56 protein-coding genes and 2 pseudogenes (2 of these 58 running past the window's edge) are annotated in these 56635 nt (G+C 59.9%); 37 read left to right on the top strand and 21 right to left on the bottom strand.

The annotated features are described in order from the left end of the window. The 6 genes from NLY36_RS17080 to NLY36_RS17055 all read left to right on the top strand — a co-directional run. Window positions 1–903 carry the 3' portion of an aldehyde dehydrogenase gene (locus tag NLY36_RS17080; protein ID WP_023697484.1) on the top strand. The gene continues 567 nt to the left of window position 1, outside the view, so only the last 903 of its 1470 coding nucleotides appear in the window; the start codon falls outside the window, past its left edge; it ends in the stop codon at window positions 901–903. A gap of 60 nt (window positions 904–963) precedes the next feature. Further along, window positions 964–1968 carry an ABC transporter substrate-binding protein gene (locus tag NLY36_RS17075; RefSeq protein ID WP_023697485.1) on the top strand — a complete coding sequence of 335 codons (1005 nt, stop codon included), beginning with the start codon at window positions 964–966 and terminating at the stop codon, window positions 1966–1968. Window positions 1969–2027: 59 nt separating this feature from the next. After that, window positions 2028–2888: an ABC transporter permease gene (locus NLY36_RS17070; RefSeq protein ID WP_023697486.1), complete on the top strand. Its 861-nt coding sequence runs from the start codon at window positions 2028–2030 to the stop codon at window positions 2886–2888. 1 nt (window position 2889) lies between these two features. Then, on the top strand, window positions 2890–3690 hold the full coding sequence (locus tag NLY36_RS17065) for an ABC transporter permease (RefSeq protein ID WP_023734805.1): 801 nt from the start codon (window positions 2890–2892) through the stop codon (window positions 3688–3690). Beyond that, a complete protein-coding gene (locus NLY36_RS17060; RefSeq protein WP_023697488.1) occupies window positions 3687–4763 on the top strand; it encodes an ABC transporter ATP-binding protein in 1077 nt (358 codons plus the stop codon). The genes NLY36_RS17065 and NLY36_RS17060 overlap by 4 nt, the downstream gene beginning before the upstream one ends. 405 nt (window positions 4764–5168) lie before the next feature. Next, window positions 5169–5759, top strand: coding sequence for a flavodoxin family protein (locus NLY36_RS17055; protein ID WP_023697489.1), 591 nt, complete (start codon window positions 5169–5171; stop codon window positions 5757–5759). Window positions 5760–6303: 544 nt separating this feature from the next. Here NLY36_RS17055 and NLY36_RS17050 read toward each other — a convergent pair. Together NLY36_RS17050 and NLY36_RS17045 are read right to left on the bottom strand one after the other, a co-directional pair. Continuing rightward, window positions 6304–6663: an SRPBCC family protein gene (locus NLY36_RS17050; protein WP_023697490.1), complete on the bottom strand. Its 360-nt coding sequence runs from the start codon at window positions 6661–6663 to the stop codon at window positions 6304–6306. 5 nt (window positions 6664–6668) lie between these two features. After that, window positions 6669–7364 (bottom strand): aromatic ring-hydroxylating oxygenase subunit alpha, encoded by a 696-nt coding sequence (locus NLY36_RS17045; RefSeq protein WP_023697491.1) that lies wholly within the window; start codon window positions 7362–7364, stop codon window positions 6669–6671. Between the two features lie 400 nt (window positions 7365–7764). Here NLY36_RS17045 and NLY36_RS17040 point away from each other — a divergent pair, with 400 nt between their 5' ends. Beyond that, window positions 7765–8397, top strand: coding sequence for a tyrosine-type recombinase/integrase (locus NLY36_RS17040; protein ID WP_023697492.1), 633 nt, complete (start codon window positions 7765–7767; stop codon window positions 8395–8397). 62 nt (window positions 8398–8459) lie between these two features. Here NLY36_RS17040 and NLY36_RS17035 read toward each other — a convergent pair. Then, window positions 8460–9588 (bottom strand): annotated as a pseudogene (locus tag NLY36_RS17035) (IS30 family transposase). A 229-nt stretch (window positions 9589–9817) separates the two neighbouring features. Here NLY36_RS17035 and NLY36_RS17030 point away from each other — a divergent pair. Then, window positions 9818–10330 (top strand): hypothetical protein, encoded by a 513-nt coding sequence (locus NLY36_RS17030; protein ID WP_023731489.1) that lies wholly within the window; start codon window positions 9818–9820, stop codon window positions 10328–10330. A gap of 133 nt (window positions 10331–10463) precedes the next feature. Here the strand turns inward: NLY36_RS17030 and NLY36_RS17025 are convergent, their stop codons facing one another. Both NLY36_RS17025 and NLY36_RS17020 read right to left on the bottom strand, forming a co-directional pair. Continuing rightward, window positions 10464–11354, bottom strand: coding sequence for a LysR substrate-binding domain-containing protein (locus NLY36_RS17025; RefSeq protein ID WP_023697495.1), 891 nt, complete (start codon window positions 11352–11354; stop codon window positions 10464–10466). Between the two features lie 678 nt (window positions 11355–12032). Further along, window positions 12033–12311: a DUF1127 domain-containing protein gene (locus NLY36_RS17020; RefSeq protein WP_023697496.1), complete on the bottom strand. Its 279-nt coding sequence runs from the start codon at window positions 12309–12311 to the stop codon at window positions 12033–12035. A 152-nt stretch (window positions 12312–12463) separates the two neighbouring features. Between NLY36_RS17020 and NLY36_RS17015 the strand changes: the two genes are divergently transcribed. After that, complete coding sequence (locus NLY36_RS17015; protein ID WP_286461249.1) at window positions 12464–12721, top strand: winged helix-turn-helix transcriptional regulator; 258 nt, start codon at window positions 12464–12466, stop codon at window positions 12719–12721. Between the two features lie 14 nt (window positions 12722–12735). Then, complete coding sequence (locus NLY36_RS17010) at window positions 12736–13170, top strand: hypothetical protein (RefSeq protein WP_050591557.1); 435 nt, start codon at window positions 12736–12738, stop codon at window positions 13168–13170. A 274-nt stretch (window positions 13171–13444) separates the two neighbouring features. Here NLY36_RS17010 and NLY36_RS17005 read toward each other — a convergent pair whose 3' ends face one another. Further along, complete coding sequence (locus NLY36_RS17005; RefSeq protein WP_023697500.1) at window positions 13445–13834, bottom strand: cupin domain-containing protein; 390 nt, start codon at window positions 13832–13834, stop codon at window positions 13445–13447. A gap of 167 nt (window positions 13835–14001) precedes the next feature. After that, window positions 14002–15084: an alpha-hydroxy acid oxidase gene (locus NLY36_RS17000; protein WP_245259989.1), complete on the bottom strand. Its 1083-nt coding sequence runs from the start codon at window positions 15082–15084 to the stop codon at window positions 14002–14004. A gap of 372 nt (window positions 15085–15456) precedes the next feature. Between NLY36_RS17000 and NLY36_RS16995 the strand changes: the two genes are divergently transcribed. Beyond that, entirely contained in the window at window positions 15457–16284 is an 828-nt protein-coding gene (locus NLY36_RS16995; RefSeq protein WP_023746408.1) for a methyltransferase domain-containing protein, read from the top strand. 642 nt (window positions 16285–16926) lie between these two features. Next, window positions 16927–17667, top strand: coding sequence for an SDR family NAD(P)-dependent oxidoreductase (locus NLY36_RS16990; protein WP_023699925.1), 741 nt, complete (start codon window positions 16927–16929; stop codon window positions 17665–17667). 1002 nt (window positions 17668–18669) lie between these two features. On the opposite strand, the gene NLY36_RS16985 is transcribed toward NLY36_RS16990, so the two are convergent. After that, window positions 18670–20112, bottom strand: a complete 1443-nt coding sequence (locus tag NLY36_RS16985; protein WP_023699402.1) for a LuxR C-terminal-related transcriptional regulator — start codon at window positions 20110–20112, stop codon at window positions 18670–18672. Between the two features lie 191 nt (window positions 20113–20303). On the opposite strand from NLY36_RS16985, the gene NLY36_RS16980 reads away from it, so the two are divergent. The 4 genes from NLY36_RS16980 to NLY36_RS31560 all read left to right on the top strand — a co-directional run bounded on the left by NLY36_RS16980 (window position 20304) and on the right by NLY36_RS31560 (window position 24565). Next, window positions 20304–20678: a hypothetical protein gene (locus tag NLY36_RS16980; RefSeq protein WP_156931637.1), complete on the top strand. Its 375-nt coding sequence runs from the start codon at window positions 20304–20306 to the stop codon at window positions 20676–20678. Between the two features lie 1361 nt (window positions 20679–22039). After that, window positions 22040–22771 carry a hypothetical protein gene (locus tag NLY36_RS16975; protein ID WP_023716274.1) on the top strand — a complete coding sequence of 244 codons (732 nt, stop codon included), beginning with the start codon at window positions 22040–22042 and terminating at the stop codon, window positions 22769–22771. Between the two features lie 460 nt (window positions 22772–23231). After that, window positions 23232–23309 carry a KTSC domain-containing protein gene (locus NLY36_RS16970; protein WP_245259991.1) on the top strand — a complete coding sequence of 26 codons (78 nt, stop codon included), beginning with the start codon at window positions 23232–23234 and terminating at the stop codon, window positions 23307–23309. A gap of 1118 nt (window positions 23310–24427) precedes the next feature. Beyond that, window positions 24428–24565, top strand: a complete 138-nt coding sequence (locus NLY36_RS31560) for an SOS response-associated peptidase family protein (RefSeq protein WP_023696775.1) — start codon at window positions 24428–24430, stop codon at window positions 24563–24565. Between the two features lie 54 nt (window positions 24566–24619). Here the strand turns inward: NLY36_RS31560 and NLY36_RS16965 are convergent, their stop codons facing one another. From NLY36_RS16965 to NLY36_RS16950, 5 genes are all read right to left on the bottom strand, one after another. Further along, window positions 24620–24922 carry a DUF1330 domain-containing protein gene (locus NLY36_RS16965; protein ID WP_023670645.1) on the bottom strand — a complete coding sequence of 101 codons (303 nt, stop codon included), beginning with the start codon at window positions 24920–24922 and terminating at the stop codon, window positions 24620–24622. Continuing rightward, window positions 24907–25047 carry a hypothetical protein gene (locus NLY36_RS16960; protein ID WP_155924055.1) on the bottom strand — a complete coding sequence of 47 codons (141 nt, stop codon included), beginning with the start codon at window positions 25045–25047 and terminating at the stop codon, window positions 24907–24909. The genes NLY36_RS16965 and NLY36_RS16960 overlap by 16 nt, the downstream gene beginning before the upstream one ends. Before the next feature lie 69 nt (window positions 25048–25116). After that, entirely contained in the window at window positions 25117–25344 is a 228-nt protein-coding gene (locus NLY36_RS31740) for an exopolysaccharide production repressor protein (RefSeq protein ID WP_488376934.1), read from the bottom strand. 819 nt (window positions 25345–26163) lie between these two features. Further along, the gene (locus tag NLY36_RS16955; protein WP_245260321.1) at window positions 26164–26352 is read right to left on the bottom strand and encodes a hypothetical protein; all 189 of its coding nucleotides are present in this window, start codon (window positions 26350–26352) and stop codon (window positions 26164–26166) included. Beyond that, a complete protein-coding gene (locus NLY36_RS16950; RefSeq protein WP_023736937.1) occupies window positions 26342–26566 on the bottom strand; it encodes a hypothetical protein in 225 nt (74 codons plus the stop codon). Before NLY36_RS16950 ends, NLY36_RS16955 begins: the two co-directional genes overlap by 11 nt. 1055 nt (window positions 26567–27621) lie before the next feature. Here NLY36_RS16950 and NLY36_RS16945 point away from each other — a divergent pair. The 4 genes from NLY36_RS16945 to NLY36_RS16930 all read left to right on the top strand — a co-directional run bounded on the left by NLY36_RS16945 (window position 27622) and on the right by NLY36_RS16930 (window position 30314). After that, a complete protein-coding gene (locus NLY36_RS16945; RefSeq protein WP_023699408.1) occupies window positions 27622–27813 on the top strand; it encodes a hypothetical protein in 192 nt (63 codons plus the stop codon). 511 nt (window positions 27814–28324) lie between these two features. Continuing rightward, on the top strand, window positions 28325–29488 hold the full coding sequence (locus NLY36_RS16940; protein WP_286461247.1) for a pilus assembly protein TadG-related protein: 1164 nt from the start codon (window positions 28325–28327) through the stop codon (window positions 29486–29488). A gap of 60 nt (window positions 29489–29548) precedes the next feature. Further along, window positions 29549–29965, top strand: coding sequence for a TadE/TadG family type IV pilus assembly protein (locus tag NLY36_RS16935; protein ID WP_286461246.1), 417 nt, complete (start codon window positions 29549–29551; stop codon window positions 29963–29965). A 58-nt stretch (window positions 29966–30023) separates the two neighbouring features. Then, window positions 30024–30314, top strand: coding sequence for a TadE/TadG family type IV pilus assembly protein (locus NLY36_RS16930; RefSeq protein ID WP_245259992.1), 291 nt, complete (start codon window positions 30024–30026; stop codon window positions 30312–30314). 413 nt (window positions 30315–30727) lie between these two features. On the opposite strand, the gene NLY36_RS16925 is transcribed toward NLY36_RS16930, so the two are convergent. The 7 genes from NLY36_RS16925 to NLY36_RS16895 form a co-directional block, all read right to left on the bottom strand. Beyond that, a complete protein-coding gene (locus NLY36_RS16925; RefSeq protein WP_245259940.1) occupies window positions 30728–31336 on the bottom strand; it encodes an NAD(P)-dependent oxidoreductase in 609 nt (202 codons plus the stop codon). Window positions 31337–31458: 122 nt separating this feature from the next. Next, the gene (locus NLY36_RS16920) at window positions 31459–31752 is read right to left on the bottom strand and encodes a hypothetical protein (RefSeq protein WP_245259938.1); all 294 of its coding nucleotides are present in this window, start codon (window positions 31750–31752) and stop codon (window positions 31459–31461) included. A gap of 18 nt (window positions 31753–31770) precedes the next feature. Beyond that, window positions 31771–33363 (bottom strand): response regulator, encoded by a 1593-nt coding sequence (locus NLY36_RS16915; RefSeq protein WP_023733670.1) that lies wholly within the window; start codon window positions 33361–33363, stop codon window positions 31771–31773. After that, window positions 33332–33727 (bottom strand): Hpt domain-containing protein, encoded by a 396-nt coding sequence (locus NLY36_RS16910; RefSeq protein WP_023699256.1) that lies wholly within the window; start codon window positions 33725–33727, stop codon window positions 33332–33334. Before NLY36_RS16910 ends, NLY36_RS16915 begins: the two co-directional genes overlap by 32 nt. 16 nt (window positions 33728–33743) lie before the next feature. After that, complete coding sequence (locus NLY36_RS16905; RefSeq protein WP_198020723.1) at window positions 33744–37586, bottom strand: GAF domain-containing protein; 3843 nt, start codon at window positions 37584–37586, stop codon at window positions 33744–33746. Between the two features lie 649 nt (window positions 37587–38235). Further along, on the bottom strand, window positions 38236–38793 hold the full coding sequence (locus tag NLY36_RS16900) for a carboxymuconolactone decarboxylase family protein (protein ID WP_023699254.1): 558 nt from the start codon (window positions 38791–38793) through the stop codon (window positions 38236–38238). A gap of 82 nt (window positions 38794–38875) precedes the next feature. Then, window positions 38876–39670: an alpha/beta fold hydrolase gene (locus NLY36_RS16895; RefSeq protein ID WP_023699253.1), complete on the bottom strand. Its 795-nt coding sequence runs from the start codon at window positions 39668–39670 to the stop codon at window positions 38876–38878. A 108-nt stretch (window positions 39671–39778) separates the two neighbouring features. Here NLY36_RS16895 and NLY36_RS16890 point away from each other — a divergent pair, with 108 nt between their 5' ends. From NLY36_RS16890 to NLY36_RS31555, 9 genes are all read left to right on the top strand, one after another. Then, window positions 39779–40687 (top strand): LysR family transcriptional regulator, encoded by a 909-nt coding sequence (locus NLY36_RS16890; protein WP_023699252.1) that lies wholly within the window; start codon window positions 39779–39781, stop codon window positions 40685–40687. 538 nt (window positions 40688–41225) lie between these two features. Further along, on the top strand, window positions 41226–41768 hold the full coding sequence (locus tag NLY36_RS16885) for a sigma-70 family RNA polymerase sigma factor (protein ID WP_023699251.1): 543 nt from the start codon (window positions 41226–41228) through the stop codon (window positions 41766–41768). After that, on the top strand, window positions 41765–42604 hold the full coding sequence (locus NLY36_RS16880; protein ID WP_023699250.1) for an anti-sigma factor family protein: 840 nt from the start codon (window positions 41765–41767) through the stop codon (window positions 42602–42604). The genes NLY36_RS16885 and NLY36_RS16880 overlap by 4 nt, the downstream gene beginning before the upstream one ends. Before the next feature lie 281 nt (window positions 42605–42885). Beyond that, window positions 42886–43131, top strand: a complete 246-nt coding sequence (locus NLY36_RS16875) for a DUF680 domain-containing protein (protein ID WP_023670610.1) — start codon at window positions 42886–42888, stop codon at window positions 43129–43131. 95 nt (window positions 43132–43226) lie between these two features. Then, window positions 43227–44198 (top strand): MBL fold metallo-hydrolase, encoded by a 972-nt coding sequence (locus NLY36_RS16870; RefSeq protein WP_023699249.1) that lies wholly within the window; start codon window positions 43227–43229, stop codon window positions 44196–44198. A 30-nt stretch (window positions 44199–44228) separates the two neighbouring features. Continuing rightward, window positions 44229–44708, top strand: coding sequence for a tetratricopeptide repeat protein (locus NLY36_RS16865; protein WP_023732701.1), 480 nt, complete (start codon window positions 44229–44231; stop codon window positions 44706–44708). 108 nt (window positions 44709–44816) lie between these two features. Beyond that, window positions 44817–45266, top strand: a complete 450-nt coding sequence (locus tag NLY36_RS16860; RefSeq protein ID WP_023699247.1) for a DoxX family protein — start codon at window positions 44817–44819, stop codon at window positions 45264–45266. 458 nt (window positions 45267–45724) lie between these two features. Then, the gene (locus tag NLY36_RS16855; protein WP_286461244.1) at window positions 45725–47434 is read left to right on the top strand and encodes an adenylate/guanylate cyclase domain-containing protein; all 1710 of its coding nucleotides are present in this window, start codon (window positions 45725–45727) and stop codon (window positions 47432–47434) included. A gap of 194 nt (window positions 47435–47628) precedes the next feature. Further along, the gene (locus NLY36_RS31555; protein WP_081732481.1) at window positions 47629–47928 is read left to right on the top strand and encodes a zinc-binding dehydrogenase; all 300 of its coding nucleotides are present in this window, start codon (window positions 47629–47631) and stop codon (window positions 47926–47928) included. Window positions 47929–48124: 196 nt separating this feature from the next. Here the strand turns inward: NLY36_RS31555 and NLY36_RS16850 are convergent. Continuing rightward, a pseudogene (locus tag NLY36_RS16850) lies at window positions 48125–49476 on the bottom strand (tyrosine-type recombinase/integrase). A 491-nt stretch (window positions 49477–49967) separates the two neighbouring features. Here NLY36_RS16850 and NLY36_RS16845 point away from each other — a divergent pair. The 8 genes from NLY36_RS16845 to NLY36_RS16810 all read left to right on the top strand — a co-directional run. Beyond that, on the top strand, window positions 49968–50234 hold the full coding sequence (locus NLY36_RS16845) for an acylphosphatase (protein ID WP_023689148.1): 267 nt from the start codon (window positions 49968–49970) through the stop codon (window positions 50232–50234). 157 nt (window positions 50235–50391) lie between these two features. Further along, window positions 50392–51045 carry a Rieske 2Fe-2S domain-containing protein gene (locus NLY36_RS16840; protein WP_023689147.1) on the top strand — a complete coding sequence of 218 codons (654 nt, stop codon included), beginning with the start codon at window positions 50392–50394 and terminating at the stop codon, window positions 51043–51045. Continuing rightward, window positions 51042–51887, top strand: a complete 846-nt coding sequence (locus NLY36_RS16835) for an aromatic ring-hydroxylating oxygenase subunit alpha (RefSeq protein WP_023689146.1) — start codon at window positions 51042–51044, stop codon at window positions 51885–51887. The genes NLY36_RS16840 and NLY36_RS16835 overlap by 4 nt, the downstream gene beginning before the upstream one ends. Next, on the top strand, window positions 51884–52543 hold the full coding sequence (locus NLY36_RS16830; protein ID WP_023699368.1) for a glutathione S-transferase family protein: 660 nt from the start codon (window positions 51884–51886) through the stop codon (window positions 52541–52543). The genes NLY36_RS16835 and NLY36_RS16830 overlap by 4 nt, the downstream gene beginning before the upstream one ends. A gap of 1 nt (window position 52544) precedes the next feature. Next, window positions 52545–53924: an amidohydrolase gene (locus NLY36_RS16825; protein ID WP_023737281.1), complete on the top strand. Its 1380-nt coding sequence runs from the start codon at window positions 52545–52547 to the stop codon at window positions 53922–53924. Between the two features lie 26 nt (window positions 53925–53950). Next, window positions 53951–55048: a BMP family ABC transporter substrate-binding protein gene (locus NLY36_RS16820; protein ID WP_196814159.1), complete on the top strand. Its 1098-nt coding sequence runs from the start codon at window positions 53951–53953 to the stop codon at window positions 55046–55048. A 3-nt stretch (window positions 55049–55051) separates the two neighbouring features. Then, entirely contained in the window at window positions 55052–56575 is a 1524-nt protein-coding gene (locus tag NLY36_RS16815) for an ABC transporter ATP-binding protein (RefSeq protein ID WP_023695007.1), read from the top strand. Next, window positions 56572–56635: the start of an ABC transporter permease gene (locus NLY36_RS16810; protein ID WP_023695008.1), read on the top strand. 1037 nt of this gene lie beyond the right edge of the window; 64 of the gene's 1101 nt are visible here — the first part of the coding sequence; the start codon lies at window positions 56572–56574; its stop codon lies beyond the right edge, outside the window. The genes NLY36_RS16815 and NLY36_RS16810 overlap by 4 nt, the downstream gene beginning before the upstream one ends.

Raw genomic sequence — 56635 nt, 5'->3', positions numbered from 1 at the left:
TTGGTTCATGAGGCCGGCTTTCCAGCCGGTGTCGTCAACATCCTCACCGGCTTTGGCCATGATTGCGGCCGGCGCCTGACCAGCCATCCGCTGGTTTCGCGCGTCGCCTTCACCGGCGGTCCGTCGACGGCGCGCGCCGTCGTCAGGAACACGGCGGAAAACCTTGCCTACACCACGCTCGAACTCGGTGGCAAAAGCCCGGTCGTCGTCTTTGCCGACGCCGACCTCGACAGTGCCGCCAATGCGGTGGTCGCCGGCATTTTCGCGGCGACCGGCCAGAGCTGCGTCGCCGGCTCGCGGCTGCTGGTTGAACTTTCGGTGAAGGATGAATTCCTCGCTCGCCTGAAGCGCAAGGCCGAGGCGATTCGCATCGGCGATCCGCAGGATCCGGCGACCGAAATGGGTCCGCTCGCCACGCTGCGGCAGCGCGACTGGATCGAGAAGGTTGTCGCGGAAAGCCTCACCGCGGGCGGCATGCTGGTCACCGGTGGAACACGGCCAGTCGGCAGCGGCTTCTACTACGCACCGACCATCATCGATGCCGGCGGCAGCGATCTGCCCTGCGTGCGGGAGGAATTGTTCGGACCGGTGCTCAGCGTGCTTGCCTTCGACAGCGAAGCGCAAGCGCTGGCACTCGCCAATGACACGCCGTTCGGCCTGGCTTCCGGCGTGTTCACCAGCAATCTCGGCAAGGCGCATCGCATGGCGCGCGACATCCATGCCGGCGTTGTCTGGGTCAACACCTATCGCGCCGTATCGCCGCTCGTTCCCTTCGGCGGCTACGGCCTGTCGGGCCTCGGCCGCGAAGGCGGTCTCGACGCCATCAGAGACTACACGCGCTCGAAATCCGTATGGATCAACACCTCGGACGAGCCGATCCCCGATCCCTTCGTCATGCGCTGAGTTGCGAAGGACGCAGGTGCACTGAGAAAAACAAGAACAGACCAACAGAGGAGAATGAGAATGAAATTGATTTTGACCGGCCTGCTGGCCGGACTGCTCGCGGCGACAGCCGCCAAGGCCGATGAGATGGCGTTCACCAGCTGGGGCGGCACCACGCAGGAGGCGCAGACCAAGTCCTGGGCCGCCCCCTTCGAGGCCAGCTCCGGCATCAAGGTTTTGCAGGATGGACCGACCGACTACGGCAAGCTCAAGGCCATGGTCGACGCCGGCAACGTCACCTGGGATGTCGTCGACGTGGAGATGGATTTCGCCATCAAGGCCGCCAAGGACGGACTGCTCGAGCCGATCGACTATGCGGTCGTGCCCAAGACCGATCTCGACCCGCGCTTCAGCAATGAGCATGCCGTCGGCAGCTTCTACTATTCCTTCGTGCTCGCCTGGAACAAGGGCGCCGTCCCGGGCGAACCGGCCGGCTGGGCCGACATGTTCGACACCAAGAAGTTTCCCGGCAAGCGGACCTTCTACAAATGGTCGGCGCCGGGCGTGATCGAGATCGCTCTGCTGGCCGACGGCGTGCCGGCGGACAAGCTCTATCCGCTCGACCTCGACCGTGCCTTCAAGAAGCTCGACACCATCAAGTCCGACATCGTCTGGTGGGGCGGCGGCGCCGAGTCGCAGCAGTTGATCGCCTCCGGCGAGGCCGCCTTCGGGCAATTGTGGAACGGGCGCGTCTTCGCCCTTCAGCAGGACGGCACCGATGTCGGCGTCTCCTGGAACCAGAACCTCACCGCCGCCGACGTGCTCGTCGTGCCGAAGGGTACCAAGAACAAGGCCAGCGCGATGAAGTTCCTTGCCGCCGCCACCAGCCCGACCGGCCAAGCGAAATTCGCCGAAGCAAGCGGCTATGCGCCCATCAACACCAAGGCCAAGGCGGAGATGCCGGCCGATGCCGTCAAGGCCCTGCCAGATGCCCATGTCGAGGGCCAGATCAATCTGGACATGAACTACTGGGCCGAGCATCGCGACGAGATCGCGACGCGCTGGTATGCCTGGCAGACCAAGTAACGCCGTTGCAGACCCACGGGGCGCGGCTTGCGCGCCCCGTTTCGAGACAGGACCGCTCGATGCAAGGAAATTCTCCTAGACGCGGCTCGATCGTCGGCCTCCCGGCCGGCAGTGGCAGCGCCTTGCCGGCCCTGCTCCTGGTCGGGCTGTTCTTCATCGTGCCGGTGATCGCCCTGCTGCTGCGCAGCGTCACCGATCCCGAACCGGGCTTGCAGAACTACGCGGCGCTGTTCGGCAGCGGCACCTATGTGCGGGTGTTCCTCAACACCTTCCTGGTTGCATCGGTCGTCACCGCCGTCACCATCCTGGTGGCGTTCCCCGTCGCCTGGATGCTGGCGATCATGCCGCCCGCCCTGGGCTCGATCGTCTTCGGCATCATCATCCTGTCTATGTGGACGAACCTTCTTACCCGCACCTATGCGTGGATGGTGCTGCTACAGCGCACCGGTGTGATCAACCGGGCACTGATGGGCCTGGACATCATTCACGAGCCGCTGCCGCTCATCAACAATCTGACCGGCGTCACCATCGGCATGGTCTACATCATGCTGCCCTTCATGATCCTGCCGCTGGTCGGCACACTGAGGGCGATAGACCCGATGACGCTGCGCGCGGCAGCCCTTTGCGGCGCAAGCCCGTTCGAGGCCTTCCGCCGCATCCTCTTGCCGCTGTCGCTGCCCGGCGTCGCTGCTGGCGGCCTGATGGTCTTCGTCATGTCGCTTGGCTACTTCGTCACCCCGGCCCTGCTCGGCGGCACATCGAACATGATGCTGGCCGAGATGATCGCCCAGACGGTGCAGTCGCTGCTCAACTGGGGGCTCGGCAGTGCGGCCGCCTTTGTCCTGCTTGCCGTCACCATGGCGCTATACGCGATCCAGCTTCGCCTGGTTGTTGCCAGGCGCGCCGGGGGAGGGACCTGACATGCTGCTCGACTATGAACGGCTCGGATGGCTGCGCATGGTGCTTGGCGGCTTCACGGCGGCCGTCGCGGCTTTCCTGCTGCTGCCGGTGGTCTTCATCGTGCTCCTGTCATTCGGCTCGTCGCGCTGGCTGGCCTTTCCGCCACCCGGGTGGACGCTGAAATGGTATCAGCAGTTGCTGGGCGACCCGACCTGGATCGATGCCGCGCTGACCAGTGCCCGAATTGCCGCCATGGCCGCTATCCTCGCCGTCATCATCGGCCTGTTCGCCTCCTTCAGCCTGGTTAGGGGTGAGTTTCGCGGACTCCAGGTCCTGCGCGGCTTGCTGTTGACGCCGATGGTGCTGCCAGTGGTCGTTTTCGCCATCGCCATCTACGCCTTCTTCCTGCGCATCGGCCTTGCCGGCACCACGGTCGGCTTCGTCATCGCCCACACCATCTTGGCGCTGCCTTTCGCGATAATTCCGATCACGGCCGCGCTCGAGGGTTTTGACAAATCCATCGAGGACGCGGCCATCGTCTGCGGCGCCAGCCCGCTGCAGGCGAGGCTTAGGATCACCTTGCCGTCGATCAGGATCGGCATCTTCTCGGCGGCGATCTTCTCTTTCCTGGCCTCATGGGACGAGGTCGTGGTGGCGATCTTCATGGCGAGCCCGACCTTGCAAACCTTGCCGGTGAAAATCTGGGGCAGCCTGCGCGCCGACCTCAGCCCGGTCGTCGCCGCCGCCTCCAGCCTGCTTGTCGGCTTGACCTTGTGCCTGATGATCGTGACCGCACTCCTTCGCAGAAAATTGTCCAGATGATCCCTCCCTTCCTGTCCATACGCGCAGTAAGAAAGACGTTCGGTGCCTTCGTCGCCGTCCACGACGTAACCATCGATGTGCCCAAAGGTGAATTCCTGACGTTCCTCGGCCCGTCCGGCTCCGGCAAGTCGACGACGCTCTACGCCATTGCCGGTTTCCAGGATCCGAGCTCTGGCGATGTGCTTCTGGAGGACATGTCGCTGCTTTCGGTTCCGTCGCACAAGCGCAACATCGGCATGGTTTTCCAGCGTTACACCCTGTTTCCGCATCTGAGCGTCGCCGAGAACGTCGCCTTTCCGCTGCGCGTGCGCCGCCGGCCCGACGGCGAGGTCAAGCGCAAGGTTGCCGACATGCTGGCGCTGGTGCGCCTCGAAAACTTCGCCGACCGCCATCCGGGCGCGCTGTCTGGCGGCCAGCAGCAGCGCGTGGCGCTTGCACGCGCGCTGGCCTACGACCCACCGATCCTTTTGATGGACGAACCGCTGTCGGCACTCGACAAGAAGTTGCGCCAGGAGATCCAGGCCGAGATCCGCCGCATCCACCGCGAGACCGGCGTCACGATCCTCTATGTCACGCATGACCAGGAGGAGGCGCTGCATCTTTCCGATCGCATCGCTCTGTTCAGGGAAGGCCGTATCGAACAGATCGGCACCGGTGAGGATCTTTACCTCCGGCCGGCGAGCGAGTTTGTCGCCGGCTTCATCGGCAACTCGAATTTCTTGCCGGCCGAGCATCTGCTAACCGCAGGTGGTGCGGCGACGGTCCGCCTGGTCGACGGCTCGATCGTGACCGGCGTAAAGACGACAACATCCTTTGGTCAAGGCCAAAAGGTGCGCCTGATGGTACGCCCCGAAGCCTTCCGCCTGACGCCCGGGCCAGCGAGCGCAGCACTCGCCGTCGAGATCGTCGATACCGCCTTCTTCGGCGACCGCCGGCGCATCGTGGCGCGCACGGCGGCCGGGGAAGATATCGACGTCAGGCCAACCTCCGATGCAGAGGAAGCGGACAGCGCCATCGCACCGGGTCAACGCATTTTCTTCGATCCTGCCTCGGCATTCCTGTTCCCTGTCTAGGGCTTGGATTGCGCCCTGTCAGGTCGATTCCATTGCGGCATGAAAGTGCGCCTGTGAAAATTCATGCTTAGAAGCTGACAGTCCCATTTCGGCCCCAAGCTGTTATGCTGGCGATCCCTGTTTCTCCTATGGCCCGGCCGCTTCCGGGCGGCGGAGCTGGGGAAGCGGACATCCGCCGAACTTCGTAGACGAGGCCCTTTCATCTCGGCCATTCAGTAGCCGCCAGGGTTCCTGGATGCCGACGTTGCTTATAGCAGCGAAGCAATCGATACCGCCGCTCTTGCCACCTCGTATCGTGATGACGGTTGCGAGGGAGAATGCAGCTAGTGCACAGTAGCCTCGGAGGTGAAGATGTTGTTCGCGTCACACTCCGATCATGTTCGTGCCGCGCACGAGGATCCTCACATGGACAAAGCGACGACCATCGTTGGAATAGACTGTAGCCCACGCGCGTCCAGTAACTCAGGGCGGATGCTCGGCGAGGTTCTTCGCTCGCTCGAGAGAGATCGGCTGGTGAAGGTCGTGGAACAGGTGCGTCTGGCCGATGAGCGTATCGACTGTCTCGGGTGCGAGCAGTGTTATCAAACGTTCGGATACCACGGTGACGGGATCGATCGTGTTCTGTCATTCATGAAAGAGTCGGACGTGATTCTGATGGCTACTCCCACCTGCTTCGGAATGCCGCCGGCCCTGGGCGTCGTCTTGCTCAACAGATCGGATCCCCTGTGGCGCGACGGACAACAGCTCAAAGGAAAACTCGGAGCGGTCATCGTCAACGGCGCCAGCGATCCCTCGGACGATCCGAGTGTGCGCCTATGCGCGGACAACATGATCAAGTTTCTCGAGCAGCACGAGATGTCCTGCGTCCAGCCGGTCCATCTGGGCGGAACGCTCGCGTATCCCGAGCAACGGTTTCCAGACCCGCTCCCCGCCGGTACAACAGGCGTTCTCGGTCAATTGGCTGACGAGATCCGGCAGTGGGTCGGGAGCAGGTGATGCCGGCACATCTCTTGCTCAGTATTCTGTGCGAGAGTCGTTGCTCAGCTGGTCCGCGCTGCACTGCCGCGGAGGAACCGTGACGCCAGAAAAAGACAGCTTTCACATCGACAGCGTCGACGAGGTCGTAAGACGCGGTCGACATCAGCCCAAGCTGAGCGGTAGCAATTCGATCCTCGAACCCAGAAGCTTGGTCCGCGAACGGCCAGTTGGGCCTGCAACGGCAGCTTCGAGCAATCGTCGGCGACAGCGGAGCGACTGGAATGGGATCGGCAGCAGAACGGCAGCTTCTTGCAACTTCCCGGCGAAAAAACCGACGGTATCGGCCTCGTTCCAGCTGTCACGGGTCCGGCCGGTAAGAGCGCCCGCTAAACTTGGTCGTCAAAGCCGCGTTCGCCGATCTGCTCTGCGCATTGAGCGAGTTCCGATTGCCGCGACGCTCGTAACTAGTCTTACCGTGCCCGCCCTATACCCTCGACTGGCCGGGGGCTCTCGTGCCGGCGCCGAGCCGGAGCACTATGGCGGACAAGGACACCAGGGGCGGTCACAGTCCCAGTGCCGCAGCGAACCGTTCCTGGAAATACTGCACTCCCCGCTCATGCCGCCCCGAGAGCGGGCCGGAGCTATATGCCCCTGCGGCATAGTTGCGATGCGTATCGGGGCAGATGGTGTAGTCCTCGCGTACCACGGCCAGAGTGCCTTGCACGGATTTCGCCCTGCTCTCGGATGCTTCAGCAGCGATATCGGCAAAGAAGAAATGGTAATGCTGGTCTGTGTGATGCGGTGAGGTCGGATTGATCCGGCTAACGTTCATGCCGCCATCGAAAAGCGACAGCGTCCAGTTCGGCCACATCCAAAGCCATTTGCCGCGATAGAACAGATCGTCTTTCGGCGGTGCGGTCATCCGGACTAACCGGGATGGGCGGTGGTCTGGAAAGCTTCGAAGTCGATGGCAGCGTAGAACGAGGGATGCGTGCCAGGGGTGTGGTAGCCTTCGACGAAATTGTCGGTGTAGATCTTCCAGTTCGCCGCAAAGCTGACCGTGGCCTGATCGGTGGCGGCATAGGTCTCCAACGGCTCGTCCGCCAGTTCGGCGGGCAGAGAGCCAAGTTGATCCAGAAGACTTTCCTTCGGGTCAAGTGCCGCGAAGAGCAGCCCGCGCCATTCGGACAACTGCACCGTGTCCAGCGGCCAGTCTTCGGCGATGATCGCGGGATCCTTGCCATACCATGGGGCCTGCAGCAGCCGCCCGGTGTCGGCAAAGGACCATTTGTGATAGGGGCAAACGATCAGCCCACATTTGCCCGCGCCATCGGCCAGAAGTTTCGCCCCCCGGTGGCGGCAGACGTTCTTAAATCCGCGCAAGGTCCCGTCCCGGCCCCGGATGGCAAAGATCGGCGTGCCGGCGATGTCGATGGCAAGGTATTGACCGGACGTCGCGACCGAGGCGACAGGGCCCATGAACTGCCAGGTGTGCGCGAAGATGTTGCACCGCTCCTGCTGCCAGATATCATCGCGGACATAGAGCGACGGGTCCAAGTTCAGGTATTGCACGGGCGGAGTGTCGAGTGGCGGGTGGTCGGGGCGCAAGGTATCTGGCGTCATAGGCTAACCTCCAGTTCCGGCAATCCTGTCGTAAGCGGGGCGACATCCCAAGGGAACTGGCTCTGCTGCGCACAGCCTGTAAGCCGGTGCAATTTTGCTCTAACGCAGATTTGCTGGAGTTGCGGTTCATTTCCAATTCGCCGACCTAGTTGTCGACCGCGATCAACACGTCGGATGCCATAACAGCAGCATGGGCTCCAGGCCGACCTCGAGCCCAGTTCGTCGCCTGATGAACGGCGGGTCAGAATGGTGCGGTTCGCGCGCGAACGACGCGGATGGGGTCGGTTGCCGAACGGCAGCTATCCGCCGAGCCCGACCGAAACCTGACAGTCAGCAGCCGGCCCAGCAACAGTCTAGCGGCGTTTCTCTGGTGGCCAATCATGGCTGCAGGAGAAGCGAAATGGGACACTCGTGCTACGACCTCACCGACTCCGACCGCCGGGCATGGAATGCCGGGAAGAAGGTCGGGACGAAACGACCTCTGAAACCTCGACAGATATGGGCGATACGCTTCTTTCTCGATCGAGAGCTGCGTCTGCGAGACAGAGCGCTCTTCGATTTGGCGATCGACAGCAAGTTGCGCGGCTGCGATCTCGTCAAGATCAAAATCGGCAACCTCGTGGTAGGACCGGAAGTCCGAACTCGCGCGATGGTCATCCAACAGAAAACTGGCCGACCTGTTCAGTTCGAGTTGATGAGCGACGTACGCTCCAGCCTTCTCGCATGGCTGGAGCGACGCGGCGGAACAGTCGATGATTACGCGTTTCCGAGCAGGATCAATCCAAGGGCTCACATGAGTACAAGGCAGTATGCACGCCTCGTCGACGAATGGGTCGAGGCGATCGGGCTTAGACCAGAGGAATACGGAACCCATTCCCTGCGTCGCACCAAGGCCTCGATTATCTACAAAGCGACGGGAAATCTGCGAGCCATCCAGATTTTGCTCGGTCATACTAAGATCGAGAACACGGTCCGCTATCTGGGAGTCGATGTTGAGGATGCTCTCGAACTTTCCGAGGCAACTGAGGTTTGATCAGGTGCGGCTCCACTTCACGAGTGGAGCCGTGACCAATTTGCGCCGGTGGGTTCAACCGGTCATCGTAACACCTTCTGTAGCCTATCGGCCGGCGTTTCGAAGTCCAGGGTTTTCGGGGTCGCTGATTGAGCTGCAGGGCGACGGCGTTGAGTTGGGCCTGCGAGACATGGGAGAGGTTGGTTTCTCTCGGGAAGTACTGCCTGAGCGGACCGATGGTATTTTCATTGCTGCCGCGCTGACAGGGACTTCGCGGATCGCAGAAGTAGACCTGTAGATCGGTTGCAACGGTGAAGCTCATGTGCCGAGCCATCTCCTTGCCCTGGTCCCACGTTAGCGAGCGTCGTAACTCTTCGGGCAATGTGCCGTTCGTCTGGGCAAGGGCCGCCACGACGGTGGCCGAGTCCCTCCTCGCCACCTTTACAAGCATCGTGAACCGGCTGTGTCGCTCCACGAGGGTGGCGATGTGCGTGTCGTTCGCGCCGGTGAGCAGATCACCCTCCCAAATGGCCTGGGATGGCGCGATCCTCAGCCTCGGCGGGGCGCTCGCGGATGGAGATCATATCGAGTATTTGTCCTTGCCCCGTCCGGCTCTGTGCGCCTTTTGCGAGCCGCATCTGTCGTTTGGTACACAGGTGCGCTGTTAGTTCCTTCTTGAGCGCCCCTCGCGACTGGATGAATAGACTGCGATAGATCGCTTCATGAGATATCCGCATGCTTGGATCGCCTGGGTACTCTCGCCTCAGCCAGCCCGCTATCTGCTCCGGGGACCATTGCAGCGCTAGCTTTTGCGCCACCTGCCATCGTAGCCGCCCAGAGCTTGCCAGGCGACACTGCTTCGGGCGCAGCGCTCGCACCCAAGCATGCTTGTCGGCCCGGGTTGCACGATACGCTTGTGCACCGCCATTGCGCGAGATAACGCGACATATTGTCGATGGGGATCGCCCGAGACTTCGTGCAATAGCGCGGATCGCAAGACCCGCCGCGATCCCGCGAGAGATCTCTTCGCGTTCCGCCAGCCCGAGCGCCAAGGCCCCTCTACGCCTAGCTGACGGAGCAATGCCGCTGCGTAAGGATACGATCCGCTGAACGCCGGTCTTGTTCCGGCGGTCAAGTGCTCTGACCTCGGTTCCATCGCTCCCAAAGCTCGACCTTCTGCGCTGACGTAAACCAGATCCGTGAGGTCACCATGCAACACCTCTTCATCCTCTCAGATTAAAGCGGGTTGCGACGACCGGTTGAACCCGCCGCCTCATTCCGGTCGTTCGCCCACCTTCCGAAAACGGGTCGCCGGCGGTGAACTCAACTCTAACTTGTCGTCAGTAAGTTGTGTTCCGTGCCTCCTGGCCTAAGCGATTGCGTTTTTGCAATATCTCAGCTCAGCTCCGGCGTTAATTTAGATCAATCTAATGGACCCCTAATGAGTGCGCGCTTATCGACGGCCATTAGGATCGGGGAAGCCGCAAAGGCGATCTTCCGAAAAACTCAGAGCTTTCCAAGCCGAGAATTCGGAAAGCATGCAGACCTGAGCGAACGCGAACACGTCGGTGTTGAACCGATGCTTTTGGCGCTTTCTATGGAGCTGGCACTCAAAGCGTGGTTCGTCTTCGACCATGAAAATCCAAGAGTCGTCAAATCGCACAACCTGATAAGGCTGTTTGATCGCCTAAAGCCCGAAAGCCAAGAGAAACTCGACGCGGAGTTCAAAAGGTCAGTGGTCCCGTATCATCCCAATGGTTTCTACATCGAGTACAGCATTCGTCACATTCTGTATCAACACCAAGATGCCTTCACCGACTGGCGCTATCTTCACGAGGCAAAGAAATCGATGATGTTCGATCAGAGTGCTTTTGAGGCAACGCTCGAAATGGTGCTCCGTGAGTTCGAGAAGAGGTATCGGATTGAGCGGGTGAAGCCGCTTTGGCCATCCTGAATGTAGTCAGGATCGGAGGCCCCGATGCGGCCTTGATTGTTTCGAGCGGTAGCTTTGGGACCGGAGCTTTCCTTGCCGGAGGGAAGGGCTAACGACCGCAACGAGGCGGGCAGCGGCCTGACCGTTCCGGGCTTCAGGACCACGTGGCCTCGTCCGAAACCCACTTATGGAACGCGGCGATACGAGGGTCGGTCCAGCAATCTTTTCTGCAACACAAATGATAGGCCTCCGTGTCGTCAGAGATCTGCATATCTTTGAACGGCAGCACCAGTTCTCCCTTGGCAATCTCGTCGTGAAGCACAGAGAGGTCTCCGATCGCGACGCCCTGGCCCATGGCCGCGGCACGATAGGCCATATCGGCACTGGGAAAAACCTCACCCGAGTTCACGTCAAGAAGGTTCGGCGCAAATCGCCCAGCCCAAACTTTCCAATCGTGCCGATCAGGCGTCTCATGCAGCAGGTTATGGTGAACCAGGTCGGCAGGAAACGTTATTGGCACGCCCCTCTCCAGTAGCTTTGTAGAGCAAACTGGGGTGCCGAACGATTGCAACACCAACACCGCCTCGATATCTTTCGGCCGATTTGGATAACCGCAGTCAAAGGCGAGATCGAACTCACCTCCGAAGAAAATTTCCCAGTCAAAAGGAGCGGTCGTTACCCGAATACCGATTGCAGGCCATTGCTGCTTGAAACGGTCAAGCCGCGGTAGCAGCCACCGAATGGAGAAGGTGGGCGGGCAGATAACCTTCAGATGCCGAGGCTGGCGTTGCACGTCTTGAGCTCCCGCGGCAATGCTTTCGAACGCGGCCGCCAGGATCGGTTGAAAATTGCGCCCCGCATCGGTCAAAACCAACCGGCGCGGCAATCGTCGAAACAATTCCACTTGCAATGCTGTTTCCAACAGCTTGACGTGCCTGCTGATCGCTCCTTCGGTCACGCATAGCTCCTCAGCCGCGCGCGCAAAGCTTTCGTGGCGCGCGGCTGCTTCAAAGGCCCGAAGCGCATTGAGTGAAGGGAGACGCATCGACTGTCACTACCTCAGGAATTCTGAGCCTATCCCAGAGAAAGACTGGTTTGTAGCCGGTACGCTGTCTGCCTACGCTGTCATCTGCAAGCGCGAGGTTGGCACGGAGGCCTGACGGTGAGCAACAATCTTCTTGCATCGACGTTTCAGGACTTGTCCCATGAGGTTCGAGCAATCAGAATAGCTCGCTATGTCTCAAGATGGCGGCAACGGCATTTCTACCGCCGTGACCTAGCGCGACTATCGGGGGTAGCGCCGCACATGATCGACGATATTGGATTGACGGAGGACGAAGTGGAGTCTGAACTTGCAAAGCCATTCTGGCGATGATCGGATCCTGACTAGGCCGACCACTTGAAAGCTGGAACCCTTTGTCGAGTGCGCTAAGCTTCCCCTTCAGGTCAAGTCACGACGCGCCCACCCCAACCCTGAATGTCCGGCCTTGAAGATTCGCAGACCGAAGCTGCCGGTCAGCTACCGGCTCAAAAAATCTACCGGTCAGCAATGCGCCTTAACTCGACCAGAGAGTTCAATTTTGCAGCGGCCCGAATGGAGACATCGCCGGCGACCACGCCGAACGCCGCGGTTGCGCCTCAAAATCGTTGTTAAAGAATGGCCCCTAATTCGGCTGATCAATTGCCGCCCTCAAGCGGCCTCAGCCCGCGGGGCTTTCCCTTCTCACCAATTTCCCGTCTGGTTCTGCGCTGCACTCTTAAGCGCGAGAGAGGCGGATGTATCGAAACTGTCGGCGCAGGCCGCCTCGACGTCTGCTTTGGTTAAGCCAACGTCGCGCAGAAGGAAGTTGGACAGGTGACCAAGCCCACGCTTTATGTTGCGGCGGGTCCGCCACTCACAGACAAGGGCCAGCAACCGTTCGAGCGGAGGATCAAAAAAAGTGCGCGGCACGCGCAGTGCGGTCTCGCCTAGTGTCGTTTGCGTAATGTTACGCCAGGTCATGGTAGCCTCCGTTGGGGGATGCACGAATGACGACCACCATCATGGCAGAGGACGGGAAGGCACCAGGGCAGCTTCGGAAGCGTTCCGCTTCAGATTGTGAACTGGCCTCAGACCTCCGAAAGGCCTAACCTGCGGCAAAGGAGCGGTCAGCCATGACGCGACGGCCTTACGGACTGGTCTGCCCGATCTCGCACGCCTGCGAGTTCCTGGAGCCACGCTGGACAATTCAAATCCTGACCGAGCTCTGGAACGGCTCGACCCGCTTTAATGACATTCGCAAGGGGGTGGGCAACGTCTCGTCCGCCCTCTTGTCGAGGCGGCTCAAGGAAATGGAAGCGTTGGGCCTGGTCGAGCGCGTCGAGGAGAGGCGACGGGCACCATCAGCTATTTCCGTACCGAAAAGTCGATAAGGCTCGAGCCGGCGATGAACGCGCTGGCGGAATGGGCGCAATGCAACATCGAGGCGGAGATCGCGCTCGCCGACGTGGATGTTTCGACCCTCATGTGGGCCGTGCGGCGAAAGATTGACCTCGCTGAACTGCCGCGGCGGCGCGCCGTCATCCGCTTCCATTTCCGCGACGATCCCCCACCGAAGTGTCCCCATTACTGGTTTGTGGTCGAGCCAGGCGCGGACTTGCCCGAGCTCTGCTCGCTCGACCCCGGCCGGGACGTCGATCTTTACGTCGAGACCGGCGTTGTTTCGCTGGGAGCCATCCTGGAGGGCCGCTCTAGCATCGAGCGTGAGAAAGAGAGGGGCGGCCTTTTCCTCATCGGCGACCCCGGCCTCGCGCGAAGCATGGACCGTTGGCTGCGAATCTCGGTCTACGCGGCGCTTGAGGGAATCGTCCAGCTTTCTTGAAAGCCATGTTTGGAGTGCAGCCTTATGCAACCCGCCCAGGACGACAAAGCCATTTGGCTGGCCTCAAAAGCTATGGTGCAATCGTCCGTTGTTGATTGCTGCTCACTGAAAGCCGTGGGTTAGGCGAGCAAGATACGCTCAGCGAGCGTGCGATGACCTTCTTTGGGGCAGGCCATCATTTTGTCGATCAAAGAGCGCAGAACTCCTTTGACCCATTCGTTGCCCACGGCACGGATCGCGTACTGCGCGCCTCGATAATCGTCGAAATTCGGGATCAGTCTGCCGCCGATAGAAGCCAGCGACGGACAGGCTCGCTATCATCAAAGGCCGCCTCGAAAATTGATGATGCGAGCACGGCACATATGTGAAGGGTTTCAGAGCCGACGTTTCGAAACCCGTGTTTTCGATTAGCCGGAACAACAAGTGATTGCCCTTCGATTATGCTAACCGACTCGTTGTCAATCCAAATCTCTGCTTTGCCGGTGACCACAGAGAGCACTTCTTCAACACGGTGACTGTGCGTCGGGGCGCCCATAGCCGGCGCTACCCATTGCTCGAAAATGCACAGCTGAAGCGCGCCGTTCTCAGCGGATATAAGCATCCGGGTTTCTACTCCAACTCGCCATTCCTCCCGCCGCTGTTCCGCATGTGAGATTATCTTCATGATGATTGTGGACCCCTCTCACTTCAAGCAAATGTTCTTCTCCTGTAAGGACCCGCCCGCAACTCTGAAATGCACATCGAAGCAACGTCCCAACCTTGGCCAGAGCACAAGTAGATGGTCCGTGTCGGCACCCCCGGAGCCCTCAGCGACATCCATCCCCCTGCTTGTCACCAGATGAGACTTCGATCAATCTCGCCAATTGAGGTCCTCCCGGTTAACGCCATTGCCGTTTCAAATTCCCGGCGTAACAGGTCAACACAGTGCCTGACCCCATCGGATCCGCCCAAGGCAAGCGCATAAACATATGGGCGGCCGATCATCACCGCGGTTGCTCCAAGAGCGATAGACTTCAAAACATCCGTTCCCCGTCTGATGCCGCCATCGATAATAATTGGAATCCTGCCGGCCACCCGCTCGGCAACTGCCGGCAGTGCATCGATCGTTGCCGGCAGCGTGTCGAGGTTCCGTGCGCCATGATTGGAAACCACAATGGCGTCGGCGCCTGAGCTTATCGCCAGTTCAGCGTCCTCAGGATCAAGGATGCCTTTCAACACGATAGGCAGAGCTGTGAGAGAACGAAGCCACTCAACATCCGGCCATGTCAATATTGCACGCTTTGGCGAACCACCGATCTTGAAGAGGCCTGTATTGCGGTCATTGAAATAAGGGGTGGTGAGCGCATCGGGAATTTTGAAACCGGCTCGCATTTGCCTTCGCCGATCGCCGAGTGTTGGCATATCCACCGTTACGCAGATCGCCTTCGCTCCGCCCGCAGCGACTTGGGCGACAAGGTCACGGTTGAAACATCGATCGCTCTGCCAATACAACAGGAACCAGATCGGCACAGGGCTTGTGGCCACGCATTCCTCGATGGTTGCTGTTCCGCTGGTCCCCAGAGTGAATATCGCACCGGCTTCGCCCGCCCCGCGAGCGGCAGCCACCTCGCCCTCGGGGTGTGACATGCGTTGGAATGCCGTTGGCGCCAGAAAGATCGGATGAGAGAGCCTTTCACCGAAGAGCGTAATGCTTGTGTCGATCTTCGAGACGTCCCGCAAAACCCGCGGCCTGATCCGCAGCAGGTCAAACGCACCTACATTGTCCCGCATCGTAATTTCGTCACCAGCCGCGCCGGCGATAAACTCATAGACGGCATGGGGCAAACGATCACGTGCAGCAGGTTCGAAGTCTGCCAGGCAAAGAAATTCATTTGCGAGATCAGAAGGCATTTGCCACCCGGCTGCGGTGTTCAAGACGTTATGCTGAGTTGTTACGCTGTTCAACAGGCCGCCCGTGCTCCACGGCATCTTGAGCTTCTTTCCAGAGCTCCGGCGATACAATCGTGCTCGAATCGGAGTGACATTGAGTTGAGCCCATCCGTGCTGACCAGAAGCCAGAAGGCTCCTGCTGGACAACGCGCTTTTGTCGTCTGCCGTGCTGGTGGCCAAGCCGTCACGCCCTCTCTGAAGGACTTCTCTCGTTTGAGGATGCGCCTAGACGGCACCCTTTCAGATATTTATGTTAGACATCTCTAAAGTAGGGATGAGCCGCTCAGCTTCAGATTGCGCCAAGGCCTGCATTCAAGCTCTGATTTGTTGTGCTTTTTCATCCGGGGGCACGCCAGTATGACAAGCGAACGTCAGCACGAATACGAGTTGGGACATTCGGAAAGAGAACTGAGAAGGCTGGCGACGCAGGCGGCATTGGTTGACCCGATGACCCGGGATTACCTGCTGCGAGCTGGCCTTCGAGCGGGAATGCATGTCCTTGACGTGGGGAGCGGCGCTGGCGATGTCGCCTTTCTCGCGGCTGATATTGTCGGACCCACAGGTCTTGTTATCGGCTCTGACAGGTCGGCGGAGGCTCTTGACGCTGCTCGGGCGAGAGCCGCGCAACGTGGTTTGGAGAATGTAATCTTCCACCAGTGTGATCCTGCCACCTTCACTTTCGATATAGCGTTCGACGCTGTTGTTGGCCGATACGTCCTAATGTTCGCGCCCGATCCGGTCGAGATGTTGAGAGGGGTTGCGCGGCATCTTGGTCCCGGGGGCGTGATGGTATTCCACGAAGTCGACTGGACTGGCGCTGCCTCGTTTCCCTCCGTCCCAACGTACGACAACTGCTTTCGGTGCATTGTGGAGACATTTCGTCGTGTAGGGACCAACCCCAACATGGGCCTGCAGCTCCATGCGACCTTCGTAAAAGCCGGGCTGCCGGCCCCTAGCATGGCGGTAAGTGCTCTCGCCGGAGGTGGATCAGACAGTATGAGTGGCATTGATCTGATCTCCGATCTCGCAGCGACCATGGCTCCGGTGATGGAGCAGATGGGCGTTATCGCAGCTTCAGAACTCGGTCCCGAAACGCTGCAAGATCGAATTCGCGCCGAGGCTTATGCAAGCGGAAGCGTGGTGGTCGGCCGATATGAGGTGGGCGCCTGGTCACGACGAATGTAGGCACCACGGTCATGCGCCCGCGCTTCCCTCGTTCAGCCCGCTCGAGCTGAAATTGACCGCTCAACAATGGAGGCGGAGAAGACGCATTAGAGCCGTCCGACCGCTACAGCGGTAGCGCCATCAAGACAGCGCTGCTACCTCAGAGCAGCAGGTGAATTGCCACAAGCTCGATGATCAGCAAAACGGCGCACACCACGCCCGCAAGGGCATAGCCTCTCCAATACGCGCGTATGTCCTGATCGGTTTGGAATGCTTCTAGCCAGAGCCCGTCGGGGGAGACGCCAAGGCAAATGGGGATAGGCATCGCGGCTGGCACGATTGTATTAGGTGCTAAAGCATCTCTGCCCAACATGCAGGCGGCTCTCTGACCGCGAAGAACAGATATTAGCCTGCGCTAACTAATGGCGAAAGCCCCTCATCGAAATATCGCCGGCCTGTCCTGATTGTCTCTTTGGTTGTTTCAAACTGGGCAATGGCGTGTCGCCGCAGGAGAGCGGGACAAAGAACAACATCGTCGGTGTACGACCTGGCTCGCTGCCGACCAGGTCATAGCTGGCTCCGGCGCTGCCAAGACTTGGTGACACCGGTCTGGCCGCTGGCGAAAATATGCGATCCTGCTAAACTTAGCCCGTGTGAACACGCATGAATGGGGGCTTTGTGCCGGTATCATATGACCTCATTGGCAAGACAGCCGTCGTAACCGGCGGAGCAAAGAGTATCGGCAAGGCAATCGTAGAGCGCCTTGTAGCGTCGGGTGCTGCAGTGCACGTGTGGGATCGAGATCAGATCGAACTGAAGGGTGTGGTGTCTACGAAGGTCGATATTACCAGCCGCGATCAGGTAACCCATGCGATCAACATGATCGTCGGTCGTGGCCAGCGTATAGACGTTCTGGTTAACAACGCCGGTTATCTAGGAACCCTTCACCCGTTTGACCAACACGAACCTGCAGACTGGCGAAGCATCATCGAAACCAATCTGATCGGCACGATGCAAGTGACGCAGTTGGTTTTGCCCCACATGCGAAAATGGGGTGTTGGCCGCATTGTCAATATGGGCTCTTTGGCGGGCAAGGAAGGTCTTGCCAACCTTGCCGCCTATTCAGCCTCCAGCGCAGGTATCGTAGTCTTCACAAAGGCGCTTGGGCGTGAGGTCGCCAATACAAACATACGCGTGAACTGCGTCGCTCCTGGGCCAATCGATACGGACATGATCCGAAACCTCGGGGTCGCAGCTGTCGAGACAATGATCGCCGATAGTCCAATGAACCGGCTCGGCCGGGTCGAAGAAGTTGCCCACATGGTGGCCTGGCTGTGCTCGGACGCCAGCAACTTCAATACCGGCGCGGTATTCGACATGTCGGGTGGGCGGGCGCGTTACTGAGCGCCGACTGTGTCTCGGTGCTTTCAGGCGGCCCCGCGTCACCGTGGACCAAATATTCCCACCCCTAACGGCGACCTATGTGATCCCCTCATGGCAACTCTGCGGTACGAGGTAAGGCGGGAACCGGATGGGACGTGGACGGTGTTCGACGTTTTCACCGGGCAGCCGGCTATTGTAGTGGGCCACCCTTCTGTCGACCTTCCCGACATGGAGTATGCTGAAGAGCTGGCAGCCATCCTGAATGCCAACGACCTGAAGCAGAGGCTATCTCACGGGAGGCTCCCCGGAGGGCTCGCCTGACCGAGGTGGCATGACAAGTTAGCCATTCAACGCCTTCGTACTGCCCTTCCAGGATGGCTCGTCCGATTCCGAGCAAGCATTTGTTATTGAATTCCCGACTACGACCGTCTTAAATCGACTTGCCATTGCGTTTCGTAGGGAGGATTTGATGGGCAACGTGGTGCCAATTCGCAGGGCCACGCGTTGCGTGGAAGTAGTCGGAGCCAGTGGCGAATGGGTCGTCCGCATCATAGAGACCGACCAGGAAATTACACGCTCATTGGGCCTGGAATCGTTTGCGCTGTCCTTAGCGGAAGGCCAGCGGATACGCCTGCATCTCGACAAAACGCTCTGGGTTGAACGGTGCTAAATCCCCGAGCCGTCCAGTTGCTGGCTGTCTTGCCTCCCCAGGGCGCCGGCATGGAGGCTCGGTTTTTCGGCAGTAACCTCGAGACGGCTCGACAAGCCTGAAGGTCGATCGTAAAATCGGCTCAAAGCTCCTGCCTCGGGCCGCGTTCTCGCCGCTCAATGATCGTCAAACTGCCTGCGTAGGTGATCAGGTGAAACCAGGACCTATTCCTTGCGCGTCACGCCCCTCTTTCAGCCGCGACGACTACATGCTGGCCCGCTTTCTGAGGATTTTCACCGCGAAGCTGACGGTCCGCTTGCGGCCCCAATGCTGCCCAGGAGCAATGCGCCTCTGAGGTGACCAGAGTGAAGAAGCTAGGCGAAACCCGCACGACGGGCGCCTTCTCTGATGGCAGCAATGGCGACAGGATTGGTAACCGGATAGGTTCTGATGAACACCTCAGCCGTGAAATTCGGGAACTCGTCCTTCAGTCGCGAATTGATCCTGGCGACCTGAGGAGTTTCATTGAGCATCGCATGAGCCATTGCCAGAAACAGAAGGGTGGCGGGCGAATCTGGCGCAGATTGACGTAGCGCGACCAGTGATTCACGGTAAAAGCCTAGAACGTAGCTGCATCGAGCAAGCATTCCATAATACCAGGGAACATAAGGATTTAGCCGGACCGCTCGCTTGGCCAGTTCGTAGCCACGCTTCGGGTCGCTGCCAACAAGAGCAAGGCTACCCGCAAGAAAGGCAAGTGAGTCCGCGTCATTTGGAGCAGCCACCAACACTCGGTCATGTTCTTCGACAGCAGCTTCGACATCGCCCTGCAATGCCCGAAGATCGGCAAACATTATGCGGGCGTAAATGTCGGCCGGGTCGAGCGCCAGCGCTTGCTTGACACATTGGCTCCAGCTCTCGATTGAGCCGGAAAGGTTGTCGGTAAACCCGTTGATAGCTTCCACAGCATGCGCAAGTGCCAGCGCGGTCCAAGCTCTTGCTAAACCCGGATCGAGTTCGATCGCACGCGCCAGTAGCCGTATCGCCTCCTTGTTCGACTCACGGGTGAAAAGGTGCTTCTGCTCAAGCCCAAGCAGATAGCAGTCATAGGCCTGCAAACTTGCTGGAGCCTTCCGACGAGCCGCATCGCGCCGCAGATTGGCGAGCTGACCGTGGCAAGTTGCAAGGACATTGATGACGTTTTCGGTCACGCTGTCCAGCATCGCAAACAGGTTGTTCGCGGAACGATCGTAACGCATCGTCCAGACATCGACCCCTGTGTGGGCGTCGACGAGTTGGACGCGGATGCGCACCCGCTGCCCGTCCACTTGAAAACTTCCCTCGATCACATAGTCGGCATTCAACTCTCGTCCGAGTGCTCGCACGTCAACACGCCGTCCCTTGTAGGAAAGCATTGTTTGGCGGGCGATCACCGCAAGGTCCCGGTAGCGAGAGAGATCAACTATGAGGTCCGCCGACAACCCATCAGCGATACGAGTCCAGCGTTCTTCTCCGCTTAAATTGTCGAACGGGAGAACTGCGAGGACCGGCGGACCCGGCTCGTCGGTCGAAAGACTTCCGGGTGGTGCATGGCTGCGGTCCTGCTGGCGGTGATCGGCAAGTAACCCAGCAAGCGCCACTTTACTACGAACATCGAGCTTCCGATAAATGGCCGAAAGATGGGTCCGAACGGTGGTAGGCGCTATGAAAAGTGTTTCGCCGATTTCGCGATAAGTCATTCCCTCCGCAAACTTTGCCGCGACCATCAACTCCCGATCCGATAAGCCGGCGAGAGGATTGCCTACGGCGCGAAGCATCGTTTCATTTTCCTTGCTGCCGACCTGTGGCCAGAACCCGATGGCCTTACATCAGGATGAAAATACTACAGATGCGATATCGAAAACACTGCATTTGCACGATTCCATGCGACGGGTCAGCATCCTAGTCTCTGCAGATCGGCAGGGCAGGTTGCTGGCAGGCCTGGTCGATTCGGAACACGGAGGGCTCCATGACAAAGTTGTCTGTCTTGACCGTAATACTGGTGCTTTTGGTGTCGGTGGGGCCATGCTTGTCCGAAGGTACCCAAACCAACAGCAAACTGACTTCCGAAGAAGCGGTGAAAGCTGCCAGCTCTGAACTGTATTCCGACATTCTCGTGCGAGCATGCAGGAACGGATGGCGGTATCCGCGCAGCTACATCGAAAATGGATTCAGGCGCCACCTGGCGGAGCTGAAACTGCAGCTTGTCGATCAGGGTTACAGCGTCGTACCCAACATGACCGTGAATGATCTGCCCGTCCGAGTACCGATATCGGAGACCAAACGCCGTCTGGTTGGCTCGCGCCAATTCAGCTGTTCCCACCCATACTGGCGCTATGAATGACTCCACGCGACGGTGTGCAATCTGACAGCCTGATTTCCGGCGGTTCTCCCCAGGTTGGAAGGAGGCGTTGACGAATGGCAGGTTGTTATTCCAGGAGGAGTGACACTCCTCCTGGAGCTGTAAACAACGTCATGGAATGACCGCTCTTCGGCTGCGTGGCTCCGCAAGCTGCCGATCCGCTACCGGCCCTGTTCCAGCCGTCAAGGGGCCGGCCGGTAAGAGCGCCCGCTAAACTTGGTCGTCAAAGCAGCGTATTCGTCAGTTGACAAGGCAAACTTCGCTCGATGACCGTGAACTCGAACGGCAGCTTACCGACGAGCGCTTCCTAGAAGCAGACCGTCCGGATACGGCCCCAAATGAGACGTTGGAAGCATTGAGGGCAGGGGACAGTTCGTGGCGCAAACGAGATAGCAGTTCCGAGTAGTCATCGCTGTTCGCGAAACGGTCGATTCCTGGAAATCGCAATGTCGTGTATCGACTAACGCGCTATCTCGGCTCGAGGACCAATTCAGGTACGCGCCTGACATTAGCTGTTGAGCATAGATCCGTGCGTCCCGGAAAGCGGACGCGGCACGATCCGGGTTAGGCGAGTAAGATACGCTCGATGACGGCGGCGCGCGCGGAACCGTCGCAACCAAGGATGAAGCTGTTGCTGGAGTCGAGCGGGCATTCACGCGGCCATTGCCGGAGCAGATCGGCGCTAGGACGGCCCAGCAGCCTTTGTCGCGGGGGGACACTTTGCGGCGGGCGGGCCGCTGGGCTCGACCGGTGAGACTCAGCGCCGTCCGGCAAACAATATGCGCACGACTGCCAATGCCAACGAATCATACAAACGGAGGAAGGAAGCGATCTAACCAGCTATCGCCATTTCCGATGCGAACGCCTAAGCCTTTTATGAGACCTAAGCGCAGCTTGCAGGCCGCAGCATGGTCCCAATTTGGGACGAATAGTTTGGCACCCATATTGCACCCACATCTTTCGCCGGCTGATCCCCGGTCCTGATCGCGTACTCTGATCAGGTGTAAGGCTCGCCGGGCTCGAGGTAGTTGGGGTCTTCGCCCGGCGAGTTGTCTACCAATGCGCAGTCACAGCCACACGGTGACGCCATACTCAAGCATTCCGCGGTTGTGCATCGCCCGACCAAGGTCCGATCGGTATGGGACTTCAGTCGCGCAAAGGGCCGATACGGTCTCCGACTCCGGATTTTTTTGCTAGATTTCAGAGGGTTACAAAGCGCTTCGCAGTCGTCAGTCGCTCATTGCAACAAGCATTTATCTAAAGTTCATTCAGTCGAATTAGGAAACTCTTATAAGCCGCTCTATAACGAATCGGCGAGGTGGCTATTCGCCTGAGGAGGTACCATGACATCCCGAAAAACGCTGTTGGCAGCGCTTGCCGCGCTTGCGCTAGTGACCGCTCCTGCTTTCGCTGGCGCGGGTGGAAATGGTGGTGGTCACGGCAATGGTGGTGGTCACGGCAATGGCGGTGGTCACGGCAATGGCGGTGGTCACGGCAATAGCGGCAAGTCCGGCAACAGCGGCGGGAAGTCCGGCAACAGCGCTTCGCACGGCAAGTCGGCATCGGCTCACGCCGGAAAGAAGGCCTCGGGCGAAGACCAGGTCGCCGTCGACGACATTGAGGTCGCCGCGACGCCTAAGGACAAGAACATTCACGCCAAGCTTGGCCGGCTGAACTCGCTGCAGCGCAACATCAACGCTTACATGAACTCCAAGAGCAAGAAATTCGCCGGCATTCAGGCTTATGTGACAGCGTCGGCGGCCGCCAAGGGTGCCCAAGCCGCGGTAGATGCCGCCCAAGCCGAAGTCGACGCGTTGAACGCCAAATTGAACGACCCGAATACTCCGGCCGACCAAGTCCCGACCCAGGAGCAGATTGACGCAGCGCAGGCGGCGCTCGATGCCGCCAATATAGCGGCGGCCGATGCTGCTGCCGCCGTCCCGTCGCTGGATGACGCGCTCGCCGATATGGCCAACAAGCCGGTCGACGCCGAGGTCACCGAATGGGCCAACGGCGTGCTTGCCGAGAAGATCGACGAGATGGCTGCCAAGCAGACTCCTGCGGCAACGCCGTAAGGCGGTCACAGCTGAAGCGACCCTAGTCGAACGTGCAAGCCGCCGGGTCACCCCCCCCCGGCGGCAGGGCGACCCGAGCTTGCCACCTTATTCTCCTCTTTGAGGGCGACCCCTAAACAAGCGGAGTTGCTAGCTACCGACGCGTAGGAACAAAAGTGCCGAAATACCGTGTTGAGGAGATGGCAGGCGATGCCGTGACGGCCACCCACACCGTCAACGCGAAAACTCCGATCAGGGCGGCGCGCGAAGCGGCGGAACGAGACGTCATTCTACGCCCGGTCACATCTTCGAATACACTTCAGCCTGTAGGGCGGTCCATACCCGGCTGGCCGCGGCTCACGCTGGTTTCTTGAAACGCACCATGCCGTCGACCTCGATGCGCAAGTTCGACTATTGACCCGGACCAGGGTTCTCTCGGTCTGGTTTTGAGCCAAGGGGGAAGCAATACGATTTCCTGGACGTGCCGCTTGAGGCATTTGTCGCGTTCAAATCTGCTTTCGCCAAGGGCCGCTATTTCAACAATCACATCCGCAACTAACTATGCATTGCGACTCGCCCAAGATCCGACTCGCCCAAGAAAAGGCTGCAGGCTCGTTGGACGATTAAGGGAGGTACTTTCCGAAAAACGGCCCGCGCTGATCGAAGGGCGCCCAGGCCGGACCGTTGCCGCCGGTCGGCAGCGGGAGGCATCCATTACGGCCGGTGCAAACCGGCCTCTCCCGGCACAATTAGCAACCTTCGGCAGTCGTTTTCATCTGTCCAGGGGCTGCGGACTGGGCACTGGTGTCATCCTGTTGACCAGGAGCGGCCTGCTTGGCACTGCCACTCTGCTGGCCCGGCGCACAGTCCTTCGCTGAGTTCGAATTGGTCGACTTCGTTGTGGTCGAATCCGTGTTGTTATCTGTCGTCGGCATCGTTGTGGTAGTGGAGGAGCCACTCGACGTTGTCCCTGTTGTCCCTGTCGTCCCCGCGAACGCAAGCCCGCTGGAAACAGCCATCATGGCAGTGGCAAAAAGAAGCCGTTTCATTCTTCATCTCCTAATGACAAGTAATGTCCCTTCCATTCGATAACGGGGGATGCGAAGGATCGGTTCCGATGCGACCTTGTGTTGACCGGCAGCTTTGGGGCGGCCGTTAGCGGACTGGCAGCCTTCAGGCGGCGGATCTTCGGTAGCTGACATTCCGGCTAGCGCGGACATCGCCTTCCCCATGGGCAGAAATTATTCTCCTGGGGCCCGCCCACGTTTCTCTCAAGCCTCCGATTTCATGACCGACAGGTTATCACGATGTGTCTGAAGGTGCAGAAGCTGATCGTGCCCCTTGGTTGTGCAGCCCTTCAGCCGTGGGCCAACCTCCCAACACCCTTGAAAAGGACTTGAAGTCGTCCCGCACCGGAGCGAACGTCTTCGCATGATCGGGATAACACGGCGGTCACGAGACACCTGACGAGTTGAAGGAATGGGAGCGACGCTCCCTGGAAGGCGACTTCTCGCAAATGCCGCGTCCCTTCCGTTGGCGTCAGTCAGCGCGCTTTGCGCATTTCATGAATGGCTATAAGGAGGCGGGCGGTTTGATCAATTCGCTCGTCTGCACCGCAGAATTGCCAGAGATGTCCTGGACGGCCGTTCGCCGTGGTACGGAAGCGCGCGGGACTTTATGGCTCTGGCTGAGGGCGTCCTTGACGACCTGTGCGAAGACAACGCGAGGATGGAGGGCATCAATACAGCACCCGCGTTCCGCGACGCCTTCATGTCCAAACGCTGCCTGATCCCTGCCGACGGCATCTCGCCGTGAGGAAGAAATGACGCTGAGGACGCCAACTGTCGTCGGGTCCGCTGGCTGCATGGGTCACGCCGCAGGCGTTGCAATCCCTTCTAAAGCGATGATCCTGGTGTTAGCGGAACGTTTGCGGATCTCGATCAGCCGGGCGTATTCCGGCGAATTATACCAGCCCATCAATGACGCCATGTCGGGGAATTCGACAATGACCAGTCGGTGTGGATCCCAATCACCTTCCAGAACCTTGGTGGCGCCACCGCGGCCCAGGTACCGCCCACCGTACCGCTCTTCGGTAGCGGGAACGTCCCGCCGATATTCCTCGAACAAGGCAGCGTCTTTTACGTCTACATCCGCTATCAGATAGGCAGCCATCTGTGTTTCCTCCTTAGACCTACCTCGCGCTCCTCGGCTTCGGCGTCGTCGGTCCGCACCCTGTCGACGATCTCCGTGGCGACATCCAGCGCCAGCGCGCTTTTCGATGATTTTGGCGCTGCCACGGCTTTCCTTCTTTCGCATGGTTCGCAAAGATTAGCATGATCGCATGCTCTCGTGTCTGGCGGTCTCCCTCAAAGCGTCATCGACCGCCCTTCAGATGAGACACCGCCGTCTCGACAGGTAGGCTCGGCAGGGTTCGGTTTTTCTTCGGTCCTTTTCATCCAAAACTTGTCGAAAAGCGCGAATGAAAATAGGAAATATGCAACCTGAAAGATGATAAAAATCAGCAAGGTCCATGTAAGGGACTTCCAGAACGAATCCGTTGCTAGGTAAATCCAGGTCGCTACCACGGTCGACATGGCAAACATCCCAATCAGCAATCGCGGAAAAAACAATATGTTCAATGCGCCCCATAGCTGGACCGACCGGTCTCACGTCTACCCCCCAGAAGCACGTAAGGCTTCACTAAATTAGTAATTGCGCGCCAATGGCCAGAACCAAACCTTCCGACCAGCTTTCCCGGGCTGAAATCGACCGCTTCCTGGCAGCAGCCGAAGCGCTGCACAAGAGCATCGTCGGGCCGCTGTGGCGTACCACAGCGAGCATGCCAAGCTCTGTGAGGTCCCTCCACCCCTTTTGAAGGCGGTCGAGAACATCACCGACCATAAGGCAGCCAGACGGCTCCCGCGCGGCTGAGACGGCCCTGTCCCGTTCCTTTGGATGAACTGCGCAAAGGCCATAGGCGATAAGATAGGTATTGCCCTGCGGAATCGGGTGTGATTCTAACTGCGACGACACACGAATTGCTTCCAGACGACGGTTGGGCCGAGACGATTGAGCTTCTCGGCGGCGAAGATTTGCTTACGCGGAGCGCCCGCGAGACGAAGGCGTTCCTGCGCCCGCGGGGCGTTCGATCGGCGCCCGATCTGTTGCGCCTGACGCGCGGCGGCTTCTCGACCAAATCCATCTGAAGACACCGAACGCGTTCATTTGGACAGCGACCCATACTTGGCCCGCCGGCTCATGCTGGCGGGCTTTTTTGCGTCAGTCGGGAACATCCTCACTCTGAGGCTGTTCGGTCACACCCGGCTCGTTCTTCAGCGATTCCTGCCGGTGACCAAGATGTCCTCTCCACTCGTCATGGTCGGCCCGCGCAGCCTCGAAAGCAGGCGCGGGGCTCATTCGCCGTCATTGCTGTGTTGTCGGTGCGCAACCGCTTCTTTGAATGCGCGTGCTGCTGCATCGCAAGCGACACGTGAGGAGCCGTTCACGGACAAGATGATTTCGGCTGCCTTCACGGTCAAACCGTGTTTTTCGGCGAACTCTGCGGCTGTGTATGCGAGTTTTGTTTTTTCGCTACTCCGCATTTCTGACTCCATAGATCTCTTGCGCCTCGTGCAAGCTCTGTCGGGCCTGTTGCAGTGATCGATGCAAGTTCGCCAGCAATTCGTCGGCGTCGGCCGTCGGACTGCCTTCGTGATCCAGTAAGCCGACGATAATATCCTGCTTGGAAACGATGCTCTCGTTGTGACCGAGTTGGCCCATAAAATACATGAGCCGGCTCTGTGCCTGTGTGGGCATGGGCCTTCTCCCTGGTCGGGCGAAAGCCTGATGATCGCTCCCAAGCGCCTCGTGCCTGTTTGTTTTTGATTTTTCGAGGCGACGGCAACATTGTGCGCTCGTTAGCAGGCCATGGCAACCGGCCAGGCAATAGCAGCATCCATGGTGCGCCGCCCTGACCGCGCGTGCCAGTCCCCTGGCACCGCTCGGCCGCTACTTTAGTGTTTCTGGTTGACCATCGTGATCGGCGCACCGCATTTTCGCGTTGAGGGACAAACTGGGGATCCTGAATGAAGAAGCCTTATCAGAAGCCTGAAATAACAAGCGCGAGAAGCTCTCGGCCGTAACGGCTGTGTGCACGCCATCAACCTGCACCGATGAGTGAGAACCTTTAGACCGGCGCTTTGCCGAAATTCGCTAGCCAGTTGGCTTCGGCGGCGGGCTTTTCCGCTTCCAGGCGCCGAAACTTATCTTCGCGTTCCTGTCACCACGAGCCATGCGGTTTCCGTGCTCGGTCTCCGCACTTCAGGGTCGCTGAACCCTGCATCTCGCAAGGCAGCAAATGACCTCATCGGCTCGCGAGGTATAAAAATGTCGGCCGGCATGTTCATCCTGTCCATAAGCGCCTTCGGGAGGAAGCCCAGGACGACGCGACCGCCTGGTTCGATGACGCGAGCGAGCTCTGCGGATCCGGCTCTAAGGCTTTGCCAGAAGTACACTGTGTGGACGCTGAGCGCCTTGTCGAATGCTATCCGGCAAGGGCAAGTCCTCGACTAGCCCGACTCGGAACTCGGCTCGTCCGGCGCGCACTGCATCTGTAGCGGGCCACCCATCTGTCAACCTTCCCGACATGGAGTATGCCGAAGAGCTGGCGGCCATCCTGAATGCCAACGACCTAAAGCAGAGGCTATCTCACGGGAGGTTCCCCGGAGGGTTCGCCTAACTGAGGTGTGATTCGCCCGCCTTCGTAATGCCCATCGAGGGTGGTTTGTCCGATCCGAACAAGCATTTGTTATTGAACTTCCGACTACCAGGGTCTTAATCGACTTGCCATTGCTTTTCGTAGGGAGGCTGTGATGGGCAGCGTGGTACCAATTCGCAAGGCCACGCCTCGCGTGGAACTGGTCGGAGCCAGTGGCGAATGGGTCGTTCGCATCATTGAAACTGACCAGGAAATTACACGCTCATTCGGCCTGGAATCGTTTGCGCTGTCCTTCGCGGCAGGCCAGCGGATACGCCTGCATCTCGACCAGGTTGTGCGGCTTTAGGACTCGCTACGATTGGATAACCTCAGTGCCGGGAGCACGGAGACTTCACCGCAGACCATGCCGAGCAGCGGGATCGACACGAAGCTGTCTCGGTGGTGATCGTGAAATCTTCTGCTCGACAAGCAACACCCATGAGGAGAATGCTTCCGCTGTCCGAACTCACGACCTTGCAATTTGGCGCATTTCGCGAAGCGCGATCGACCCAGGATACGCTTGTGTGCGGATCTAGGACTCTAGTCGAGGCTCACTAGCGGAACAGCCGCTTAGCCATGTGGCTCGCAATCACGGAAGGTCAGTTTGCGACCCAAAGCTCCCGGTCAGAATGCGCCCCCCCTTGGCCGTAGAGATGACGCAGCGTGAAGCACATGCACGTGAGGAGGAATTGCAGCAAACCTTTCGTCTGGGCCGTGGACTTCATCGAATCGGAATGGGTTTTTTAGAAATTCGTTTATCTATTCGTGATTTCTAATAAAATATGGGATCCAGTGCATTCATCCGGTTCTGGCCTGCATTGGTCCGCGCAACACGCGCCAGGAACGGTAACGTTGCCGTCGTCGTTGCCTTCACCTTGCCGGTCGTGGTCGGCGGCGCCGGCCTCGGTATCGAGACGTCCTTCTGGTACTACAGCAGCCTCAAGCTGCAGGCCGTCGCCGATGCCGCGGCCTATGCCGGTGCGCTCGAGAAAGTCGCGGGTTCCGATAACCCGACCATCATCGCCGCCGCCACGCAGTCCGCGACCTCGAACAATTTTGCCACGCCGGGCACGATTCAGGTCAACACGCCGCCATTGTCCGGCCCGAACACCGCGAAGAAGGCGGTAGAGGTCATCGTCAAGCAGAATCTCGATCGCTACTTCACGGCGATTTTCAACCAGGCGCCCGTTGCCGAACAGGCAAGGGCGGTGGCGCTGATCAATGACGCCTCCAAAGCTTGCGTGCTGGCGCTCAGTCCCTCGGCCTCCCAGGCTGCGCTCTTTTCCGGCAACACCACCGTCAACCTCACCGGCTGTTCGGTCATGTCGGACTCGATTGCCTCGGACGCCATAAAGACGCAGGGCTCGGCGGTGCTCAAGGCCGACTGCCTGATCACGGTCGGCGGCATGGTACTGAACAATCCAGCGACCACGGTCTGCAAGTCTAACATGACCCATGCCTTGCCGGCGGCTGATCCTTTCTCCAGCCTGGCGAAGCCGACGGCCGGCAACCCGTGCAAGAGTGTCAACGGCAACAAGACGTCGCAAACACTCCAGCCTGGCACCTACTGCAGCGGCATGGATCTCAAGGGCAATGTCACCCTGCAGCCGGGCGTCTACGTCGTGCAGGGCGGTATGAAGGTCAACGCCAACGCGGTCGTCGCCGGCAGCGGGGTAACCATCTTCATGGCGGGCAGCAACACTGTCAGCATGAACGGCAACGCCAAGGTGACGCTGAGCGCGCCGACATCCGGAACCTATTCCGGCGTGCTGTTCTACGGCGACAGGACCGGGACCACGGCGCAGAGCACCTTCAACGGCACCGCGGCCTCGCTTTTGACCGGCGCCATCTATTTCCCCAGGCAGCAGGTCAACTACCTTGGCAACTTCTCCGGGAACGGCGGCTGCACTCAGGTCGTCGCCGCACCATCCAGTGGTCCGGCAGTACGACCATCAAGCAGGACTGCACCAGCCTCGGGATGAAGAACATTCCGGCGACGCAATCCGTTCAGCTCGTCGAGTAGCGGGATGGGTGGGCGGACCTTGCGCATTGTCCTGGACAAATCCGGGATAGCTGCCGTCGAGTTTTCCATGTTGCTGCCCATCCTGTGCCTCGTCTGCCTCGGCATCGCCGACGGCTGGTCCTACGTGACGAGTTACCTGCAGATGCGCGCGGGCGTTAAAACCGCGGCCAATCTCGTAATGGCCGGCGCGTCCAATGACACCGGAACGCAGGCGGTCGCGCTTTCGAGCTGGAACGACAAGCCCGAGGACGCCGCGGTCGTACTGGTCCGCTCCTATTTGTGCGGCGCCACGGTCGTGGATGAGACCACCATCTGCGGCGGAAAGAAAATCTTCGTCCAGATAACGGCGACGGGCACCTGGGTGCCCCCGTTTAACTTCGGTGTCTTCCCGGACCCGCGCGCGATCAGTCATCAGCAGGTGATCCGTGTCCGCTGAAAGGATCGGATCCAGGTGGCGCCGTGACTGCTCCGGCGCAGCCGGGCTGGAATTCGCCTTGATCGCGCCTTTCCTGGTGATGCTTTTGTTCGGAATCTTCGCCTTCGGCTGGGCCATGAATGCCGTGTCGACCGTCCGCTATACACTGGCACGCGAGCTTCTGAAGCGCCTTGGTCAACGTCGTCGCGACGTGGCGCTAGGCTGGGAAGATGCCGACCCGTCTACTGTTGCCGTCTCTGCGTTTCAAGCCGACGTTCTCCGCTCTGCATGCCGACGCCTACTCAGGGAAACCGGAGCGCCTGAGTGTCAATGGCGCGATTTAGCTAAGGCCCCCTGGTGCGCGATTTGACTGGGTGCGAGCTGATCGAAACTGGCTTGGTGGATTGGATCGTCAGCAAGTAGCCGCTGCCCGCCAGCGGCCCAGCAGCCGTCTGCGGGGACTTTGCAGCGGGCGCGCTGGGCCTGACCGGTGGGGCGGTGTGGTATCCGCCGGCTGGCGAACATATGCGCCTCCTGCCAACGCCAGCGAAACATCCAAACGAACGAGGTGATCTAACCGCGATCTCGCCATCCAAGGCCAACACATAGGCCGATAGCAAAGGCCCATAATTGCTGAGAGAACGAAAATGGCCGACGCCATGGTTGGGGAACCCGGGTGGGTAGGCGCCGGCCACAAGCGGAACAGGCCCGCCGCGCCACACACATGGCTGATTTGTCATCACGTGGTTATGGTGTGATCGCGTAGGGCTAGACCAGCGGAACCTAGTAAACGCCGCTTAGTAAGCGATCCTCGACGCGATCGTTCATCGCCACGACATGCGGCGTGCACAAGACGTTGGGTAGCGAAAACAGCGGATCGTCGGTCTTCGGCGGCTGCTGGTCGAACACGTCGAGAGCCGCACCCGCGATTTGGCCATTGGCCAGCGCTGCTCGCAGGGCCGTGTAGTCGATCAGCGATCCGCGCCCGGTGTTGACGACGATGGCTGACGGTTTCATCTTCGAGAACGCGGCGGCGTTCAGGATGTGATGGTTATCGGGGCTCGGCGTTGCGTGCAGCGTCAGGAAGTCGGATTGCTCCACCAGGGTGGAGAAGTCGACGAGTTCGACGGAGGCGCTTCCTTCAGGAAGGGATCGTAGGCAAGGATGCGGGTCTCCCAGCCGAAAGCCGTTGCGCCACGCCACGGCCGCTGCGGCCGAGGCCGAGGATGCCGACGGTGGCGCCGCGCCATGGGTCAGGCCGCGCCACCCGCCACGCCGCATGAATTCGGGCGTCCACGTGCCAAGTTGTTTGGCAACAGCCAGCATCAGGGCGACCGCGTGCTCGCTGACCGTGAAGATCCGAAAATCGTTCGGCGTACTCGAAACCAGAATGCCGTGCTCGGTGGCAGCGTCGAGGTCGATGCCGTCGATACCAATGCCGTATTTTTAGACGTACCGCAGTTCCGGAAGCGCCTGCATCACGCGCCTGGTGATGCGGGTGCCGCTTGCCCCCATCAAGGCGACACAGCCATGTGCCGGGCAATCAGCTCATCCTCGGTAAAGCGCTTGAACGGCATTTCCCAGAGCGCATTGCCGAAAATGACGTTGACCCCACGCTCGCGCAGCCAGTCCAGCGAGGCGCCGGTTGGGTCGTAGCGTTCAAATGCGAGAACGCTGGGCAAGCCTTGAGCGCTCATGATGGTGGCGACCTCCTCAAATACCTTCGAATTGCTTCCGCTGTACGGCTGCCTTGCATCCGCTTCGGAAGGCTTTTCGGGCGCTTGTCCGCTTGAATCAACTGGCATCACACTTCGATGTCCGATCTTTCATTCTGTGGGTGACGGCAGCAGATCAACGAGCGGCACAAAATCCTCCAGCGAGTCATCAAGTGGCGGGGGTTCTTCCTCAGCCTCCTGCTTTGGCTCCACCATCAGGAGACCGACGACGACCAGAGCCAGAGAGGCCCAGGTCAGCGCTGGTATCGACTCTCCGAGCAACAGCATGCTCCAGCCTATGCCGGCGGCTGTCCCCGCATAGGCGTTCTGGCTGGCGAAGACCGCACCGGTGCTGGAGACTAGCAAAATGAAGAGCAGCATCGCCAAATTGCTGGCGGCAGCCATCAGCAAGACGATGACGCCAAGCCGACCAGCCAATAGACCAAATGGCACGAAGTCCTGATAAAAAGCGGCAAGTGGGATCAGCATCAAAACCGAAACAACTAGGGTCATGCCGAACAGGGCGACGTTATCGATTTTGGCGGGCTTGGACTCTGAGAGATAGATATCCTCGACTGCGTAAGTGACGGGGATTACAAGAGCGATGACAAACCACACCCAACTGGTGGCTATTTCTCCGGGCTCTCCGTACAGGAGGATGATGGAGATGCCGACGAGACCCAATCCAAGCCCTAAAAAGCGCTTCAAATTCGGAGCTTCGGTCCGCATCAGAGCGGCGAACAAGAAGACAGCAAATCCCTCGAGCACGATGACAATGGAGACGATGGAAGCTGGGAGCTTGCTTGCCACCCAGTACACCAGAACCTGGTTGATCACCGAGCTAATGAACGCAAAACGAAGGATGAACGTCCGATCGGCTCGCGTGAGATCCTTGATTCTTGGCATTGTCCGTCGCTTCAAACTAATCCCGATGCAGAACACGGCTCCGATAATGTCGATGAGGATTGCCAATCCGACCGGATGAGCCTCAACAAGCGAAGCCATCTTGGAAAGTGGAACGACGACGCCCCATAACCCGCCACATGCCAGCAGCAGTAGAGCGCCACGAAACGTGCGAATATTTTGCCGCATCTTTCGCTCTCGCTCGTAAACCTTCTGGGCCATTGTCGCGAACACTGTGGCAAGCTTGCCGAGACCATCTGTACGGCTTGCTACGTCGCGGATGCCAAGCTTCGAAGGATTGAACCGCCCGGTCTCCAATGTGGCGGCCGCCCTGGTCAGCTTGGCCACCTGCCGCAGATATTCCGTCTCAACGTCGCGGAGTCTTTTTTTCTCGATGCAGGTCTCAACACGAGCCTTGAGTAGAGCTAGTTCAAAGTCCTTTGGCAGAAAGTCTTCCGCGCCAAGCTCGATGGCGCTAATCACGCTGCCCATTTCTTCATCGAGGGCCGAAATGACGATCACCGGCAGATCGCGAGTGGCCCGCGAAGACTTGAGCGCCTTGAGCACTTCGAAGCCATCCATTTCGGGCATGACGATATCAAGGAGTACGAGGTCGAATGGATTCTGAGCAACCTGTTCAAGCGCCAGCTTGCCGCTTGCGACAGCGGTTGTTTCATGGCCGAGCGACTGGATGGCTTTGCTGAGTTTCAGGCGCACAGTGCCTGAGTCATCGACTATGAGGACGCGCGCACCTTCTGGTGCGCGAGCATCAGGTGATTGTGTCTCCGATTCTATGCTCATTCGGTTGTCCCCCTCGTTTCAAATCGGCAAGGCGAGAGCTTAGATCTCGGCTGGCCGTGTCACACGCGCCCGCGATGAGTTCCACTTCCGTCGCGGCCGCGCCGGGCATACTGTCGCGGCAGGATTGTTCCATTGCCGCGCAAAGCGCGGAAAGTTGGTTGGCGCCGAAGTCCCGCGCGCTTGATTTCAGCGTATGGGCAGCGCGGCCAAGACCTGAACGGTCGCCGGACTCCGCAGCCCGGCGCATCTGCTCGACTAGCAACGGGGATTCCTCCAGAAAACTCTCAATGAGTTCTGCAAGAGAGTCTTGATCCCCACCTATGAGATCAAGGAGCTTGTCTAGAGCGTCCTGCGCAACATCCATGACCGGACCTTTGTTGTCAGTTGTGTTGGTGGGCGCGTGTAAGAGAGGCGACCAACTCCTCCACGCGCAACGGCTTGCTTAGGTAATCATCCATCCCAGCTTCCAGGTAGCGCTCGCGGTCGCCGGCCATTGCATTGGCGGTAAGTGCCACGATGAAAGGCTGCAGCGAGTCCCCGGCGCCTGATGCGCGGATCAACCTTGTGGCTTCGAGCCCGTCCATGTCCGGCATCTCGATATCCATCAGGATGACATCGTGTTGTCCCTTGGCAAATGACGAAATCGCCGTCTCTCCATCCACCGCCAAGTCTACCTTGTAGCCAAGCCGTTCAAGCACCTTGGACCCAATCTTCCGATTGGTGATGTTGTCATCAACCAGCAGGATCCGAAGCGGCAATTTCGCCGCCATTTCGCTGTCGAGGGATGGTCCCTTGGGTTGATCAGGCTTGGCTGAACGCGTTGGAGCCACGGCAAAGACGGACATGAAAGCATTGAGGAGCGGCGAGGGCTTGATCGGCTTAGGAAGCATCGCCGCAAATTTGATGCTCTCGATATCTGCCTTGTTTCGCTCATCAAGAGGCACCAAGGAACTCAGCAATATCAGTGGAAGGTCACCTCTTTCACCAAGCCCACGCAATCGTTTGGCCAGTTTTATCCCGTCCATCTCTGGCATGTTCATGTCGAGCACGATGGCGTCATAATTTTCGCCGCTCGAAATCCTGCGCAATGCGTCCAGAGGCGACTCGGTCGTGTGTGGAATCATGGACCAAGATTGGGCTTGCAGAGACAGGATGCGCCGGTTGGTTGCGTTGTCGTCAACGATCAGCAGCCGCTTGCCTGCGAGTTCAACTTTTGCCAGCGACATTTGCGCCTGCCTGGGAGCGGGCGCAACGGCAGCGCGGATCGTGAAGAAGAATGTCGTACCCGACCCTTCAACACTTTCGACCCATACCTCCCCGCCCATCAGTTCTGCCAGGCGTTTGCTAATCGCCAACCCTAGCCCGGTGCCCCCGTAGCGCCGCGTCGTCGAGGCATCGACCTGGCTGAAAGACTTGAACAAGCGATCCAATCTGTCTTCGGGTATACCAATGCCGGTATCGCGTACTGCAAACTGCAGGGTGGAGAAGCCCTCTTCGCTTCCGCCATGGGGTGTCCCCGCGCCCTCAACTGCGGGCGGAACTTTCATCACCGACAGGACAATTTCACCCCGCTCGGTAAATTTCACAGCGTTGTTGAGGAAATTAAGCAAAATTTGTCGCAGTCTGGTGCTGTCTGCCACAATCCCGCCAGGAGTACCGGGCTCCACCAGGTATGCCAGGTCGAGTCCCTTCTCCGCGGTCTTGGAGGCCACCAGATCAATTGCGCTCTCAAGGCATTCCCGGAGTTCGAAGGGACTTGGATCAAGCTCCAGCTTGCCGGCCTCAACCTTGGAGAAATCGAGTATGTCGTTGATAATCGTTAGCAGGGCTTCGCCGCTGTTGCTGATCGTCTCGCTAATCTCGCGTTGTTCAGTGTCAAGCTTTGTACCAAGCAACAAGTTGCTCATTCCGATCACGCCATTCATTGGTGTGCGGATTTCGTGGCTCATCGTCGCCAGAAAAGAACTCTTCGCCTCATTTGCCGCCTCGGCCGCCTCTTTTGCCTGCTGCAGCGCCAGGGAAAGCTGTTTGAGCTCGGTAAATAGCTGCGCGTTATGGAGGGCCGCACCGGCATTGGCGGCAATGGTGGAAAGCAAGCGAAGCGAGTCATCGGTAAATATGCCCTCCCGCGTAGTGCTCTGAACACTGATAACTCCAAGCGTTCCTTGCGCGGTCTTGATCGGAACGCCGAGATAGGACAATGCATCCTTGCCGACGGGGGTAGCCCCGATCTGAGCTCCACGTTCCGCTACATCCTGATTGATCAGCAGCGGCTCGCCAGTCTCTATGATCTTGCTTGTCAGCCCCTCGCCAAGGGTTAGTGTGTTGAAGGCCTCGCCAAACTGATAGGGGAAATGGATTAGGTTGGTTTCCGGATCAAGCAGTGCGACGTAGACAATATCGGCATCAAAGATCTCCTGCATCTGGTTACCGATCAACTGGATCGTGCTGTCAAGTTCCGATTCCGCTATGAGCGCCTGACTAACCGTTCCAATGGCGGCAAGTTCGGCAGCGCGGGCTTCAGTCACCTTGAGCAGACGCTGAGTTTCATTGAATAGACGGGCGTTGGCGATGGCGACCCCCATGCTGGAGGCCACCGTCTGCAGCAGGCGCACGTCGTTTTCGTCGAACGCATGCTTCTGATAGCTCTGCACACTGAGAACACCCAGTGTTCCCTCACCAGACTTGATCGGCACGCCTATGTAAGAGGCAGTCCTATCCTCTTCGTGTGGAAAGTAGGCGCCAAGCTCTTTTCCTTCCTCAAGAGTGCCAAAAACAAAGGGCTCACCTGTTGTGATGATTTTCGAAGCTACTCCCATGCCCATTGGGAATGGATCGATAGCTCTATAGGTCCTAAAGTATGCATAAGGGACATGGATCAAGCCGGTTTCGCTATCGTGTAACAAAATTTCACTGACTTCGATGCCGAAAGCCTCCCGCACCTTGTCGCCTACCAAGCGAATAACAGTGTCCAGGTTAAGCGACTTCGTCATCGCTTCGCCAACGCTGTTGAGAATCGCCAGTTCTTTTGCGCGGTCCTCTGTCACTTTCAGCAGGCGCTGCGTCTCATCGAATAGATGTGCGTTGGAGATGGCTACGCCCATGCCGGATGACAGCCCCTGCAACAGACGCACATGATCTTCATTGAAGACATTCTTCTCGTAGCTCTGAACGCTGACGACACCCAAAATCCTGTCACCAGCGATGATCGGCACGCCCAAGTAGGATTCGGTCCTGTCATCTTCCGTAGGTATAAGTGCGCCCAGAGCAACGTGTTGCTCAGTCGAGCCCAAAACCAATGGCTTGCCTGACAGTATGACCTTGGACGTCAGACCTTCGCCCATCGCAAATGGCTCGGGGTCCTGATAGTCCCTGTAAAACGCATAGGGTACGGTGATCAGATCAGACTTCTCGTCACGCAGCAGGATTTCGGTGACGTCTGTTCCAAATATCTCGCGCACCTTGTCACCGACGATGCGCGTGACGGTCTTGACATTCAACGTCTTGGCCATTGCTTCGCCGACACTGTTGAGGATCGCGAGTTCTTTTGCGCGGTCCTCGGACACTTTCAACAGCCGCTGGGTTTCGTCGAAAAGGCGGGCATTCGAGATGGCAACTCCCATGCTCGACGAGAGAGCTTGCAAGAGACGCACATGATCTTCGCTAAAGGCGTTCTTTTGGTAACTCTGCACGCTGACAACTCCTAGAGTTCTGCCTCCCGCGATGATCGGCACGCCTAGGTACGATTCTGATCGCTCCGCTTCGGTAAGTGCGATCACATCAAACTTGAGGGACTGCTCAAACGTATCAATAACCAGCGGTGTTCCAGAGAGAATGACCTTTGAGGTAAGTCCTGCGCCCAAAGTGAACGGCTCCACGTCCTGGTACTCACGATAGAATGAATACGGGACGGTGATGAGATCAGATACCTCATCGTGCAGCAGTATTTCCGTGATGTCCTCCCCGAATATCTCCCGAACCTTGTCACCGACGATGCGTGTGACAGTCTTGACGTTCAACGTCTTGGCCATTGCTTCGCCGACGCTGTTGAGGATCGCGAGTTCCTTTGCGCGGTCCTCGGTGAGGTCGAGCAGACGCTTGTTGTCGGCAGAAAGTTGACTGAGTTGAGTTGCCCCAGATGCTTTGGCGACTTCCAGCTCGGCAATGTACCGGTCCGCTGATTCGAGTCGACCAGCAAGGTCGATTTCGACTGAGCTCTGCATGTCGGCTGTCTCCCCCAAAAATCCGCCAAGAGTGCGAGCGGCATCCTTCCCCAACTGCTCATCATACATTAGCAAGCACTGTTACATGCCGCGCAGTTGATTGTCAGTACCCGGCCAGCGTCTTTGCGCAGCCATTAGCCTCTGATGTCCGCTTCTGCCACAAATCACCCAGTCCCGGTCATGAGAAATGTCCGCTTTCGCGAGCGGCCATGGGTGCCCGCTGAACCAGATGAGGCGCGAGGCGGTCATGCCCGATGTCACCTGCGAAAGTCTGCTTCGGGTCACGTCACGACGATGTTCGCACCGAATTAAAGTTCCGCTATTGAGGATCCGAAGCCCGAAGCTGTCAGTCCGCTTGCGGCCCAAAAACCGACATCTTGACTGAATGTCAGCAATTGGGCCGGAAGCGGAAGGTCGGCTTTTGGCCGCCGAAGAATGATAGCAGACGAAAGGGTCGGCAGACGAACGTCTGAAACCCACCATCAGCTGATTGATGAACGCCACCTGGGCATAGCTGAGATTAGATCACGCGACATGGAAAGCTCGATGACGGCCGCGTGGCAAATTTTACTCGGTCCTGGCGTTACATGGTCTTTGCCTCCGCGCCCAATGCATCGAACGCGCCCGGCACGACCGCATACTGTCCGGATCAGCCCCTACCTGTCTGCCAGACATGCGGCTGAAATGGCGTCTCCAGCGGCGGTTGGGTGATGTTGGACGTGTACTTGGTGATCGTAGACGCCGAAAGAACGGCGACCACCTCCAGCAACCGGCTCTCATCAAAGTCCGCATCGAGGAATTCGCGCTTTTCCACCTCGCTGAGCCCACCGCGCCTCTCGATAAGCGTACGCGTGAGTTTCGCCAGAGCCGCATGCCTGGCGTCCACAGGTAAAGCGCCCTCTCTGATGCTGGTGACAGATTCAGCGCCGACCCCCTCGGCAATCGCCAGATAGGAGTGAAAGGCCACAGCCCACTCTGCCTTGTTGGTGACTGCATTTGTCAAAAGCAGGATCTGGATCTCCGCCTCGCTGAAGCTCCCGCCATGTACCCGCGCGAAGAGATCGGTCAAGCTGCCGATAAGCACAGGCGAGGTTGCCATCGTGCCGGCAATATTTGGAATGAAGCCGAAGGCTGAATTCAGTGCCTCAAGTGCCGGCCTGGAAGCTCCGGGCGCCGTTTCGATGGAGTGAATGGGAAAGTTCGTCATGTGTCTGTCCTTGATGGCAATTGGGCGCAGTTTGGCGCCGCAAATGGGGTAGAGACCTGAATTCTCAGGTGACGGTGATCGCTCAATGGGCCTGCGCGGCCTCCTCGATCACTTCAGCAACATTTGCCGGATGAGAAAGCATGACAACATGCGATGCACCCTGCACGACCACGACTTCGCGCGCGTGCGCACGCTTCGCCATGAAGTCGTGCAGAGCCAGAGGGATGCTTTTGTCGGCCGCGCCGTAGACGAAGTACGACGGAAGGGTTTTCCAGGCGGCCGCGCCTGAAGCTTCCTTCAGCGCGGTCTCGGTCTCTGCGTGATAGCCATCAGTGCCACCTGCTCCATAGGCAGGTCGGCGGCAAAGGGTCCGGCAAATTTTGCCGGATCGACGCTCAACTGAAGGCTGCCATCTGGCAGCGCAATTGGCTTGGCCAGAGCCGCCAAGCTCGCTACCCGGAAACTTGCTGATCAAAGCGAAGGTGCTCTCGCCCTTGTCAGGCGCGAATGCGGCGACATAGACCAGCGCCCTGACATTCTTGCTGTTAAGCGCGGCGTTTGTAATGACGGACCCGCCATAGGAATGGGCAACCAGCACCACAGGCCCGTCGATGCTCTCCACCACGCTGGCAACGGCTGCGGCATCGCCAGAGACGCTTCGAAGCGGGTCCGCTACTGCCACGACCGTGTAGCCATCGCGAGAGAGAATCGGGATCACTGAATTCCAAGACGAACTGTCTGCCATCGCACCGTGAACCAGAACAATGGTGGGCTTGCTGGACGCGGCTTCGGTCGCCCCAGGGGCGAGCAAAAACGCAGCCACTGCCGTCACCGCCAGCGGCCAGCCGAACAGGACACGTTTGATTTCACACTTCATAGATCTCTCCTTGGAAGGCTCGGCTATCTGTCGTTGTATCGATGTAAACGATGATGACTGAGAGATAATGCTTGTATTTGGCATGATATTCATGCCAATTTTGCATGAATGGACGTTGACGACCTCAAGACATTCTGCCGCGTCGCTCAACTTGGCAGCATTGCGGCTGCGGCGCGGGCCGAAGCCAGCGAGGCATCGACATTGTCTCGCAGGATAGCTGGACTGGAAGCACAGCTTGGCACACGACTGTTCCAGCGAACGACCCGGAAACTGTCGTTGACGGAGGCCGGAGCGATTTTCCTGTCTCGCATCCTGCCTATTGTGGACGAGGTTACGGCGGCCCGCGAAGCAGCGCTTGCCACCGTCGAACAGCCAAGCGGCATGTTGCGCGTTACGGCCTCAAACGCCTACGGCGAAGCGGTCGTCGCGCCACTGCTGGCCGGATTCTGCGCGCAGTACCCGCGCATTGAAATTGATCTGCTGCTCTCGGACGCTTTGGTGGACCTCGTTGCCCAGCAGGTCGACGTCGCCTTGCGTCTCGGGCCGCGTCCGACCGGCGACCTCATCGTCTCCAAGTTAAAGACAATCGAGCGTCGTTTGGTGGCGTCGAAAGAATATCTGTCTTCAGTGCCTCCAGTCGATCGGCCAGAAGACATTGGTGCGCATGTCTGTTTGCCGACCACGAATTCACCTCAAACACCGCTGTGGCTGTTCAGGCGGGATCTCGAAAATATCGAATTGACCGTGCCGGCGAAGATCAGGACCAGCAACACACTGGCGCTTCGCCAGTTGGTACGCGACGGCGTCGGGATCTCGCTGCTGCCGGAGTGGTCGGTGGATGAGGACATCAAGAGCGGAAGGCTTGTCCAACTCCTCCCTGGTTGGAAGATCAGCGTCGGGGCGCAGGAGAGTGCCGTGTGGGTCGCTTATCCTTCCCGCGCCTACCTGCCGCTGAAGACGCGGAAATTTATTGATTTCTTTAAAAAGCAGATATTGTCGGAGGGTTCGAACTCTTGATCCTCTCGGCTAACGCCAGATGGACAATGTCTGTGCGCCGCTGGTGGCGCCTGTCGCATGGCCTCCAGTCATCTTTTTTCGCTGTCCGGGAATAATACGCCGCCCGCCCTGGTCTTCCATGCATACGCTGCTGATTGACCTTGAAGGAACGCCCCCCCTGCAATCCCACATACTGACGACTATGACGGCAACGGTCGACGCGTTCCCAAGACCTCTTGAAGGCGACGCGTTGGGCGCCTGCGGCTGGCTGGCTCCCAGCCTGTCTACCTTAAAACGTCCTGCCCCGGTCGGGATCGAGAAAGCTAAGACGCCACGGATCGGTGCCGGCCGTGGATTCGGCAATGCTTGTGCTCAAGAGCGCGTCCGGGTGGATGCATCGTTGCGGTCCTGTGTGTGATTGACATCGATGAGACAGTTGCCTTCAAATTCACCGCAGCTGGCGACCCGGCATGTTTCCTCTGGGTTCGATCGCAAGGCAGAACCATTCTCGCCAAATGAGCGTACGAGCTCGAGGCGAGGCGCATGTGACGGTGTACCGATGCTGAGCAGCAATGCGCGGGCCGACCGCTTCGGCGAAGTGGTAATGCCCCATCTCGCCGACGCGCTTTCGCTGGCCCGCTGGCTGACCGGCAATGCCACCGACGCCGAGGATGTCGTGCAGGACGCCTGCATGAAGGCACACGCCAACATCGCAAGCTATGCCGGCGGCAATGCACGTGCCTGGCTTCTCACCATCGTTCGCAACTCGTGCTACACATGGCTGGCGCGCAATCGCCCGCGCAGCATCGTCTCGGTGGGCGACCTCGGTGATCTCGACGAGGTGAGCGCCGCTCACGCAGTCGATCTGACTGAGAGCGAAAGCCCGGAGGCGAGCCTGATCGCCAAGGCAGAGGTGGCGGCCATGGAAGCGGCGATCGCCGCTCTGCCGCAACCCTTTCGAGAAACGCTCGTGCTGCGCGACGTGAATGGCCTCGCCTACCGCGATATCGCAGCCATACTGGGCGTGCCGATGGGCACGGTGATGTCGCGGCTGGCGCGGGCGCGTGGCCTGCTGATCTCTGACCTTGGGAGGGCGCAATGAGTGCGCACAACGATGGATTGCCCGAGGACGCCGCAGGCATGAACCTGATGCTGCACGCGCTGATAGATGGCGAGCTTGACGCCGCCGCGGCCATGGCTGTCGAGCGGCGCATCGCCGCCGATCCCAAGCTGGCGGCCGAACATGCCCGCATCATGGTCTTGCAAGGGGCTGTGGCCGGGCTTCCGAAGCCCCGAGTGAGCGACGAGTTCAGCGCGCGCATTGCAGCCATGGCCGCGTCCAGCCGCGTCGAGGTGCTGCGGCCCAGAGCGCCGATACGGGCGAAGTCCGCTCGAACGTGGTGGTCGGCGCGCAACTTCGGATCATTCGACTGGCGCACCATGGCGGCCTCGATCATGATCAGCGCTGTTCTGGCCAGCGGCGCGACGCAATGGGCGATGCAGCCTAGCGTAGCCGACAGCTTTGCCGCAGGGGTAGCCAGCGGCCACCAACGCAGTCTGCTGGCGACCAGCCCTGTCGATGTCGTCTCGTCGGACCGGCACACGGTAAAGCCATGGCTCGATGCAAGGCTCGGCCTTTCGCCGCCGGCGCCGGACATGGCCAAGGACGGATTTGCACTCATCGGTGGCAGAGTCGAGGTCATCGGCGGCCGGGCGGTGCCAGCGCTGGTCTATCGCCACCGCGAACATCTGATCACCCTTGTGGCCGAGCCGCAAAATGCCGGGGTGGTTTCCGACCCGGTCGATCTCTCGGAGGGCGGTTTTTCGCTTGTGCATTGGAGCGATGGCGCCTTCTCATACTGGGCGATTTCCGACATGGAGCGGCCGGAGATCGACGACTTCGTGGCGCGCTTCCGCGCCGCCATCGTGACGGGCTGATAACCGTCTGTCGAAGCCTCTTCAGCCGATATCAAGTGCGATGTCACTGTTGGCTCAGCTCCTTACACGGGCTGAGACCACGGCAGCAGCATGGCGCCGACGTCGAACGCGTCCTCGTGCAGCGTCGGCTCCAGTTCGGGGCGGACGCCGGCCCCTGTTTTCGGGAAATCTCAAAAGAATTTCGCGCCGCCCGGGAATAAAGGGACGTCCTGATGGGTCTTCTTGTTAGCGGGGCCAGTTTCCCGGCACGCACCCAAGAAACGAAAAAAGGATCTACCGAAATGACCAAGCTCGCTCTCAGCGTGGCTGCCATGCTGCTTGCCTCAACCGCTGCCTTTGCCGGCAGCGACCATGGCGGCAACAACTCCAATCAGCCGGTCGCTACCGTTGACACCAATGCCACTGCTTCCATTTCCCCCTCCCCGCGCCAAGCCGGCGTCGACACCATGGTGACGACCGGGCCGCGCCAGGGGTCGGTTCAGGACATCATCACCAGGCACAACAACGACGGCATCTGGGGCCGCTGAAGACACCCTTCCGAACATCTTCTCTTACCACTCACGATGGAGAGCCAAACCTTTGGCTCTCCATCATCACCCCATAAGGCTGCAGGAGATCACCTATGTTCACGATGACACGTCGCACGTTGCTTGGAACCACGCTCGCCGCGACCGCCTTCGGTCTGGCCGGCAAGCTGGAATTCACCCGTCCCGCCTTCGCCGAAACGTCGGTCGAGCCGACCGTCGGCTTCTACAAATACAAGGTCGGTGATATCGAGGTCACCGCCATCTATGACGGCATCTGGCGCAAGCCGCACGACCCGGCCTTCATCAAGGATGTTTCCGTCGAGGACACCAAGGCAGCGCTTGCCAAGGCCGGCCTGACGACAGACTTCATGCCCATCCCGCTCACCGTCGTCGTCCTCAAGATGAACGGCAGGCTGATCATGATGGATGCCGGATCGGGCGTCGGCCAATGGCAGACCAATGCCACCCATCTGCCGGCCAACATGGCCGCCGCCGGCATCGACTATAAGACGATCGACACCATCATGATCTCGCATTTCCACCCCGACCATGTCTGGGGCCTGATGGAAAAGGGGACCGATGCACCGGTGTTCCCCAATGCCGAGCTGATCGTCAACGCCACGGAATACAATTGGTGGACCGACCCCAGCCGGCTGGCCAAGCTGCCGGAAGGCCGCAAGCCGGCGGGCAAGCGCATCGCCGAAAATTTTCCGAAATGGAAGAACTGGAAGCTGGTCAATGACGGCGCCGAAGTCGCACCCGGCATCCAGATCATCGCTGCGCCCGGCCACACGCCGGGACATTCGGTCTACCTCGCCAACTCCGGCAAGGAACAGCTGATGATCTCGGCCGACACCATGTATGTGCCCGCCCTTCTGGCGCCGCATCCGGAGTGGCAGGGCAGTTACGACCAGGACGGGCCGACCGCTATCGCCACCCGCCACAAGATCATCGACCGGGTGATCGCCGACCACATCCGCATTTCGGGTTCGCATTACCCGTTCCCCGGCACCGGCGTCTTCGTGAAAGACGGCAATGCCTATGGTTTCACCCCAGTTCAGATTTGAGCGCGAGCTCCAACCCAAGCGAGAAAGATGATGAAGCAATCCTATCTGGGCAAGCACGCCCTGTTTGGCCTGCTCGGCGCCATTGCCGTGCTGACCGTCGTTCCCGTGGCCACTATCATGCCGGCCTATGCGGTCGACGACATCGAAGGCACCGATGCACCCGACCTCACCGCCGTCCAGGCCAAGATCGCCGTCAAGGACTACAAGGGCGCGCTGGCCGATCTGCGTGATCTCGCGCAGGACAACCAGCAGGCCGACGTCTACAACCTGCTCGGCTTCACACTGCGCAAGACGGGCGATTTCGCCACCGCGCTGACCTACTACAACAAGGCGCTGGAGCTGAAACCCGATCACAAGGCCGCCCGCGAATATCTGGGCGAACTCTATGTAGAGACCGGCGACATGGCCAAGGCCAACGAGCAGCTGGCGTCGCTGCAAAGATTGTGTCCCGCCGGCTGTGAAGAACTCGAAGACCTCCACAAGGCCATCGACACCAAGGTGACCAAGTAAAACCAGGCAGGCGCTGCAAGGCGCCTGCCCCTTTCCCATCGCCTGGAGCCAATCGTGACAACGACACAAACCGCTTCGAAACTATATCTCGCCGACTTGACCCTGCTGATGGGTCGCCTGCTGCTCTCATTGCTCTTCGTGCATGAAAGCCTGGAGCTGGCGACGCATTTCGCCGGTGCAGCCAAGGCGATGACGGCGCTCGGCGTCAGCCTGCCGCTTTTGATAGCCACCATAGCGCTGCAGCTGGGAGCTGGCGTTTCGGTCGGCCTTGGTCTGCTGACGCGTCTGGGCGCGGTGGCGCTCGGACTTTTCTGTTTGGCAACGGCAGCTTTGTTCCACACCAATTTCGCCAACCAGAACGAATTGCTGCATTTCGAAAAGGATCTCGCAATAGCGGGCGGCATGTTCGCCCTGGCCATAGCCGGCGCCGGCGCGATATCTCTCGACAGGGTTCTGAACGGCCTCGTGAAGCGCCGGCAACAGGACAGAGAGACGGTTGCGGCGCTCATAGCGGCCGGTAGGCCTCTCTCGGTTGGCGAAATCAAGCTTCCATTCTAAATCGCCAAGACGCCGGGTCTCATATCAACCCGCCCGCCCGATCCGAACGCTACAAACGCCTCGGGCGACCCCTGATGACGAAAGCCGTTCACGGCGGGTTGTTTATCGACGTCCGCTTATCGGCACGGATAGGAACGCCCTATCGGCCGATATGAGGCGCAAAGCTGCCGTTCAAAAGGTAGCACGCTTGGAAGTTCGTGCCGACGCGCTATCTGGCGCATTTTGCCAGAAGTCGCTGCCTTCAAAGCTATCCAAAAACCGATCTTTGTCCCACTTTGTCCATAAGCCCCGCAAAAGCATCCAGGAACCCCAGGCGATTTGGCCGTATCGAACTGCCACCACGTCGTGGAATGGCAGGCGGCAAGGCTTGATTGACTGATTGTCGCCGCCGGCAAATCTTGACCGGAAGGCGCTATTGCCGGCGTGTTTTGGTCAGCGAATCGTTCAAGGCACTGGAAATGAGCCAATCGCAGGTCCCAGCACCACCGCCCGGATGGCTGCCGGACGCGTGGCTCCGCAACGCACGGCTGGTGTCCGGCCTTGTGCTGATGGCGTTCGTGACGCTGCATTTCCTGAACCATGCGTTGCTCCTGATCTCGCTTGAAGCAGCGGATAAGGGGCGCGCGGTGTTCCTGCTGATCTGGCGCAACCCGGCCGGGACGCTGCTCCTCTACGGCGCGGTCGCCACGCATCTCGTTCTGTCGCTGCTGGCGCTCTACCACCGCCGCACGCTGGCCATGCCGGTGCGAGAGTGGGCACAGATACTGCTCGGCCTCTCCATCCCGCTTCTGATTGCCGAGCACGTGGTCGGCACGCGTGCCATGCACGCCCTCTATGAGGCCAACGACACTTACGAGTTTGTGGTGCGCTCGCTATGGATCCTGACACCGCAGGTCGGGGTGCGGCAGGCAATCGCGGTGGTCGTCATATGGGCACATGGCTGCCTCGGCCTCTACTTCTGGCTGCGTTATCGTCGGTGGTATCCGCGCGTCGCCTCTGCTCTGCTGGTCCTGGCGGTGCTGGTTCCGGTCCTGGCGCTGCTCGGTTTCGCTAGCGCCGGAAAGGAGGTCTCGGCGATGGGACCGCCTCAGTCGCAGCCCATCGAGCGAACCCTTTTGGACCGAGCGTTGGCGGCCAAGGAGCGCATGGACAGCAGCATCTATGCCGGCTTTGCGGGACTGATCGTCCTGGTGCTGGCGGCGCGCATCGTTCGCGACCGCATCGAGCGGCGCAACCTGATCGAGGTGCGCTATGCCGGCGGGCGCAAGGTGCGCATCCCCCGCGGCTACAGCGTGCTCGACGCCAGCCGGCTGGGCGGCATCGCGCATTATGCCGTGTGCGGCGGGCGCGGACGCTGCTCGACCTGCCGCATCCGCGTGGTCGACGGCCTGGCCGAGCAGCCGGAGCCCAGTCCGATCGAAGCGGCGACCCTGCGCCGCATCGCGGCCGACGGCGACGTGCGGCTCGCCTGCCAGCTCAGGCCGCGCGGCGATCTTCGCGTCGCGCCGCTGCTGTCGCCGCCGGTCACGGCGGGGGGCCCGCTCGGCGCAACCGCCAGCGATCCCGGCCACGAGAAGGTAGTGGTGGTGATGTTCTGCGACATGCGCGGCTTCACGGCGATGGCCGACCAGCGCCTGCCATTCGACGTGGTCTTCCTGCTCAACCGCTATTTCGGCGTAATCGGCCGCGCAGTCGAGAGCTCAGGCGGCCGCGTCGACAAGTTCGTCGGCGATGGCGCCATGGCGCTGTTCGGGCTGGAGACCACGCCCGGCGAGGCATGCCGCAACGCACTTTCTGCCGCCAGCGCCATCGTCGAAGGGGTTCGCGCCCTCAGCGACGACTTTGCCGAGGAACTGCGCGCCACCATCAAGGTCGCGATCGGCATCCATGTCGGCCAGGCGATCGTCGGCTCGATGGGCTACGGCGCGGTCACGAACGTGACCGCGATCGGCGACACTATCAACGTCGGCAGCCGGCTGGAGGCCGCGGCGAAGGAATTCCAGGCGGAGATCGTCGTCTCCGAAGCGACGGTGCGGCTTTCGGGCATGGACCTACCCGGCGCGGAGGCGCGCGAGATCGACATCCGCGGCCGTGCGCGCCCGCTCGGCGTGCTGGTCGTGCCGCGCGGCGCGGCGGTGCCGATCGCCTTGCCAGCAAAATTGAGGTAAGGCGGGCTCGAAATGCCGGCCTCGCACACTCCCTACGATGCCGGAGGTCAGTCGGCGCGAACCGGATCGAGCGTCATCTGCTAGTCATCGTCTATTCGCGAGAGAATTTCGCCGAGGCGGTCACGCGACTGACTGGCGGCGCCTGAGCGGATGTCGCCTATGATGCTGTCGGCAACGACACCTTCGGCGGGTCGCTGGCAGCGCTCGGGGGCCGAAGCCATCTCGTTAGTTTTGGCCAGGCGTCAGGCCCAGTCGGCAACTGGGACATCGGTCGGTTCTCTTCGAAGTCCGTCACGATTTCCCGGCCTAACTACGCCCACTATACGGATGCACCGCAAAAGCTTGCTCTGCAATTGAACCGGTTCTTTGCCGCGCTCCGACTGGGCGTTATCAAGGTCGAGCCTCCAAGGCCCTACGATCTTGCAGCAGCGTCCGAGGCCCATCGCGATCTGGAGTCTCGACGAACGACCGGCGCGCTGGTGCTAAAGGTTTGAGACAAGTTTTCACGTTCGGAGTTCAGCGGCGTCACACGAAGCTGGCGGTCGCTATTGCCGCCATTCATTTCAAGGCCTTGCGAATAGCTGCTGTCGGCGTAGCCCCGATCAAACCGCCAGCGCTAGCAAGGTCCGCTTTTGGAGAACGCATAGATGGGCTTCGACGACCGATATGAAGCGCGAAGCGGACGTTCGATCACGCTGCGGATCGCTCGGCACTCCTTCCTTTCGGTGTCGGCTTTCCCAGGAAGTGGGCAAGCGCCAACTTCCTCGAATTCCGATCGAGCGCATAGGAGGTATGTCTGAAGGCTACGCCGTCCAGCAGGCCCTGAATGTAGCCAGCAATGCTGTCAGCCGCCATGATGAGTGCGGTATCCACAGTATGGATGTAGCGGCTCGTCACCGACCCTCGTGAATGACCGACCAAGGCGGCGATTGTTGCCTCGGTGAACCCAAGGTCGTTGGCGATGCTAGCGAAGCTGTGCCGCAGAACATGGGGTGTGATACCGGCCAGGTCGGTCTTCTCGAGTAGTTTCGTCCAGTGCCTGGGGAAGCTCCCGAATGGCGTGTCATCCTCCCAGCCAGGGAAGACATAATTTTCGGCGCCCTCTTCCTCTTGGCGGCGATCCTCGAGGTATTCCAGGACCGGCAGACCGATCGGACGCACCGACGCTCCTTCCTTGCTGTCGGTCAGGCGCAGGCAACTGCCCTCAACATCGACTTCTCCGTAACGTAGGCGATCACTTCGCTGCGCCGGCAGCCCGTCAGGGCGATCACCCGGATCATTTCCGCGGTGGCCTCGTGCTGCCCGTCCGCGGCCGCTTTCCGCAAAATATCGCCCAGCGTGCGATACTCCTGCTCGCTGAGGCGGCGCGCGTTAACCCTGTCCTTCGGCTTGCGAACACCATGCACAGGGTTCTGCTCGATGATGCCGAGTTCGACCGCATAGGTGAGAATACCACCGAAGAGACCTATCGTTCGAGCCGCCGTGCCCGCTCCACCGCGCACGATCGCGCGCCCCCGCAGCTTGTCCGTCTTGACGTTCGCGCGTGTCTTGCCCGCCATGATGTCCTTCATAGCCTGGGTGATGTCGGACTTGGCTAAATCTCGCACCCGTCGACTGCCGAGCAGCGGGACGATGTGGCGCTCAACGCGCCCGACATCGGTGGAGATTGTCGTGGCTTTCTTTGGCCGTCCCCTTTTCCCGAGCACGAGCCCATTCTTGAGATCTTCGAGGTAGCGGGTGCAGAGATCCTTGACCGTGATCGCCTCGCGATCAAGCTTGCGCTCCTCTGCAGGGTTGCCGCCCCTTGCGACCTGACCCAGCAGCACTTTCGCCTCGCGCCTGGCTTCCTCAGGAGTCCAAACTCCGTGCAGGCCAATCGTGTAGCGACGCGAGCGCCCGGCACTGCGGTACTGCAGAACATAGCTGCGCTTGCCCGAAGCGAAGACACGCAAGCCAAAACCGGGTAGTTCTTCATCCCATATCACATAGTCCGAGGACTTGATTTTGGTGGCATCGATGGTTCGTTTGGTCAGCTTCGCCATGCTAGGGTGTCTCCTTGACAGAATCCCTGCGTAAGCAAAGCGTAAGCACGGCAGGGAGGGGTTTGAGCCGTCCCGTCGTACCGTCGGCGCTGATCGATTTCAAAGTTCTTTTGTGATTTCAGTGGCATAGCGCACATTCGGATGGAAACGGATAGGTTCGGCGAAAGCCACTATCCATTCTCCGAAGGCAGAGGTCACAGGTTCGAATCCTGTCGGGTGCGCCAATCTACCCATATATTACAATAGCTCAGATAACCCTTAAGCGCGTCGCGCTGAAACGGATTCATGCGACGCGCTTTAAGGTCTTTGTTTAATGCATGTGGTTGTCCCAGGACCGCGGCTCACTTCTGGGCGACATGCATGAGTGCCCGGGTCTAGGCACGGGCGATCAGTCGATATTCGGTGTTATTGGCGCGTCGATTACCACTTCCGCCCGTTCAGTCAGACGCTATGCTGCTGACCGTGACACCAAGGCGCGCGTTCCGTTCGTGATGAAGCAAAGTCAACACCGCTTGCATGAGCGGATGACCATTCGCGGCCACCTCGAACCCGCGTCCTTCCTGCCCTGGATCATGCGCCATGCGGCCAAGCTCGGTCTCGCGCACCACATCGCTCATGCAAGCACCGATCGCATCGAACTCGATATTGCCGGTGCGGCGGAACTGATCGACATGATGGAGATGGGATGTTCGCTTGGGCCCATTGAAGTCTGGGTCGAGACGATCGACCGCGCGCCTGTCGAGCAAAAAAACATATAGCTTTGCGTGTGGTTACCCTCCGTTTGCACTTAATTTAATCAATATTGCAATTGCGAAATAATTATGCATACGTCAGCCGCATCGAGCGGTTCGCCAACTCCTTGCGCCGGCATCTCTCTGGTCGGGAAACAGTAGTATCAGTACGGAAAGTAAGGTCATGCTGTCCGACAAGACGGACACCTGGGTGCCGGTCGCCCTTTCCCAGGATCTGCCAACAGGACAGGTAATGCCGGGGCGGACGCCCGCCGGTCCCATTGCCCTCTGGCGAAGCCAATCGGGGCGCTTGGCGGCATCGGCGGATCGCTGTCCGCATCGCGGCATGCGCCTCTCCCATGGCTTCGTGCGCGGCGAGGCGCTCTCCTGCATCTATCACGGCTGGACCTATTCGCAGGCCGGTCAGTGCCTGCGCATTCCTGCCCATCCCAGCCTCACGCCGCCGGAGACGATTCGCGTTGCGACCCGGTTGGTCGAAGAGGCGGGCGGGATCATCTGGGTCGCTGATGGAGAGCCTGACGGCAAGCCACCCCTTTTTGAGGGTTACGTCCCGCTCCGTTCATTGACGGCCCGCGCCGGATGTTCGGCACTCTCGGTCGCTGCCGGTACGAAGGCCACCGTTGAAGGATACGTCTGGCAGGCGCCCGGCGCGCCGGCAATCCGCCTGGTGCCTATCCCGCAGGAAGCCGGCGAGACGCTGATCCACGTCCTTGTTCCAGCCGATTGCGATGCGTCCGAGCGCATCGCCGCCTCGCGAGCCGCCGAGAGCCTTCGGCGCATGGCCGAAGGGATCGAGGCGAAAGGGGCTGTGCCATGATCGACGATGCGATGCGCGACGAATGGTATCCGGTCGGGCTTTTCAGCCGGCTCGACCGCTATGGGCGCGAGACCACCCTGATGGACGAGCCGATCAAGGTTGCGCTCGACGCCGATGGCGCGGCGAAAGTGACAGGCGAAAACGGGCGCGTGCTGCCGGTTTCGGTGCGCTATGGCCATATCTGGTCGTCGCTCGGCGAACCGAAGAAACCGGTCTTCCCAATTCCCGAGGCAGACCAGCCCGGGCGCCGCTTCGTCGATGTCGGCGTGGTGCGGGTGCGCTGCTCGCCGCTCCGCGCCGTCGAGAACTTCCTCGACATCGCACACTTCCCCTTCGTCCATACCGACATCCTCGGCTCGGAGCCGCATACCGAGGTCGAAAACTACAAGGTCGAGATCCGCGAGGAAGAGGACGAGGTCTGGGCGACCCAGGTGAAGTTCTACCAGCCGCAGGCGGCGAAATCCGCGAGCGGAGGTATCACGACGGAATACATGTACCGCGTGCCGGCTCCGACCTGCTCAGTCCTCTACAAGACCTGCCCGCCGCGCCCGGGCGAATGGGATGTCATTACGCTATTCGTCCAACCGCTTGCCGAGGATCTCTGCGACGTCTGGCCGTGGATGGCGCTTTTCGATGACGAGACGCCACAGACCGACCTCATCCATTTCCAGCAGACGATTTTCCTGCAGGACCGCTCGATCCTCGAAAACCAGATCCCGCGTCTTCTGCCGCTCGATCCCGGCATGGAAATCCCGACGCGCGCCGACCTGACCTCGGTCGCCTATCGCCGCTGGCTGAAGCGCCACAATTATACCTACGGCGCGCAATTGGTGGCACAGTGAAGCTTTACGACTACATCCTCTCCCCAAGTTGCTACAAGGTGCGCCTGATGGCGACGCTGTCAGGTGTGAAGCTCGAAATCCGCCCGGTCGACTTCCATCCCGGCGCCGAGCATCGTGGCCCCGAGCTTATGGCGCTTAATCCGGGAGGCTCCATCCCGATCCTTGAAGACGGCGACCTGATCCTGACCGAGTCTTCCGCCATGCTTGGCTATCTCGCCGCGAAGGCAGCACCGGCCTGGCTCGGCAGCGGCGCCCCCGAGGAGACGGCGCGCATCCAGCAATGGCTTTCCTTCTCGCACAGGCTGACCGCCAACCTCGGCGGCGCGCGCCTGCATGAGATGCTGCTGCGTCCCGGTGACATCGGTGCGCTTCAGGCCAATGGCATAGCGGCACTACGTGAGCTGGAAGCCGGCCTCTTCGAACAAAAAATGCGTGGCGACCGGTTTCTCGCTTCCGACCGGCCGACGATTGCCGACATTGCTTGCTTTCCCTACGTCGCGCTCGCGCCCGACGGCGGCGTTTCCCTCGATCCGTATCCCACGATCCGGCTCTGGTCGCGAGCGCTCCGCAGCCTCGACAATTTCATCGAAATGCCCGGTATCCACCGGCTGCACGAGTTGAAGCCCGAACCGCGACCCATGCTGGACGAGGCGTGAGGTGACCGGCTATCTCCTGAAGAATTGCGCAGCGGTCATCACCGACGAGGGCAGGGGTCCGAGCGTCCGGCGCAATGTCGATGTGCTGACGAATGGCCCGCAGATCGAGGCAATCGGGCAAGGCCTGCACAGAAGCGAGTTGCCGGCCGGTACTATCGTGCAGGACGCCGACGGCTGGTTCGTCTATCCCGGCCTCGTCAACACGCACCATCACTTCTTTCAGTGCTTTGTGCGCAACCGTGCCGAACTCGACTGGACGAAGCTGTCGGTCATCGAATGGCTCGACCGGATCTATCCGATCTTCTCCCGGCTCAACGAGGATTGTTTCTACCACGCCTCGATCACGGCGATGGCAGAGTTGATAAAGCACGGTTGCACGACGGCCTTCGACCACCAGTACAATTTTCCGTTCCATGCTGGAAAACGGCTCATCGACCGGCAGTTCGAAGCGGCCGACCTTCTCGGCATGCGTTTCCACGCCGGCCGCGGCGGCAACACGCTGCCAAAATCGGAAGGCTCGACCATTCCAGACGAGATGCTGGAGACCACGGACGAATTCATTGCCGACTGCGCACGGCTAATCGACACTTATCACGACACCAGTCCCTTCAGCATGCGTCAGGTCGCGGTCGCTCCCTGCCAGCCGGTCAACTGCTACCGCGAGACCTTCGTGGAATCGGTTGCGCTGGCGCGTGATCGCGGGGTGCGGATGCACACTCATGTCGGCGAGGGCGAAAGCCCGGTCATCGAGGCCCGCCATGGCATGCGTACGGTGGACTATCTCGAGGACCTCGGATTTGCCGGCCGAGACACTTTCTATGCCCATTGCTGGGAGCTGACGCATGACGAACTGCGGCTGATGGCGGCGAGCGGCACCGGTGTCTCGCATTGCCCGGAGCCGGTCTATCTGGTGGGTGCGGAGGTGACTGATATTCCCGCCATGTCCGCCTTTGGCCTGCGCGTCGGTCTCGGCTGCGACGGTGCTGCCTCGAACGACAATTCCAACCTCATGCACTGCATCCATTCCGCCTACATGCTGCAATGCCTGGCGGCCTCGACGCGCGCTCATCCCGTGCCTGCGCCGGTCGATTTCCTCGGCTATGCGACAACGGGCGGGGCCGCGCTTCTGGGCCGCAATGACATCGGCCGACTGTCGCCCGGCATGGCCGCCGACCTCTTCGCGATCGACACGCGCCGCATGGATTATGTCGGCACGCGCCACGATCCATTGAGCCTGATCGCCAAGGTCGGCATCGGCATGCCCACCGACATGACCATGATCAACGGCCGCATCGTCTGGGAGAAGGGTGCGTTTACCGGGCTGAACGAGGCCCGGCTTGCTGCGGACGCGGAAACCGCTTTTGCCGCGGTGGAATTCTAACAACTTAAGACAGGGGAACTGACATGCTGAACTATCTGACCCGCAGAACTCTGATGAAGGGCCTTGCCGCAACAGGGCTTGCCGGCGCGCTTGGCAGCCGTCCCGCCTTTGCGGCCGACGAGCCGCTCGGTATCACGCTCGTGCTCCCGTCGCCGGTCGGCGATGTCGGCTGGGGCCATGCGCTCGCCGCCGGCCTCGAGCCGGTCAAGGCCGCATACGGCGACAAGGTGAAGATCACCGTCATCGAGAACATCGCCGAAGGGCCGGACGCCGACCGGATCATGAACAAGACCGTCGCCGACGGTAACAAGTTCCTGATCGCCGGCTCATTCGGCTACCAGAATGGTGCACTACAGATCGCCCGCCGCGATCCTGCGGTCACCGTGCTGCATGCCTCCGGCTTCCAGACTGCGCCGAATTTCTCGCCCTTCGCGGCGAAGTATTTCCAGGGCACTTACCTGCTCGGCATAGCCGCCGCAGCTCTTTCCAAGACCGGCAAGGTCGGCTCCGTCTCGGCCTTCGCCATTCCGGAGCTGATCACCTCGATCAACGCATTTACGCTCGGCGCACAGACCGTAAATCCCGATATCGAGGTATCGGTCGTCTGGGTGAACTCCTGGTTCGACCCGGCCAAGGAACAGGAAGCCGCCAAGGCGCTGATGGCACAGAACTGCGACGTGATCTTCTCGAACGCGCAGGACACACCCTCCGTGATCTCGGCCTGCGAGGAGGCTGGCGTCTACGCGTTCAACCTCAATTCGTCGATGAAGAAATATGCACCGAAGAAATATCTCGGCTGCATCGCGACGGACTGGTCGCCCTTCTTCAAGGCTTCCGTGGATGCCCATCTGGCCGGAACCTTCAAGGGCGCCAACACCTTCCTCGGCGTCGCCGAAAAGGTGGTGGAGGTCGTGGACTGGAACTCAGATATCCCAGCCGACACGATGACGAAGATCAAGGAAGTGGCGGCGAAGATCGCCGACGGCAGCTTCTCGCCCTTCACAGGTCCAATCACCAAGGCCGACGGCAGCGAAGCCGCCGCCGCCGGTGCGACGATAGCGGATCCCGAGATCGTCGCGATGGACTGGCACGTCAAGGGTGTCACCACACCACTGCCGAAGTAAGTCATGACCCCGCCCCTTCTGTCGCTCCGCGGCATCTCGAAGAGCTACGGCCAGATCCGGGCCAACCAAGCCATCGATCTGGACGTGGCGCACCAATCGATCCATGCGATTCTCGGGGAGAATGGGGCGGGCAAATCGACGCTGATGAAGCTCATCTATGGCGTTGAACAGCCGGACGAAGGCACCGTCGTCTGGAACGGAGAGCCTCTGCGCCTTGCCTCGCCCGCTGAGGCACGGCGCAGGGGCATCGGCATGGTCTTTCAGCATTTCTCGCTGTTCGAGACGCTGACTGTCGTCGAGAACATCCAGCTCGTCGTCCCCGGCGGCAAGGCGGAGCTGGCGGGGCGCATCCGCAGCCTCGGCCAGGATTTTGGCCTTGAAGTAGATCCTCTCGCCGATGTGCACGCGCTCTCGGTCGGCGAACGGCAGCGGGTGGAGATCATCCGCTGCCTGATGACGGACCCGAAGCTGCTCATTCTCGACGAGCCGACCTCGGTCTTGCCGCCGCAGGCGGTGAAGAAGTTGTTCGACACGCTCAGGCGCCTTCGCGACCGCGGCGTGTCCATCCTGTTCATCTCGCACAAACTGGAGGAAATTCGCACGATCTGTGACCAGGCGACCGTCCTGCGTGGAGGGCGCGTTATCGGCACCGTCGACCCACGCGACTATGATGCGCACGACCTCGCCCGGATGATGATCGGCCGCGACATGCCCGAGGTGATGCCCGCGTTGGCCATGCCCGAGGGGGAGAAGCGGCTGGAAATAATCGGCATGGACTACACGCCGGACGACCCCTTTGCCACGCCGCTCTCCGGCATCAGCCTCACGGTACGATCAGGCGAGATCCTTGGCATAGCCGGAATATCGGGCAATGGCCAAGGCGAGCTTGCCGCGCTCATCTCGGGCGAAGCGATGCTGCTGAAGGAACAACGCGACCGGATTTACATGATGGGCCGCGACGTAGGCACACTCGATGCGGCCGCGCGCAGGAGATTTGGCTTCGCCTTCGTGCCCGAAGACCGGCTGGGACGCGGCGCGGTCCCTGAAATGTCGCTCGTGCTCAACACCGTTCTTACCGCCCATCCTTTCGATCTCGTGAGGCGCGGCCTCATCAACAGCGCCGGAGCGACGGCTTTCACCAGCGAATGCATCCGTCGGTACGACGTCCGCGCCTCCGGCCCGGATGCCGAAGCGGGCTCGCTGTCCGGCGGCAACTTGCAGAAATTCATCGTCGGTCGCGAGATGATGCTGTCGCCAAAACTGCTTTTCGTGGCGCAGCCGACCTGGGGTGTAGACATTGGCGCTGCATCCGCCATCAGAAGGCGGCTCATCGCGTTGCGCAACCTGGGCGTGGCGATCCTCGTAATTTCCGAGGAACTCGAGGAACTTTTCGAACTCTGCGATTTCATCCAGGTGCTGCATCATGGAATGCTGAGTCCGCCTCTGGTCACGCGGGACACGCGCCCCGAAGACATCGGCAGATACATGATCGGAGCACATGCCTCGCCAGAGAAGGTTCCTGCATGAGCGTTTGGGCCGCGACGTTCCTCCCCGCGCTCGTCCGCCGGGAGCATGCCTCGCTCGTCG

The sequence above is a fragment of the Mesorhizobium sp. C399B genome, assembly GCF_030323185.1.
Taxonomy (GTDB): Bacteria; Pseudomonadota; Alphaproteobacteria; order Rhizobiales; family Rhizobiaceae; genus Mesorhizobium.
Note: the sequence above shows the minus strand (reverse complement) of the source record. Positions and strands in the feature narration are given on the sequence as shown.

Excerpts from the sequence above, each read along its gene's own strand:
- NLY36_RS16880 (WP_023699250.1), top strand. The coding sequence starts at position 41,765 with ATGAGTGCGCACAACGATGGATTGCCCGAGGACGCCGCAGGCATGAAC.
- NLY36_RS17075 (WP_023697485.1), top strand. The coding sequence starts at position 964 with ATGAAATTGATTTTGACCGGCCTGCTGGCCGGACTGCTCGCGGCGACA.
- NLY36_RS17055 (WP_023697489.1), top strand. The coding sequence starts at position 5,169 with ATGGACAAAGCGACGACCATCGTTGGAATAGACTGTAGCCCACGCGCG.
- NLY36_RS16985 (WP_023699402.1), bottom strand. The coding sequence starts at position 20,112 with ATGCTTCGCGCCGTAGGCAATCCTCTCGCCGGCTTATCGGATCGGGAG.
- NLY36_RS16855 (WP_286461244.1), top strand. The coding sequence starts at position 45,725 with ATGAGCCAATCGCAGGTCCCAGCACCACCGCCCGGATGGCTGCCGGAC.
- NLY36_RS17025 (WP_023697495.1), bottom strand. The coding sequence starts at position 11,354 with ATGCGTCTCCCTTCACTCAATGCGCTTCGGGCCTTTGAAGCAGCCGCG.
- NLY36_RS17005 (WP_023697500.1), bottom strand. The coding sequence starts at position 13,834 with ATGAAGATAATCTCACATGCGGAACAGCGGCGGGAGGAATGGCGAGTT.
- NLY36_RS16895 (WP_023699253.1), bottom strand. The coding sequence starts at position 39,670 with ATGAAGTGTGAAATCAAACGTGTCCTGTTCGGCTGGCCGCTGGCGGTG.
- NLY36_RS17060 (WP_023697488.1), top strand. The coding sequence starts at position 3,687 with ATGATCCCTCCCTTCCTGTCCATACGCGCAGTAAGAAAGACGTTCGGT.
- NLY36_RS16915 (WP_023733670.1), bottom strand. The coding sequence starts at position 33,363 with ATGAGCATAGAATCGGAGACACAATCACCTGATGCTCGCGCACCAGAA.
- NLY36_RS16990 (WP_023699925.1), top strand. The coding sequence starts at position 16,927 with ATGAATGGGGGCTTTGTGCCGGTATCATATGACCTCATTGGCAAGACA.
- NLY36_RS16950 (WP_023736937.1), bottom strand. The coding sequence starts at position 26,566 with ATGCCCACACAGGCACAGAGCCGGCTCATGTATTTTATGGGCCAACTC.
- NLY36_RS16890 (WP_023699252.1), top strand. The coding sequence starts at position 39,779 with ATGGACGTTGACGACCTCAAGACATTCTGCCGCGTCGCTCAACTTGGC.
- NLY36_RS17050 (WP_023697490.1), bottom strand. The coding sequence starts at position 6,663 with ATGACCGCACCGCCGAAAGACGATCTGTTCTATCGCGGCAAATGGCTT.
- NLY36_RS16875 (WP_023670610.1), top strand. The coding sequence starts at position 42,886 with ATGACCAAGCTCGCTCTCAGCGTGGCTGCCATGCTGCTTGCCTCAACC.
- NLY36_RS16910 (WP_023699256.1), bottom strand. The coding sequence starts at position 33,727 with ATGGATGTTGCGCAGGACGCTCTAGACAAGCTCCTTGATCTCATAGGT.
- NLY36_RS16905 (WP_198020723.1), bottom strand. The coding sequence starts at position 37,586 with ATGCAGAGCTCAGTCGAAATCGACCTTGCTGGTCGACTCGAATCAGCG.
- NLY36_RS16975 (WP_023716274.1), top strand. The coding sequence starts at position 22,040 with ATGACATCCCGAAAAACGCTGTTGGCAGCGCTTGCCGCGCTTGCGCTA.
- NLY36_RS16955 (WP_245260321.1), bottom strand. The coding sequence starts at position 26,352 with ATGCGGAGTAGCGAAAAAACAAAACTCGCATACACAGCCGCAGAGTTC.
- NLY36_RS17045 (WP_023697491.1), bottom strand. The coding sequence starts at position 7,364 with ATGACGCCAGATACCTTGCGCCCCGACCACCCGCCACTCGACACTCCG.
- NLY36_RS16815 (WP_023695007.1), top strand. The coding sequence starts at position 55,052 with ATGACCCCGCCCCTTCTGTCGCTCCGCGGCATCTCGAAGAGCTACGGC.
- NLY36_RS17040 (WP_023697492.1), top strand. The coding sequence starts at position 7,765 with ATGGGACACTCGTGCTACGACCTCACCGACTCCGACCGCCGGGCATGG.
- NLY36_RS16845 (WP_023689148.1), top strand. The coding sequence starts at position 49,968 with ATGAAGCAAAGTCAACACCGCTTGCATGAGCGGATGACCATTCGCGGC.
- NLY36_RS17010 (WP_050591557.1), top strand. The coding sequence starts at position 12,736 with ATGAACGCGCTGGCGGAATGGGCGCAATGCAACATCGAGGCGGAGATC.
- NLY36_RS16865 (WP_023732701.1), top strand. The coding sequence starts at position 44,229 with ATGAAGCAATCCTATCTGGGCAAGCACGCCCTGTTTGGCCTGCTCGGC.
- NLY36_RS16995 (WP_023746408.1), top strand. The coding sequence starts at position 15,457 with ATGACAAGCGAACGTCAGCACGAATACGAGTTGGGACATTCGGAAAGA.
- NLY36_RS16945 (WP_023699408.1), top strand. The coding sequence starts at position 27,622 with ATGGGCAGCGTGGTACCAATTCGCAAGGCCACGCCTCGCGTGGAACTG.
- NLY36_RS16835 (WP_023689146.1), top strand. The coding sequence starts at position 51,042 with ATGATCGACGATGCGATGCGCGACGAATGGTATCCGGTCGGGCTTTTC.
- NLY36_RS16870 (WP_023699249.1), top strand. The coding sequence starts at position 43,227 with ATGTTCACGATGACACGTCGCACGTTGCTTGGAACCACGCTCGCCGCG.
- NLY36_RS16900 (WP_023699254.1), bottom strand. The coding sequence starts at position 38,793 with ATGACGAACTTTCCCATTCACTCCATCGAAACGGCGCCCGGAGCTTCC.
- NLY36_RS16965 (WP_023670645.1), bottom strand. The coding sequence starts at position 24,922 with ATGGCTGCCTATCTGATAGCGGATGTAGACGTAAAAGACGCTGCCTTG.
- NLY36_RS31560 (WP_023696775.1), top strand. The coding sequence starts at position 24,428 with ATGGCTCTGGCTGAGGGCGTCCTTGACGACCTGTGCGAAGACAACGCG.
- NLY36_RS17015 (WP_286461249.1), top strand. The coding sequence starts at position 12,464 with ATGACGCGACGGCCTTACGGACTGGTCTGCCCGATCTCGCACGCCTGC.
- NLY36_RS17020 (WP_023697496.1), bottom strand. The coding sequence starts at position 12,311 with ATGACCTGGCGTAACATTACGCAAACGACACTAGGCGAGACCGCACTG.
- NLY36_RS17030 (WP_023731489.1), top strand. The coding sequence starts at position 9,818 with ATGAGTGCGCGCTTATCGACGGCCATTAGGATCGGGGAAGCCGCAAAG.
- NLY36_RS16840 (WP_023689147.1), top strand. The coding sequence starts at position 50,392 with ATGCTGTCCGACAAGACGGACACCTGGGTGCCGGTCGCCCTTTCCCAG.
- NLY36_RS17070 (WP_023697486.1), top strand. The coding sequence starts at position 2,028 with ATGCAAGGAAATTCTCCTAGACGCGGCTCGATCGTCGGCCTCCCGGCC.
- NLY36_RS16860 (WP_023699247.1), top strand. The coding sequence starts at position 44,817 with ATGGGTCGCCTGCTGCTCTCATTGCTCTTCGTGCATGAAAGCCTGGAG.
- NLY36_RS17065 (WP_023734805.1), top strand. The coding sequence starts at position 2,890 with ATGCTGCTCGACTATGAACGGCTCGGATGGCTGCGCATGGTGCTTGGC.
- NLY36_RS16885 (WP_023699251.1), top strand. The coding sequence starts at position 41,226 with ATGCTGAGCAGCAATGCGCGGGCCGACCGCTTCGGCGAAGTGGTAATG.
- NLY36_RS16980 (WP_156931637.1), top strand. The coding sequence starts at position 20,304 with ATGACAAAGTTGTCTGTCTTGACCGTAATACTGGTGCTTTTGGTGTCG.
- NLY36_RS31740 (WP_488376934.1), bottom strand. The coding sequence starts at position 25,344 with ATGTCGACCGTGGTAGCGACCTGGATTTACCTAGCAACGGATTCGTTC.